The organism is Fusobacterium perfoetens (assembly GCF_021531475.1).
Lineage (GTDB): Bacteria > Fusobacteriota > Fusobacteriia > Fusobacteriales > Fusobacteriaceae > Fusobacterium_B.
Window position 1 is genome coordinate 1 of the sequence record NZ_JADYTX010000011.1, and the last position, 53085, is coordinate 53085.

41 protein-coding genes are annotated in these 53085 nt (G+C 29.0%); 29 read left to right on the top strand and 12 right to left on the bottom strand.

Going from position 1 to position 53085, the window contains the following annotated elements; translation table 11 throughout:
• Positions 1 to 47 precede the first annotated feature (47 nt).
• The gene (locus I6E15_RS03800; protein WP_235244386.1) at positions 48 to 269 is read right to left on the bottom strand and encodes a PTS transporter subunit EIIC; all 222 of its coding nucleotides are present in this window, start codon (positions 267 to 269) and stop codon (positions 48 to 50) included.
• A gap of 204 nt (positions 270 to 473) precedes the next feature.
• Between I6E15_RS03800 and I6E15_RS03805 the strand changes: the two genes are divergently transcribed.
• Entirely contained in the window at positions 474 to 1628 is a 1155-nt protein-coding gene (locus I6E15_RS03805; RefSeq protein ID WP_235244388.1) for an ROK family protein, read from the top strand.
• Between the two features lie 271 nt (positions 1629 to 1899).
• On the opposite strand, the gene ptsP is transcribed toward I6E15_RS03805, so the two are convergent.
• The 8 genes from ptsP to I6E15_RS03845 all read right to left on the bottom strand — a co-directional run bounded on the left by ptsP (position 1900) and on the right by I6E15_RS03845 (position 12430).
• Positions 1900 to 3630 (bottom strand): phosphoenolpyruvate--protein phosphotransferase, encoded by a 1731-nt coding sequence (ptsP, locus tag I6E15_RS03810; protein WP_235244395.1) that lies wholly within the window; start codon positions 3628 to 3630, stop codon positions 1900 to 1902.
• Positions 3631 to 3699: 69 nt separating this feature from the next.
• Entirely contained in the window at positions 3700 to 3963 is a 264-nt protein-coding gene (locus I6E15_RS03815) for an HPr family phosphocarrier protein (RefSeq protein WP_177160336.1), read from the bottom strand.
• Between the two features lie 170 nt (positions 3964 to 4133).
• On the bottom strand, positions 4134 to 5945 hold the full coding sequence (gene typA, locus I6E15_RS03820) for a translational GTPase TypA (protein ID WP_235244397.1): 1812 nt from the start codon (positions 5943 to 5945) through the stop codon (positions 4134 to 4136).
• 24 nt (positions 5946 to 5969) lie between these two features.
• Entirely contained in the window at positions 5970 to 6836 is an 867-nt protein-coding gene (gene truB / locus I6E15_RS03825) for a tRNA pseudouridine(55) synthase TruB (RefSeq protein WP_235244398.1), read from the bottom strand.
• Between the two features lie 119 nt (positions 6837 to 6955).
• Positions 6956 to 9718 carry a M16 family metallopeptidase gene (locus I6E15_RS03830; protein ID WP_235244400.1) on the bottom strand — a complete coding sequence of 921 codons (2763 nt, stop codon included), beginning with the start codon at positions 9716 to 9718 and terminating at the stop codon, positions 6956 to 6958.
• A gap of 181 nt (positions 9719 to 9899) precedes the next feature.
• Entirely contained in the window at positions 9900 to 10508 is a 609-nt protein-coding gene (locus tag I6E15_RS03835) for a type II toxin-antitoxin system PemK/MazF family toxin (protein ID WP_235244401.1), read from the bottom strand.
• A 40-nt stretch (positions 10509 to 10548) separates the two neighbouring features.
• Positions 10549 to 11493 (bottom strand): lysophospholipid acyltransferase family protein, encoded by a 945-nt coding sequence (locus tag I6E15_RS03840; protein ID WP_235244403.1) that lies wholly within the window; start codon positions 11491 to 11493, stop codon positions 10549 to 10551.
• 13 nt (positions 11494 to 11506) lie between these two features.
• Positions 11507 to 12430: a lysophospholipid acyltransferase family protein gene (locus I6E15_RS03845; RefSeq protein ID WP_235244406.1), complete on the bottom strand. Its 924-nt coding sequence runs from the start codon at positions 12428 to 12430 to the stop codon at positions 11507 to 11509.
• Positions 12431 to 12566: 136 nt separating this feature from the next.
• Between I6E15_RS03845 and I6E15_RS03850 the strand changes: the two genes are divergently transcribed.
• The 3 genes from I6E15_RS03850 to I6E15_RS03860 all read left to right on the top strand — a co-directional run bounded on the left by I6E15_RS03850 (position 12567) and on the right by I6E15_RS03860 (position 17082).
• Positions 12567 to 13127 (top strand): glycerol-3-phosphate responsive antiterminator, encoded by a 561-nt coding sequence (locus I6E15_RS03850; protein ID WP_235244407.1) that lies wholly within the window; start codon positions 12567 to 12569, stop codon positions 13125 to 13127.
• 109 nt (positions 13128 to 13236) lie between these two features.
• A complete protein-coding gene (gene recG / locus I6E15_RS03855; protein WP_235244409.1) occupies positions 13237 to 15291 on the top strand; it encodes an ATP-dependent DNA helicase RecG in 2055 nt (684 codons plus the stop codon).
• A gap of 75 nt (positions 15292 to 15366) precedes the next feature.
• Positions 15367 to 17082, top strand: a complete 1716-nt coding sequence (locus I6E15_RS03860) for a proline--tRNA ligase (RefSeq protein ID WP_177160328.1) — start codon at positions 15367 to 15369, stop codon at positions 17080 to 17082.
• Positions 17083 to 17285: 203 nt separating this feature from the next.
• On the opposite strand, the gene I6E15_RS03865 is transcribed toward I6E15_RS03860, so the two are convergent.
• Positions 17286 to 18467, bottom strand: coding sequence for a dicarboxylate/amino acid:cation symporter (locus I6E15_RS03865; RefSeq protein WP_235244416.1), 1182 nt, complete (start codon positions 18465 to 18467; stop codon positions 17286 to 17288).
• Between the two features lie 101 nt (positions 18468 to 18568).
• Here I6E15_RS03865 and hflX point away from each other — a divergent pair, with 101 nt between their 5' ends.
• The 19 genes from hflX (at position 18569) to I6E15_RS03960 (ending at position 45006) form a co-directional block, all read left to right on the top strand.
• The gene (gene hflX / locus I6E15_RS03870) at positions 18569 to 20356 is read left to right on the top strand and encodes a GTPase HflX (protein ID WP_235244430.1); all 1788 of its coding nucleotides are present in this window, start codon (positions 18569 to 18571) and stop codon (positions 20354 to 20356) included.
• Between the two features lie 249 nt (positions 20357 to 20605).
• Positions 20606 to 21676 carry an aspartate carbamoyltransferase gene (pyrB, locus tag I6E15_RS03875; RefSeq protein WP_235244438.1) on the top strand — a complete coding sequence of 357 codons (1071 nt, stop codon included), beginning with the start codon at positions 20606 to 20608 and terminating at the stop codon, positions 21674 to 21676.
• A gap of 10 nt (positions 21677 to 21686) precedes the next feature.
• Positions 21687 to 22493 (top strand): dihydroorotate dehydrogenase electron transfer subunit, encoded by an 807-nt coding sequence (locus I6E15_RS03880; RefSeq protein ID WP_235244440.1) that lies wholly within the window; start codon positions 21687 to 21689, stop codon positions 22491 to 22493.
• A 9-nt stretch (positions 22494 to 22502) separates the two neighbouring features.
• Entirely contained in the window at positions 22503 to 23426 is a 924-nt protein-coding gene (locus I6E15_RS03885; protein WP_177160323.1) for a dihydroorotate dehydrogenase, read from the top strand.
• Between the two features lie 33 nt (positions 23427 to 23459).
• The gene (gene pyrF, locus I6E15_RS03890; RefSeq protein WP_235244670.1) at positions 23460 to 24185 is read left to right on the top strand and encodes an orotidine-5'-phosphate decarboxylase; all 726 of its coding nucleotides are present in this window, start codon (positions 23460 to 23462) and stop codon (positions 24183 to 24185) included.
• On the top strand, positions 24179 to 25384 hold the full coding sequence (locus I6E15_RS03895) for a dihydroorotase (RefSeq protein ID WP_235244472.1): 1206 nt from the start codon (positions 24179 to 24181) through the stop codon (positions 25382 to 25384). Before pyrF ends, I6E15_RS03895 begins: the two co-directional genes overlap by 7 nt.
• A 3-nt stretch (positions 25385 to 25387) precedes the next feature.
• Entirely contained in the window at positions 25388 to 26011 is a 624-nt protein-coding gene (gene pyrE, locus I6E15_RS03900; protein WP_177160320.1) for an orotate phosphoribosyltransferase, read from the top strand.
• 185 nt (positions 26012 to 26196) lie between these two features.
• Positions 26197 to 27120, top strand: a complete 924-nt coding sequence (gene ctlX, locus I6E15_RS03905; protein ID WP_235244480.1) for a citrulline utilization hydrolase CtlX — start codon at positions 26197 to 26199, stop codon at positions 27118 to 27120.
• A 12-nt stretch (positions 27121 to 27132) separates the two neighbouring features.
• Complete coding sequence (locus I6E15_RS03910) at positions 27133 to 27885, top strand: YdcF family protein (protein WP_235244488.1); 753 nt, start codon at positions 27133 to 27135, stop codon at positions 27883 to 27885.
• A 163-nt stretch (positions 27886 to 28048) separates the two neighbouring features.
• Positions 28049 to 28450, top strand: a complete 402-nt coding sequence (locus I6E15_RS03915) for an RrF2 family transcriptional regulator (protein WP_235244501.1) — start codon at positions 28049 to 28051, stop codon at positions 28448 to 28450.
• A gap of 208 nt (positions 28451 to 28658) precedes the next feature.
• Entirely contained in the window at positions 28659 to 29393 is a 735-nt protein-coding gene (locus I6E15_RS03920; protein ID WP_235244510.1) for a hypothetical protein, read from the top strand.
• 70 nt (positions 29394 to 29463) lie between these two features.
• Entirely contained in the window at positions 29464 to 30015 is a 552-nt protein-coding gene (locus I6E15_RS03925) for a hypothetical protein (RefSeq protein ID WP_235244513.1), read from the top strand.
• Between the two features lie 85 nt (positions 30016 to 30100).
• Entirely contained in the window at positions 30101 to 32608 is a 2508-nt protein-coding gene (locus tag I6E15_RS03930) for a hypothetical protein (RefSeq protein ID WP_235244515.1), read from the top strand.
• Positions 32605 to 33096, top strand: coding sequence for a hypothetical protein (locus I6E15_RS03935; protein ID WP_177160313.1), 492 nt, complete (start codon positions 32605 to 32607; stop codon positions 33094 to 33096). The genes I6E15_RS03930 and I6E15_RS03935 overlap by 4 nt, the downstream gene beginning before the upstream one ends.
• A gap of 12 nt (positions 33097 to 33108) precedes the next feature.
• Entirely contained in the window at positions 33109 to 33576 is a 468-nt protein-coding gene (locus I6E15_RS03940; RefSeq protein WP_235244518.1) for a hypothetical protein, read from the top strand.
• A complete protein-coding gene (locus I6E15_RS03945; RefSeq protein WP_235244520.1) occupies positions 33576 to 38726 on the top strand; it encodes a hypothetical protein in 5151 nt (1716 codons plus the stop codon). The genes I6E15_RS03940 and I6E15_RS03945 overlap by 1 nt, the downstream gene beginning before the upstream one ends.
• A gap of 72 nt (positions 38727 to 38798) precedes the next feature.
• The gene (locus I6E15_RS03950; RefSeq protein ID WP_235244535.1) at positions 38799 to 41834 is read left to right on the top strand and encodes an autotransporter outer membrane beta-barrel domain-containing protein; all 3036 of its coding nucleotides are present in this window, start codon (positions 38799 to 38801) and stop codon (positions 41832 to 41834) included.
• Between the two features lie 23 nt (positions 41835 to 41857).
• Positions 41858 to 44209 carry an autotransporter outer membrane beta-barrel domain-containing protein gene (locus I6E15_RS03955; RefSeq protein WP_235244588.1) on the top strand — a complete coding sequence of 784 codons (2352 nt, stop codon included), beginning with the start codon at positions 41858 to 41860 and terminating at the stop codon, positions 44207 to 44209.
• A 296-nt stretch (positions 44210 to 44505) separates the two neighbouring features.
• On the top strand, positions 44506 to 45006 hold the full coding sequence (locus I6E15_RS03960) for a type III toxin-antitoxin system ToxN/AbiQ family toxin (protein WP_235244596.1): 501 nt from the start codon (positions 44506 to 44508) through the stop codon (positions 45004 to 45006).
• A gap of 69 nt (positions 45007 to 45075) precedes the next feature.
• On the opposite strand, the gene I6E15_RS03965 is transcribed toward I6E15_RS03960, so the two are convergent.
• Together I6E15_RS03965 and I6E15_RS03970 are read right to left on the bottom strand one after the other, a co-directional pair.
• Positions 45076 to 46182 (bottom strand): M20/M25/M40 family metallo-hydrolase, encoded by a 1107-nt coding sequence (locus I6E15_RS03965; RefSeq protein ID WP_235244604.1) that lies wholly within the window; start codon positions 46180 to 46182, stop codon positions 45076 to 45078.
• Between the two features lie 111 nt (positions 46183 to 46293).
• On the bottom strand, positions 46294 to 46800 hold the full coding sequence (locus tag I6E15_RS03970; RefSeq protein WP_235244606.1) for a KdsC family phosphatase: 507 nt from the start codon (positions 46798 to 46800) through the stop codon (positions 46294 to 46296).
• A 130-nt stretch (positions 46801 to 46930) separates the two neighbouring features.
• Here I6E15_RS03970 and I6E15_RS03975 point away from each other — a divergent pair, with 130 nt between their 5' ends.
• From I6E15_RS03975 to I6E15_RS04000, 6 genes are read left to right on the top strand one after another with little or no spacing between them, the layout of a single operon-like run.
• Positions 46931 to 48154 carry an FtsW/RodA/SpoVE family cell cycle protein gene (locus tag I6E15_RS03975; protein ID WP_235244608.1) on the top strand — a complete coding sequence of 408 codons (1224 nt, stop codon included), beginning with the start codon at positions 46931 to 46933 and terminating at the stop codon, positions 48152 to 48154.
• 60 nt (positions 48155 to 48214) lie between these two features.
• On the top strand, positions 48215 to 48403 hold the full coding sequence (locus I6E15_RS03980; protein WP_177160304.1) for a DUF896 domain-containing protein: 189 nt from the start codon (positions 48215 to 48217) through the stop codon (positions 48401 to 48403).
• Positions 48404 to 48411: 8 nt separating this feature from the next.
• Entirely contained in the window at positions 48412 to 49800 is a 1389-nt protein-coding gene (gene asnS / locus I6E15_RS03985) for an asparagine--tRNA ligase (protein WP_235244610.1), read from the top strand.
• 35 nt (positions 49801 to 49835) lie between these two features.
• Positions 49836 to 50867, top strand: a complete 1032-nt coding sequence (locus I6E15_RS03990) for an alpha/beta hydrolase (protein ID WP_235244613.1) — start codon at positions 49836 to 49838, stop codon at positions 50865 to 50867.
• Positions 50868 to 50879: 12 nt separating this feature from the next.
• A complete protein-coding gene (locus tag I6E15_RS03995) occupies positions 50880 to 51182 on the top strand; it encodes a hypothetical protein (protein ID WP_235244629.1) in 303 nt (100 codons plus the stop codon).
• Positions 51183 to 51191: 9 nt separating this feature from the next.
• Positions 51192 to 52976 (top strand): polysaccharide deacetylase family protein, encoded by a 1785-nt coding sequence (locus I6E15_RS04000; protein WP_235244662.1) that lies wholly within the window; start codon positions 51192 to 51194, stop codon positions 52974 to 52976.
• Positions 52977 to 53085 lie beyond the last annotated feature (109 nt).

Consider the following 53085-nt stretch of genomic DNA (forward strand, 5'->3'; position numbering starts at 1 on the left):
AGAAGTCCAATAGAATATAGGAAATTTAAAGAAAAAAATGTTGATAATTAAATTGAGTACTTGACAGGGTACAGATCAGCTATACCGATAGCAAATAATAAACTTAAATTTGCGAAAACAGCGTTTCCTGCTGCGTTAATAAAAGCTAAATCTAGCATATCCTTAGAACCGAATCTTAATAATAATGCCGCCACTGGTAAAACTGCTATTGGTAACATTAAAGATTTACCTAATAGTTGTAACTTTGAAAAAATATTTGTCTCCTTCATAAAAACCCCCTACTTTTAATTATTTCATAGTTGAAATATTATATATAGTATATTTATACTACATTTTTCAAAATTTGTCAAACATTTTTTTCAACTTTGAAATAATAGAATTTTAACTTTTGTTTTATAAAAAGTTTAGTAGAAAAAAAATTTTTTTTGGTTTATAATATATGAAAAGATAATTTTTATTTTATAGGAGATATTTTGAACATTAAATTAGATTCGTTAAAAAAATTAAATAGAGGTCTTATTCTTTCTTCTCTGAAAAATAATAGTTTTACAAGAGTTGAGCTTCAAAAATATACAGGTCTTGCAGCTGGAACTTTATCTAATATTATGAAAGAGTTAGTAATGGAAAATATAATTTTAGAGACAGAAGAAAATAGTTCTAGCAGGGGAAGAAAAGGAACAAAACTATCAATAAACTATGATTATAAATATGTTATTGGGATAAAAATAAAAAGAGGGACTATGATAGGAAGTCTTAACTCTTTAGATGGTGTATCTTTAGAAAATATTACTTTAAATATACCAGATAAATCTCCAGAAACTATTGTTGATTTAATAGTAAAAATTTATAATCAGTTAAAAGGGGATAAATCTATTCTTGGATTAGGGATAGCTTTTCCGGGACAGATTGATTCTAATGAGGGAATTGTAACTTTTTCAGCTTTTTATAATTGGGAAAAAATAAAATTAAGAGAGCTTATTCAAAAAAAAATAGATTGTGCTGTCTTTATTGAAAACGACGTTAGAGCAATGGCATTATCAGAAAAAGATTTTATAGATTCTGATATAAAAAATATGATTTATATAAATATTGATAGAGGGGTTTCTTGTGGAATTATTTTTAATAACACTCTTCTTTTGGGAGATAACTTTGTAGCTGGTCAGTTAGGACATTCCTTTGTGGAGGATAATGGAAAAATCTGTAATTGTGGAAAAATTGGTTGTCTTGAAACTATTATGACAAATCCAAGAATGTTAGAAGAATATTTAGAAAAAACTAATCATAAGTTTTCTAATAATGAACATATTGGTTTTTCTTTTTTTGTGGAGAAAATAGAGGATAAAGATGAAGTAGCTTTAAAAATTCTTGATCATGCTATCCACTCTCTTGCTGTGGTTGTAGGAAATCTTTCTAATATTTTAAATATTTCTACAATAATCGTTGGGGGAGATGTTACAAAATGTGAAGAGGTATTTTTTAAAAGTTTCTTTAAACATATGAGTTCAGTCTGTATTCCTTATGTAACAGAAAACTTAAATATAAGAAAATCTAAATTTGAGCATAATGATAATACTATTGGTGCTGTCTATGTTGTACTTAATCAGTTTTTTATAGGAAATATTTTATAAGGAGATTACTGCAAATTTAAGAAATATAAGATTAAAAATTACTACAGATTACGAAAAATTGATTTATTTAAAGCTCATCTCATTAAAATCACAAAACTCGCTTTGCTCAAACAGTTGTGATTTTTAGCATTCGATGTCGCTTTATAAATCTGATTTTTCTCCATAATTTTCGTAATTTTTAATCTATATTTTTTATCTTTAAAATGCAGTAATTTTTATTTTTTGTAAAAAAATGCTAAAGAGATTTTTCTCTTTAGCATTTAATAATTAATTATCTATTGTAAGTAGCTTTGTTGAATTTAGTAATTTCCTCCATTACTTCTTCAGCAGTAGCACAGTCTAAAACTCTTTCTACTAAAGCTTCACATTCTGCTTTATCAAGAGCTAGTACATTTCTTTTAATTCTAGGTACAGAGATAGCTGACATTGAGAAAGCGTCTAGTCCCATTCCAAATAATACAGCAGTAGCGTTTTCGTCTCCAGCAAATTCTCCACACATAGAAATTGTTATATTTTCAGCGTGAGCCCCATCTATTGCACATTTAATAGCTTGAAGTACAGCTGGGTTGTAAGAGTTGTAAAGTTTAGAAATTTTTTCATTTCCTCTATCAACTGCAAGAGTATATTGAGTTAAGTCATTAGTTCCTATTGAGAAGAAGTCACATTCTTTAGCAAATGATCTAGCTCTAAATGCAACAGCTGGAGTTTCAACCATTATACCAAGTTGAACGTTTTCATCAAAAGCTATTCCTTCAGCTCTTAATTCTTCCATACATTCTTTTAATAATTCTCTAGATTTTCTAACTTCAGTAAGAGATATAATCATAGGTAACATGATTTTTACATATCCGAAAGCAGATGCTCTTAATAATGCTCTAAATTGAGTTTTTAAGATTTCAGGTCTGTCAAGGCAAACTCTTAAAGCTCTCCATCCTAAGAATGGGTTTTCTTCTTTTGGAAGTTCCATGTATGGTAAAGATTTATCTCCACCGATATCCATTGTTCTTATTGTAACAGGTTTTCCTTCTAAAGATTCTACAACAGCTTTGTAAGCTTCAAATTGTTCATCTTCACTTGGGAATCTGTCGTTATTCATAAATAAAAATTCTGTTCTGTAAAGTCCGATTCCTTGTGCTCCATTTTTAAGAACTCCGTCGATATCTTTTGGAGAACCGATGTTTGCCCAAGCTCCAACTTTTCTTCCATCACGAGATACAGCATCTTTATCTTTTAATTGTTTTAATAATTCTTTTTCAGCTAAAAACTCGTCTCTTTTTGCTGAATAAGTTTTAACTTCATCTTCAGTTGGGTTAAGTATAACAGTTCCTTCTAATGCATCAACTATTATATCTTCTCCAGATTTAACTTCTGCGTATTTATCCCCAGTTCCAACAACAGCAGGTATTTCTAAAGATCTAGCCATAATAGATGAGTGAGCAGTTTTTCCTCCTATTTCTGTAACAAAAGCTAATACGTTGTCAAGGTCTAGTTGAGCAGTATCAGATGGAGTAAGGTCTTTAGTGATTATAATAGAATCTTTTGGTAAATTTGATAAATCTAGGATAGTAGTTCCAGTAACATTGTATAACCATCTTTTTCCAATATCTTTAAGGTCAGCTGCTCTTTCTCTTAAATATGGATCTTCTAAGCAACCTAACATTTCACAGTAACCTTGGATTCCTTGTTCTAAAGCATTTTCAGCTGTTATATTTTCATCTTCGATTAATTCAACAACTTCATCAAATAAATCTTCATCTTCTAATAAAGTGATATGTCCGTCAAAAATACTTGCTTTATCTTCTCCAAGTTTTTTTGCAGTTTTCTCTCTTATTGCAAGAAGTTGTTCTTTAGAAGCATCTCTTCCAGCAAGAAGTCTTGCTTTTTCAGCTTCAGTATCTTCGATATTATCTTTATTGATAACTATCTCATTTTCTTTGTATAAAAAAATCTTCCCAATAGCAACACCAGGTGATGCAGGAATACCATTAATAACTATACTCATAAATATTTACCATCCTTAATTAATTTTTTGGAAAAAAAGAGAGGAGAATAATTTTCCCCTCTCTACTAATTAGTCTTTTAAATTAGCAAGAAGTTCAGCTAACTTTTCAATTGCTTCAGCTTCATCTTCTCCAGTAGCATAAACAGTAACTTTAGTTCCTTTTTTGATTCCTAGAGAAAGAAGTTTTAAAAGAGAAGTTCCTTTAACTTTTTTTCCTTCTTCATTTTCAACTTCAATAGCTGATTTGAAAGTTTTTGCTAAACTAACAAATTCATTTCCTGGTCTTGTATGTAACCCAGTTTCGTTTGTGATTTCAACAGTTTTAGATAACATTATTTTAACCTCCCAAATATCAAAGTAATACTTTTATTTATAAAATTTAATAAAATTATTCCTGTATTATCAACATGATATATGATAATACAGAAAATGTCAATAAAAAAACATATTTACCCTGTATTTGTCGAGAAAATAACCTGTTTAAGTTCAAAATTGTACCAAATCTAATCTTTTTTGAAATGTTTTCTTCTTTCTGCATCTGTCAAATATCTTTTTCTAAGTCTGATGAAATTAGGTGTAACTTCTACGTATTCATCATCAGAGATATAGTCAAGAGCTTGCTCAAGAGTTAATTTTCTTGGTGGTGCAAGTTTAACTGCCTCATCAGAACCAGATGCTCTTGTATTTGTAAGTTTTTTAGTTTTACAAGCATTAACTATTAAGTCGTTTTCTTTTGCGTGTTCTCCAACAACCATACCTTCATAAATATCTACTCCAGGTCCGATGAATAATTCTCCTCTTTCTTGGATAGCGTTAAGAGCATAAGCGATAGAAACTCCAGTTTCTGTAGCAATAAGAACACCTTTTTTTCTACTTGCAATAGGTCCTTTGTATGGTTCAAAATCATAGAAAGAGTGATTTAATATTCCAGAACCTTTAGTATCTGTTAAAAATTCATTTCTATATCCAATAATTCCTCTTGCAGGGATTTTAAATTCTAAACGAGTATAACCATCTTGTCCTGGAGTCATTGAAATAAGTTCTCCTTTTCTTGAACCAAGTTTTTCGATAACTATTCCAGTGAAAGAATCTTCAACGTCGATTAAAGCCATTTCAATTGGCTCATAAGTTTTTCCATCAATTTCTTTTAAGATAACTTTTGGTTTTGAAACTTGTACTTCAAATCCTTCTCTTCTCATATTTTCAAGAAGTATAGATAATTGAAGTTCTCCTCTACCTTTAACAACGAAAGCGTCTGGAGAATCAGTAGCTTCTACTTTCATACTTACGTTCTTTTGTAATTCTTTTTGAAGTCTGTCCCAAATATTTCTTGATGTAACATATTTTCCATCTTTTCCAGCAAAAGGAGAAGAGTTTACCATAAATGTCATTGAAAGAGTTGGTTCGTCAATGTCGATTAATGGTAGAGCAACTGGATTATTTATATCAGCAACAGTTTCTCCAATATCTATATTAGAAAGTCCAGCGATAGAAACGATTTCTCCACAGTATGCTTCATCAACTTCAACTTTGTTAAGTCCTTCATATCCATAGATTATAGATATTTTACTCTTAACCATACTTCCATCTCTTTTTATAAGCATAACTTCTTGATTTCTTCTCATTTTTCCGTTGTGAAGTTTTCCAACAGCAAGTTGACCAACATAGTTATCATATTCTATATTAGTGATTAAGAATTGAAGAGGTTTTTCAACATCTCCAGATGGATCGTCAACTTCACTTAAAATAGTTTCAAATAATGGAACCATATTTGTGTCAGTATCTTCTAATTCTCTTTTAGCAAATCCACCTTTTCCAGATGCATAAAGAACTGGGAAATCAAGTTGGTGTTCATTTGCATTAAGTTCGATAAATAAATCATAAACCATGTAAAGAACTTCTTCAGGTCTAGCATTTGGTTTGTCAACTTTGTTAACAACAACGATTGGTCTGTGTCCTTGTTCTAATGCTTTTTTCAAAACATATTTAGTTTGAGGCATTGGTCCTTCAAATGCGTCAACTAATAAAATTACAGAGTCAACCATTTTCATAATTCTTTGTACTTCTCCACCGAAGTCAGCATGTCCTGGAGTGTCGATTATGTTGATTTTATAATCTTTGTATTTTACAGAAGCGTTTTTAGAGAAAATTGTGATTCCTCTTTCACGTTCAATATCATTAGAGTCCATAACTCTTTCAGATACTTTTTCAAGTTCGTGAGCTCCAAAAACTCCAGCTTGTTTCAAAAGACAGTCAACAAGAGTAGTTTTACCATGGTCAACGTGGGCAATGATTGCGATATTTTTGATTTTCATAAATCTCCATCCTTATATAATAGTTTAATAATATTTATATCCTTTTAATCTTTCAGAAACTACATTTGCAAGTCCTAAAAACTCGCAAGTTTCTTCATCATAGATTTTATAAAATCCATCACTTAAATTTTTAACAACTAAAGTATTTCCATTTAAAAATAAAGTTTTATTTTTTTCTCCACTGATTTCATAATGTGGGTAGTTAAAATAGTTCTCAACAGTTCTAGCAAAAGAAAAATTATTTTCACTAGCCATACTTTCAATATCTTCAAGAGTAAAACTTTTTTCAATATCCTCTCTTCCAACAGAAGTTCTAACAAGTGATGTCATTGTAGCAAAAGTTTTAAGCTCCATACCAATATCAAAAATCAAAGAACGAATGTAAGTTCCTTTCGATACTTTACAAGAGATTTTGGCATTTACTCCATCAAACTCTAAAAGATCTAGAGAGTAAATTGAAACATCTCTAGCCTCTCTTTCAATAACCTCTCCACGACGTGCCAAATCATAAAGTTTTTGACCGTTGATTTTTATGGCAGAGTACATCGGTGGCACTTGCTTAATATCTCCTTTAAATTTTTCTAAAGTTTCTTTTAACATATCAGTTGTGATACTGAAATTTTCACAAGAATCTATTACTTTTCCTTCAATATCATAAGTATCAGTGGCAACACCAAGTTTAAAAGTTGCAACATATTCTTTTTCTAGTTTTTCAATATCTTGGACAAGTCTTGTGGCTTTTCCAGTGCATACAACCAAAACTCCAGAGGCAAGTGGATCTAAAGTTCCAGTGTGTCCGATTTTTTTTATTTTTAAAATTTTTCTAAGTTTTCTGATAACATCAAATGATGTTATACCAGATGGTTTATTTATATTAATAATTCCGTCCAACTTATCAACCTCATTTTCAATTTTACATAATATTATATCATAAAAATCAAAATATGGAAAACAAAAAATAGAGAGAATTTCTCTCTATCTTTTATTTGTACTATTTAAGTTGAAAAAGTTTATTTTTCATTCTCTGGATAAAGAATAACTTGGATATAATTGTCATTTTTAAGTAGTTCTTTTTGGAAGTTTCTTATATTTTCCTCTGTGACTAAAGAGTTATATTCTTCAGGAGTAAGATATTTATAGTCATCATCATATGATTTTTTAGTCAAATATTTCAACCAAAACTCACTCATTTTAAGATTGTTTTCATAAGAAAGTTTGTAATTTTCTTTTATACTATCCAAAGCTTTTAAATTTATATATCCATGTAATATTTTATTTATCTCAAAATGAAGTTTATCAAGTACCATTTTTTCTTTTTTAGGATCTGTTGAGAAGAAAATATTTAGATATCCCTTTTCATATTTTGAGAAACGTGGACTTACACTTATTCCATAAACTCCAGATATTTTTTCTCTTATCTCCTCTACAAAAGTAATTCTCATTATTTTGGCAACAGCAGATGTCAAAACTTTATTTTCAGGAGTAAATGGTTTATGTATAGGATAATTAATATCAACCAATATTTTTTTATCATTTCCTTTTATAACTTCTCCACATACAATATCACTAGGATATTCTAATCCAATGTCTTGCCAACTACTTTCACGAGGAATATCTGTTGGAAGAGAGGCAAAATATTTTTCAAGTATAGGAATAATATCTTTTTCTTTGATAGAACCTACAACAATACCAGTGTATCCATCAAAGTTTTTAAATTTTTTGGAGAAAACTTCAAGCATATTTTCTTCGCTTAAATATTCAATATCTCCCTCTTTGATAGAAGTTTTCTTTGGGTGATTGTCAAATAAAAGTTCAACCATCTTATCTTCAAATAAGTTTTGTGGCTCGTTATCACGATTTTTTATCAAAAGTTTTAAAGCATTCATATTAGTTTCATATAGATTTGATGAAAGTTTTGGTTTTCTTACTAGATAAGAAAAATATTTCATCGCCTCATTTAGAGATTGTTTATCACTTATTATAGTTATCTCTTCAGAGTAAGAACGAATCTTTGGACTTATAGTAAAGTTTTTACCTTTGTAATAAGCATTTATAGTTTCAAGATTTATATTTTCTACTCCAGAAGATTTTATAAGATTACTAGCAAGTAGAGAGTTTACAGTATCAGTATAAGAAAGATTTGATGTTCCACCCTCTCTAAATAATCTTAAATATATTTGATTTTCTTTTAAATTAGTTTCTTTAAATAAAACTTTCATTCCATTTGAAAGTAAAATTTCTCTATAATTTCCTTTATTTGTTACAGATTTTACACTACCAACTTGTAAAAGAGGTTCTTTTAGATTTATATCCATTTGGACATCTTTATCTTTTTCTAGATTAGAATTTTTTGCTTTATTAACTATATTTTCAAAATCTTTTTCTGTTATATTAATCTCATCTTTTTCTGGTAGAAGTAAGATGAAACGAGTATTATCTTCATAGATTTTTTTAGCTACATTTTTAATATCATTCATTGTAATTTTATCAGAATATTTTTTAAAGATTGAAAGAGTATCATCAACATCTAAGAAAATATCGTTATTAACAATAGAATTTGTAATATTTTTTACGATAAGAGAGTTTACAAAAGCCTCTTTATTACGAACTTCACTTTCTAAAGTTTTTAGTATATTTTCTTTTTCAAGGGATAGTTCAACATCTGTAACTCCAAAATCTTTTATATATTTTAAGATTTCTATTGAAGTTTTAACTCCCAGTTCAATTTTATTTTCGTCCATAACCGAAGATATTGTGATAATATTATCATTCATATACAAGTCATCACTCATACTTCCTGAAAATAAAGGTTTTTCTTCTGTGAAAGATTTTTTATCAAAACGATTTTTTATTAAATTTTTTAAAATATCATAAGCTAAACTTTCTTTGATAGATTCCTCTGTGTATTTTTTTTCTTTTTCCATTCTTGTTGCCATAATAAATTCAGGGACTACAATCTCTTTATCTCTAAATATTAGATAATCAGTAGGTAATTCTTTTAGGTTATAACTTTCTGGAGCTGTATATGGCTTTGTATCTGGAAATTCAAAATATTTTTTTATAGTTTTTTCAGCATATTTTTGGTCGATATCTCCAACTACAACAACAGAGATATTTTTAGCTCTATACCATTTGTCATAATATGATTTCATAAGATTATGATCACTATTTTTTATAATCTGCATATCTCCAATAGGAAATCTTTCTACATATCTTGATTCATCATAGAGAGCTTTTTTCCAAAAGTTTGTAATTCTTTCTCTAAATCCTTGAGAAAGACGCCACTCTTCGACTATTATCTCTTTTTCATTGTTAATATCCTCGTCAGTTAAAGAGGCATCAAATACCATCTCTTTTAAAATCTCAACACCTTTTTCAAATTTTTCTCTGTCATCAGTAGGCAGATGAAGTTTATATACAGTTTCATAAAAAGATGTGTGAGCATTAAGGTCTCCACCAAATGAAAGACCGATTGATTCAAAATATTTTACAATTCCATTTTTTTCATAATTTTTAGTACCATTAAAAGTCATATGTTCAAGGAAGTGAGCTATCCCTTTTTGATTTTCTTCTTCTTGTAAAGAACCGGCTTTTATAATAACATTTATAGAAACTCTATTGGCTGGTTTTTTATTTTTATAGTAATAATATGTAATTCCGTTATCTAGTTTTTTTATTTTTAAGTCCTTTGAATTTTCAACGATTTCTTTTGAAAATAGAGAGGAAAAAATAATAAACATAAATGCAAAAATAAGTTTTTTTGTATAATTCACAGCTATCACCTTTATAATATATTTTTCAATTAAAAACGTATCACTTTTTTTTATTTTAGTCAAGTTTATTATAAAAAAGTTTCAAAAAATGAAAACGGACAACCAACAGGTTGCCCTTCATTTGAAAACTTCGTAATTGCCAATCTAACGAGACCAGCTTTATTTGTACCTACATTATATACTATTTTTCTTCTTTTGGCAAGTTATTTTTTAATTTTTCGATTTGTTTTATTAAATCTTCATTTTCCCTTGTTAGTTTATTTCTTGTTTCAATCAACCTTGTTATAGCTTTCTTATCAGAAGTAATTGTATCATTTAATTTTTTAAATGTTTTATATAAACCAACAGAACCTATTAATTTTTCGTTTATCTCTTCCATTAGAATATCATTATCAGAAAGGTTACAAATAAAATTTCCAAGTCTTGCTTTGCTAACAGTAACGATATTAGAAAGTAAGATATTTCCACTTAAAAAAGTAGTATTACCAGAATTATCTGTATAACTATATGTATTATTAGGGATAGCAACACAAACAGTAGGGATAGCTCCACCATTAGTAATAGGTGCAACGATAGTGTTATTAGAATTTTTATTACCTAAATCATTTTGTAAGATGATACAAGGTCTATTTTTAGATTCTTCTGAGCCTATTCCTTCTCCAAGTTCACAAAAATAAACTTGTCCACGGAATACTACTCTTTTTCCTGCCGTTTTAACTTTGGCATTAAGAAATAACATATTTTTTAACCAATCTATAAATTTATTAGCTTTTTCTAATTCAATTAACATCTATACTCCTTATATTATGAATTATTTAATTTTTATTTTTTTAGAAATTTTTTACAAAATCATTCATTTCTTTGCTAAGTAAACCTTTTTTATACTTGCTATTTAATTTCCATCTATCATAAGACCACATCCATTGCTCTGGATATTCTCTCATAACAATTTCCATCTCATTAAACATATTTTGTACTGTACGTTGTACATTTTCTTTGAAAGATAAATTTTCATCTTCAGATTTTTCAATTTTCTTTATATGAACTTCTGTTATATTTTCTTTATTAAGTACACAATACATCAGATAGAAAGGTCTTTTATATTTTAGAGCAATACTTGCAACCCCAGTTGGAGCAGTAGTTTTTTCTCCAAAGAAAGTAATATCAGTACCATTACTATCTCTATGGTCAGTAAGAAGAATTGGATTCATTCCCTCTTTAGCATATTTTATAAGCTCTCTACTTGTAGTTTTGCTTTTTTGTAAAAGAACAATATTAAATCTAGTTCTATTTTTTATAACCAAATCATTGATATATGGATTTGTTCTATCTTTTGCCACTGTAACAATAGGCATTCTACTTGCAAGTTTTACAGGAGCTTCCATATTTCCAAAGTGCATAGCTCCAAATACAGCTGGTCCATTTTTTATAATCTCATTTAAAAGTTCTTCATCAACTATTTTAAAATTTGAGTCATTTTCTAAATATTTATCAAGCCACATATTTACAAAAAATGCTCTACTCATAGTTTTAACAGATTCAATCCCAAGCTCTTTTATTTCTTCGTTAGTTTTTTCAGGAAAAGCAAGTTTAAGATTAAGTATAGTTATATTTCTAACCTCTTTTACAACTTTAAAAGTTAGGACAGCGAAAAATTCTCCGATTTTAAATCTAGTTTTTTCAGGAAGTCCCATAAATAATATTTCAAAAAATCTAATTAATAGATATTGAATATAGTAGATTAAATTTTTAAAAAAACCTCTATTGTTTGCCATTTTCATTCCTTTCCTATTTTAGAGTTTTAGCAAAATCTGCTAAATCTTTTCTAAGAGTTCCTTTTTTATATTGTCTATAGAAAGTCCATCTATCATGCATCCACATCCATTGATCTGGATGAGCAAGGATAACTTTTTCCATTTCGTGTATCATATTTTGAGTGGTAATTTGTACTTTATCTTTAAATGCTAAAGTTTCATCTTCACATTTTTTAATCTCTTTTATAAAAGCACGTGTTGAAAAATCTTTTTGATATACACAGTAAACTAAAAATAGTGGACGGTCAAATTTACAAGCTATACTTGTGATACCTGTTGGAGATGTTGTTGGCTCTCCAAAAAAAGTAACATCAGTTCCACTACCTTTTTGGTCAGTAAGAATAGCGATATTTCTACCTTGTTTTGCATATTTTACAAGCTCTCTACCAACACTTGGACTTCTTTGAAGTAAAGTTATATTAAAACATTTTCTATTTTTTATAATCTCTTTGTTAACATAAGGATTGTTTTGAGTTTTTCCAACTGTAACCACATTTAATTCCTCAGCTATCTTAAGTAACCCCTCCATATTTCCAAAGTGCATATTTGCAGCAGTCAATGGAGTATTATTTTTCATAACATCAACCATTTTAGGATCGTCAACTATAAAATTTTCTTTTTTATTTACATATTTATCAAGCCATAAAGTTCCAACAAAAGCTTTTCCAATAGCTTTATAGGAATTTTTAGCAATCTCCTCAAGTTCACTTAAAGATTTATCAGGGAAAACGTGCTTAAGATTTATTAACGTTGTAATTCTTCTTGATTTTAAAAGTTTGTAAGATAAAATTGAAAGACTTTCGGCAATTTTAAATCTAGTTTTTTCAGGAAAAATCATAAGAGTTCCCTTTAAAATTTTAAATAGAATATATTGTATAAAAAAATTAAAATTTTTCATTTTTTCCTCCATTAAAAATAATAACAACTGATATTATATCATATTTTTTGAAAACTATAAAATAATATTTATTCCTTGACATAAAGTGTAATATAACATACAATGGAAATAGATGAAAAAAAAGCGAGGTTGAAAAATGAATATAAGAGAAATATTAGAAAGAAACCCGGTAATACCGGCATTAAAAAATGATGATAATTTAAAAGAGGCTATTGAAAGTAGTAGTGAGATTGTTTTTTTAATAATGGCAAACCTTATGAATGTAAAAGATATTGTTACAGAATTAAAGAAAGCAGGAAAGTTGGTTTTTGTCCATGTGGATATGATAGAGGGATTGTCGTCTTCTAATTACGGAGTAGAATATCTTATAAAAGCTATAGAACCAGATGGGATTATTACCACAAAACACAATATGGTAAATTTTGCTCGTAAAAATAATATTGCAGTTATTCAAAGATATTTTATTTTAGATTCTTTTTCATTTAAAAATACTATTTCTTATATTAGAGAAAATAAACCAGACGCAATTGAAATACTTCCAGGTCTTATGCCAAAAATAATTAAAAGAATATGTAAGCTTGTAAATGTTCCTGTTATTACAGGAGGACTTATTGATGATAAGGAAGATATAATGAACGCTCTAAAAGCTGGAGCAGAGGGTGTATCTACTACTAAAATGGAGCTTTGGTCAATATAAATAATAAAAATAAAATTTTGCAGAGGGATAATAACCTTTGCATTTTTTTATTATATTATAGTAGATTTATGATATAATAGGCTATAATATTTTAATTATGGAGAGTTTTATGGAAAATAACTATGAAATCATTTTTAAAAATTTAGAAGATATAGAAACTTTAACACCTAAAGAGTTTAAAAATCTTGATTCTTTAGATATTTTGACGTTAAAAGATTTGTTATATTATTTTCCAAGAGCCTATGATGATAGAACAAATATAAAAAAAATAGAGGAACTTAGAGGGAATGAGTATGTTGTTTTAAAAGTTCAGTTTTTATCAATTACAAATCCATATCTTCCCTCAAGAGTTAAGATGACAAAAGCAAGAGCCACTGATGGAACAGGAGTTATAGATGTAGTTTGGTTTCAAATGCCGTACCTTGCAAAAAGTCTAAAGATTGGAGAGGAATATATTTTAATCGGTCAAGTAAAAGCTGGGTATAATTTCCAGATGACTAACCCTGAATATAAAAAGCTTACCAATCAAAAAGAGATGGAAAAAGGGGAAATCCTACCTATATATAGTACAACAAAAAATTTTACTCAGAACTCTCTAAGAAAGATTTTAAAAAAGAATTTAAAAGAGTTTTCTAATTGTCTTCAAGAAAATATTCCAAGTGAAATAATAGAAAAATATAAAATATTAGATAGAAAAAAAGCTCTTAAAGAAATCCATTTTCCAGAAAATAGGAAGTTTTTAGAAGAGGCAAAAAGAAGATTTGCTATTGAGGAACTTTTGGTTTTAGAGATGGGGATTTTACAAAACAGATATCTTGGTGGAGATATATTTGAGAGAAAATATAATCTTTTGGATAAACGGGAACTTGTAAAAAAATATCTAAAAAGTCTTAATTTTACTTTGACTAATGCACAGAAAAAAGTAATAACAGAGATTTATAAGGAGTTAAATGAGGGAAGATTTATCAATCGTCTTATTCAAGGGGACGTTGGTAGTGGAAAAACTATTGTTGCAATGACTTTACTATTATATATAGTAGAAAATGGATATCAAGGGGTTATAATGGCTCCAACAGAAATTCTTGCTACACAACATTATCTTTCTATAAAAAATGATTTTGAAAATTTAGGAGTGAGAACAGAACTTTTAACAGGAAGTGTAAAGGGAAAGAAAAAAGAGAAACTTCTTGAAGAGATAAAAAACGGAGAAGTAAAACTTATAATAGGTACTCACGCTCTTATTGAAGATAATGTAGAATTTAAAAATCTTGGGCTTATAGTTATAGATGAGCAACATCGTTTCGGTGTTGTCCAAAGAAAAAAATTAAGAGATAAGGGGATACTTTCAAATCTTTTGGTAATGAGTGCCACTCCGATTCCACGTTCTTTGGCTCTTAGTATCTACGGAGATTTAGATGTATCAATAATTGATGAATTACCACCGAGAAGAAAACCTATAAAAACTAAATGGATAAATAATGATGCAGATCTTCAAAAAGTATATAATTTTATTGCTAAGAAATTAAAAGATGGAAGACAAGCATATTTTATAGTGCCACTTATTGAGGACAGTGATAAAATCTCTGCAAAATCTGTGGAAGAATATAAATCTGAGATTGAAAATGTTTTCTCAGATAGAAAGATTGGTATTCTCCACGGAAAAATGAAAAATAGTGAAAAAGACCAAGTTATGCAAGATTTTAAAAATAAAAAAATAGATATACTTCTTTCGACCACTGTTGTAGAGGTAGGAGTAAACGTTCCTAATGCCTCAATAATTACAATTATAAATGCAGAGAGATTTGGTTTGTCGTCACTTCATCAACTTCGTGGAAGAGTAGGAAGAGGGGAACATCAGTCATATTGTTTTTTAATTTCTCACAGTGATAATGACAATACAAAAGCTCGTATGAGAATAATGGAAAAAACAAATGATGGATTTGAGATAGCTGAGGAAGATTTAAGGCTTAGAAAAGCTGGAGAGATATTTGGAACAAAACAGTCTGGACTTAGTGATTTGAAATTTATTGACATCACCCAAGATGTAAAAACTATAAAAATGGTAAAAGAAATCTGTATAGAATATCTAAATAAAAACAGTGGAATTATAGATAATGAGTATTTGCTTAGAGATATTCAAGATAAATTTAAAGAAACTATTTAAAAAACTTTTAAAAATTAAAAAAGTATGATAAAATGAGGAGTACAATTTGAAAAATTTTAAGGAGGAAACGGGAGAATGAGATTTAGTAATTACTACATAAAAACTCTTAAAGAAACCCCAAAAGAAGCTGAAGTAGCAAGTCATAAACTACTTTTAAGAGCTGGAATGATTAAAAAAATGGCAAGTGGAGTTTATTCATACTTACCTATGGGTTATAGAACTTTGAGAAAAGTAGAAAACATAGTAAGAGAAGAGATGAATAGAGCAGGGGCTATCGAGTTATTTATGCCAGTTTTACTACCAGCTGAGATTTGGCAAGAATCTGGAAGATGGGACGTAATGGGAGCAGAAATGATAAGACTTAAGGATAGACATGAAAGAGATTTTGTCCTTGGGCCAACTCACGAAGAAGCTATAACAGATATCGTAAGAAATGATATTTTTTCTTATAAATCTTTACCAGTAAATTTATATCAAATCCAAACTAAATTTAGAGATGAAAGAAGACCTAGATTTGGACTTATGAGAGGAAGAGAATTTCTTATGAAAGACGCTTATTCTTTCTCAGTAGATAGAGCAGGACTTGATAAAGAATTTGATAATATGCAAGAAGCTTATTCAAAAATATTTACAAGATGTGGATTAGATTTTAGAATTGTTGACGCTGATTCAGGTGCAATCGGTGGAAGTGGTTCAAGAGAATTCCACGTTATGGCAAATTCTGGGGAAGATGAATTAATTTTCTGTGACCACTGTCATTATGGAGCTAACGTAGAAAAAGCCACTGATGTTATAACTTCTTTACCAAAAGAAGAATTAAAAGAGGCTGTTCTTGTAGATACACCAAATATTGCAAAAATAGAAGATGTTGTAGAAGCTCTTAATGTAGAAATAGAAAGAACAGTAAAAGCTATAATGTATAAAGACGTTGTTAACGACGCTCCTTATATGGTACTTATCAGAGGAGATATTGAAGTTAACGAAGTAAAAGTTAAAAACTTAATCAATACTATTGATATAGCAATGTTAACTGACGAAGAAATTGCAAAACTTGGACTTTTCAAAGGGTTCATCGGACCATATGGAATGGATTTAAAAGCTAAAGGAATAACAGTTATAGCTGACCCATCAGTTACAGAGATTCCTAACCACACAGCTGGAGGAAATAAACCAGATACTCACTACTTAAATGTAAACTATGGAAGAGATTATGAAGCTGATATAGTTGCTGATGTAAGAAGAGTTAAAGAGGGAGATACTTGCTCAATCTGTGGAAAACCACTAAGAGTTGCAAGAGGAATAGAATGTGGACATATCTTTAAACTTGGTAAAAAATATTCTGAAGCTATGCACGCTGTTGTATTAGATGAAAATGGAAAAGAAGTTGTTATGGAAATGGGTTGCTATGGAATTGGAATTTCAAGAACTATGGCAGCAGCAATAGAACAAAATAATGACGAAAATGGAATTATTTGGCCAACAGCTATCGCTCCATTTATAGTTGATGTTATCGCTACTAATATGAAAGATGAAGCTCAAGTTAAATTAGCTGAAGAATTATTAGAAGCTTTAGAATCAAATGGAATCGAAACAATCTACGACGATAGAAACGAAAGAGCAGGATTTAAATTTAAAGATGCTGACTTAATTGGATTCCCATTCAAAGTAGTTTGTGGTAAAAAATCTTCTGAAGGAATAGTTGAGTTAAAAATAAGAAGAACTGGAGAAACTTTAGAAGTAGCAAAAGAAAATGTTGTAGAAACAGTAAAAGAATTAATGAAAAAATATTAATTTGTATTTGAAAGTTAATAAAAAATAAATTTTATGGGTTGTTGTGAATTTAAGATATAGATTGAAAGTTACTTGGGTGATTTTTGTAGTTTATATTTGGGGAAATGCGACAGCCCTATTTTTTAGGAAAAGATAAAGAAAAAAGCTGTACAAATCAAGATGATTTGTAACAGCCTTTTTGTTGAGTGATAGGGTATTATATTTTATTTATTTGCTTTATCAAGAGAAAATCCTGCAAATTTATTAACGATTAATGCTAATGCTCCGTCACCAGTTACGTTACAAGCAGTACCGAAACTGTCTTGAGCTAGGTATAGAGCTATCATAAGAGATGATAATTCAGCGTTAAATCCAAGCATAGATTGGATAAGTCCAAGAGCAGCCATTACAGCTCCACCAGGAACTCCAGGTGCTGCGACCATTGTAACTCCAAGCATTAGGATAAATCCAAAATAAGAACCGAATGAGAAATTCATTCCTTCTAACATCATTATTGCTAGAGAACAACTTGTTAAAGTAATTGTACTTCCTGATAAATGGATAGTAGCAAATAACGGAACTGTAAATTCAGCGATACCATCATTAGCACCATTTTTCTTAGTTTGAGCTAAAGTTACAGGAATAGTTGCTGCTGATGATTGAGTTCCAACAGCTGTGAAGTATGCTGGTAACATATTTCTTATTAAAGATATAGGATTTTTTCCATTTAGAGAACCAGCCACTGTATATTGGAATAAAAGTATTAATATATGTAGAGTGATGATTACTACGAAAACTTTTGCAAAAACAGCTATTATCATTTCAACTTTTCCAGCATAAGTCATATTTGCAAATATTCCAGAAATATGGAATGGTAAAAGAGGAATAATAACTGATTTTATTGTTCCTTCAACAATAAGTTGAAACTCGTCCATAAATTTTTTGACAGTATCTTCTTTTAAATAAGCAATTCCAAGTCCTAAAACGAATGCTAAAACTAGAGCTGTCATAACGTCCATTAAAGGAGCTATTTTTATATTAATAAGTGATTTTACTAAAGCTTCTTCAGGGTTAGTAGTATCGTGAAGGATGAAAGATCCAACGTTTAAAAGTTTAGGAAAAATATTAGTATCTACAACATAAGCAAAACTACCAGCAATAATTGTAGAAACATAAGCTAAAACAGTAGATCCACCTAATAATTTACCAGCACTTTTTCCAAGATTTCCAATACCTGGTGCTACGAAACCAACAATAATAAGTGGAATAATAAATCCTAAAAAGCTACCGAAGATATTATTAAAAGTAGCTAATAACTCAACCACAAATAAAACTTTCATCTTTCCAATAGCGATACCTGCAAGAATACCTAATATTAATTTAGGCAGTAAACCAAATTTTTTCATAAAATCCCTCCCCTTGAATGTCCGTCATTCAAAAATGTTTGTATGCGTAGATGATACAACATTTGGGAGAAAAAAGCAAGCAAAATTTTTAAGGAGGATATATGATTGGTGGAAATACCTTGGGAATCAAGGATTATCTGTTAAAAGAATTAGAAAATTTTTTAGAAGAAAAGATAGAAAAAGGAAAATTTTTAAGTGAAGAGATATTTTTAAAAATAGTTGAGATAAGTCACAATATAAATAAAGAGATAAGTGTGGCTATAGATAGAAATGGAAAAATAATAGATATAAATATTGGAGATAGTGGAAGTGCCACTCTACCAAAAGTTACATCAAAGGATAGAAAACTTTGTGGAGTGAGAATTATTCACACTCACCCTAGTGGAAATGCAAAACTATCAGATGTGGATATCTCAGCTCTTATTGAGTTAAAGCTTGATGCTATGTCAGCCATAGGAATTAATAAAGATGGAAGTATCAATGGAATTTCTATGGGATTTTGTAAAGTGGTTGATAATAATATTCTTCACGAAGAATATATGTCGAGAAATCTTCATACAGTGGAAAATTATAATTTCTTGGCAAAAATCCAAGAGATTGAAAAAGAGTTAAGAGCGAGAATTATAGATGAAGATTACAAAGAGTATGCAATCTTAGTTGGAAGAGAATCAGAGGAAAGTTTGGCAGAGTTAAAAGAGCTTGCCAGTGCTTGTGATATAGAAACAGTGCATATTATGTTACAAAAAGGAAGTAAGATAGATAAAAGTTTCTATATCGGTAGTGGAAAAGTTATCGAACTTGCTAGAGCAAAACAGATAAGAGCAGCTAACCTTATAATTTTTGATGAGGAACTTTCAGGTATCCAAATAAGAAACCTTGAAGATAATATCGGTTGTAGAGTAATTGATAGAACATCTTTGATTTTGGAAATTTTTGCTAGAAGAGCGAGAACTAAAGAGGCAAAAATCCAAGTAAAACTTGCTGAGTTAAAATACAAGGGAACAAGACTTATAGGTTTTGGAACTGAGCTTTCAAGAATTGGAGGAGGTCTTGGAAATAGAGGACTTGGAGAAACAAAACTAGAGCTTGATAGAAGAAAAATAAAAGATGAGATAGCTAGTCTTAGAGATGAGCTTGAAAAAATAAAAAAAATAAGAGGAACACAAAGAGAGAGAAGAGAAAAATCTAATATGGGAAAAATCTCTTTGGTTGGATATACAAACGTTGGAAAATCTACTCTTAGAAACTTGATTGTAAAAAATTATTGTAAAGATAACTCTAATAAAACTGAAGACGTTTTTGCTGAAAATATGTTATTCGCAACACTTGATACAACAGTTAGAGTTGTAGAATTAAAGGATAAAAAAGAGGTAGCTGTAATAGATACAGTCGGATTTATAAGAAAATTACCTCACGATTTAGTTGAAGCTTTTAAATCAACACTTGAAGAAGTAATTTTCTCAGATGTTTTAATCCACGTTGTAGATTCGTCAAGTGAAAATCTATACAAAGAAATCTCTGTAGTAGAGGGAGTTTTAAAGGAACTTGGTTGTGATGATAAACCAACTATCTTAGCACTTAACAAAACTGATAAGGTAGAGACAGAAAAACTTTTAGAGATAAAAGAAAAACTAGCTAACTACGAGATAGTTGAGATAAGTGCAAAGGAAAATATAAATATAGATACTTTACTTGAAAAAGCTATTGAAAAACTACCAGAAACACTAAAAAAAGTTGAATATTTGATTCCATATCAAGATACAGCAATCTCAGCTTATATTCATAACAACGCATCTGTGGTCAGTGAAGAGTATCAAGGAGAGGGAATTTATCTAGTAGCTATGGTAGATGAAAAGGTTTATAACAAATGCAAAAAATATGAAAAATAATCTATAAAATCTGCTTGAATAAATAAGAAAAATGTGATATAATCTCTAAAATCGTGAAAAAATAAGGGGAGGTATTGCAAAAGCGATGGAAAGATTTTATGAAAAAACTTTTAATATTTTCAATATAAAAAATCTTTTTACTTTTTTATTTTTTCAAAAAACCATTTATAATTATTTTAATATATCAGGAATAAGAGTTACATTTTAAATGTAATTTTTATTCCTTTTTTTATGAGGAAGGGGATAACTGTGAGAAATTTTATTTCAATGAAAGAATTTGACAGGGAAGAGATTTTAGAAATTTTGGAAAGAGCTAGAGAATTGGAAGAAAATCCAAATCAAGATTTGATTAAAAACAAAATAGCTGCGACACTTTTCTTTGAACCATCTACAAGAACTAGATTGTCTTTTACTTCAGCTTGTTTTAGAATAGGAGCGAAAGTTTTAGGATTTGATAGTCCAGATGCCACTTCACTAAAAAAAGGGGAAAGCCTAAGAGATACTATAAAAATGATAAATGGATATTCTGATATAGTTATTATGAGACATTTAAGAGACGGAGCAGCAAAATTTGCTGGAGATGTGTCAGATATTCCTGTTATAAATGCAGGAGACGGAGCTAATGAACACCCAAGTCAAACACTACTTGACCTTTACACAATTAAAAAAGAGTTCGGAACTTTAGACGGACACACAACAGCTTTTGTAGGGGATTTAAAATATGGAAGAACAGTTCACTCACTTGCAAAAGCATTATCAAAATTTGAATGTAAAAAATTCTACTTTGTAGCTCCAGATGAATTACAAATCACTCAAGAGATTTTAGATGAGTTAGATGAAAAAGGGATTGAATATGAATTAGTTAGCGACTACAAAGATATTTTAAAAGAAGTTGACGTACTTTATATGACAAGAATCCAAAGAGAGAGATTTGAAGTTCCAGAACTTTATGAAAAATTAAAAAATGTTTACATAATCTCAAAAGATACAATAGTTGGGAAATGTAAAGAGAATATGATAATACTTCACCCATTACCAAGAGTAAATGAAATAAATATAGATTTAGATGAAACTAAACATGCACTTTATTTCAAACAAGCTAAAAATGGCGTGCCTATAAGAGAGGCAATGATAGGAATAGCACTTGATAAACTTAAATTAAATTATAAAGATAAAGCAAAAAATGAAATAATTAAATCGGAAAAACAAGTTTGCAATAATCATAATTGTATAACAAAATTTGAAGAAACTGACAATAAAATTGAAATAAAAAATGGTAAAAAATTCTGTTACTATTGTGGTAGAGAAATAAAAGATTAGGAGGGTATAGATGTTTTTAGAAGATTGCAAAGTCTTAGAAAATAGACAAGTTTTTGGAAATTACTACTTAATGAAATTAAAAGGTGAAAAATCAATAAATGTAGCTAGAGCAGGACAATTTTATATGCTACAATGTAAAGGACAAGGAACAATATTAAGAAGACCTATAAGTCTACATTACATTAACAAAAAAGATAACACTATTGAATTTTATTATGAAGTAAAAGGATTAGGAACTGTTGAGTTTAGTCAATTAAAAGAGGGAGATACATTAAATCTTCAAGGACCTTTAGGAAATGGATTTACTACTGATGTAACAGGAAAAACAATAGTAGTTGTTGGTGGAGGAATGGGAATCGCTCCTACAAAACTATTAATAGAAAGATTAAAAGAAAATGGAAATAAAGTAATATTTATCTGTGGAGGAAGAAGTCACGGAGCTGTGGCAATCCTTAAAAATATAGATACTGAGGGAGTTGAAACATATATAACTACTGATGATGGTTCTTGTGGAACAAAAGGAAATGTTACAATACCTCTAAGAGAAATTTTATCAAAAGGTGGAGTTGACGCAGTATATACTTGTGGACCTCACAAAATGTTAGAATTTGTTGGAAAAGTAGCTGGAGAGTTTGGAGTTTACTGTGAAGTATCTTTAGAAGAGAGAATGGCTTGTGGAGTAAAAGCTTGTGTAGGTTGCTCAATTCTAACTAACGAGGGAATGAAAAAAGTTTGCCACGACGGACCAGTATTTGATAGTAAAATAATAATTGATATCAATCCAAAAAATCCATTACCTTGTGATTGTAATAAATAGGAGGAAAAAATGAATAGATTAAAAGTTAATTTTTTAGGAGTAGAATTTGACAATCCAATAGTTACATCATCTGGTTGCTTTGGATTTGGACTTGAATATAAAGATTATTTTGACCCAAATGAACTTGGAGGAATTACATTAAAAGGTTTAACACTAGAACCAAGAACAGGAAATATGGGACCAAGAATAGCTGAAACACCTTGTGGAATTTTAAACTGTGTTGGACTAGAAAACCCAGGAATTGAAGTTTTTGAAAAAGAAATCATACCAAAACTAAAAAAAGAGGGAGTTACAACAAGACTTATTGCTAACATAAACGGAAGTACAGTTGACCAATATGTTGAGATTGCAAAAAGAGTAAACGAAATTGAAGAGATAGATTTAGTAGAACTTAATATCTCTTGTCCAAACGTAAAAGATGGAGGAATGGCTTTTGGAGCAAATCCAGAAGTTGCTGGAAGAACTACAAGAGAAGTTAAAAAAGTTTTAACTAAAAAACCTCTAATTGTAAAACTTTCTCCAAATGTAACAAATATAGTTGAGATTGCAAAAATTGTTGAAGCTAATGGAGCTGACGCAATATCAATGATAAATACATTACTAGGAATGAGAATAGATATAAAAACTGGAAAACCAATCTTAGGAAATACTATGGGAGGAATGTCTGGACCAGCAGTAAAACCTATCGCAGTAAGAATGGTTTATCAAGTGGCACAAAATGTAAATATCCCAATAATTGGAATGGGAGGAATTAATTCTTGGGAAGATGCTGTTGAATTTATAATGGCAGGGGCAACAATGGTATCAATCGGAACTGGAATTTTCCCAAATCCTGTACTTCCAGTAGAAGTTAAAGCAGGACTTCAAAAATATGCTGAAGAAAACAATTTAGAAAATATTCAAGATATAAGAGGAATAGCTTTTAGAAAATAACAATAACAAAAAGTTTAAGGAGTGATAGAGATGATAAATGCAAAGGACAGATTAATAATAGCACTAGATTTCCCTACAATGGATAAAGCAGTAGAATTAGTAGAAAAATTAGGAGATACAGCATCTTTTTATAAAGTTGGTTTAGAATTATTCTTAAACTCAAAAGGAAAAATGGTAGAATACTTAGCTGAGAAAGGTAAAAAAATATTTTTAGACCTTAAATTCCACGATATACCAAATACAACAGCGATGGCATCAGTTTTCGCTGCAAAAGAAAATGTATTTATGTTTAACGTACACGCAACTGGTGGGAAAAAAATGATGTCTAAAGTTGTAGAAGAAGCTAAAAAAATAAATGAAAAATCACTTTTAATAGCTGTAACAATTCTTACAAGCTTATCAGAAGAGGAAGTAAAAGAAACTTTCTTAACTGAAGCGAGCATTAAAGAACTTGCTATGAACTTAGCAAGACTTACAAAAGAAGCTGGAATGGACGGAGTAGTTTGCTCTCCTTGGGAAGCTAAATATATAAAAGAAGCTTTAGGAAAAGAATTTAGAACTGTATGTCCAGGTGTAAGACCAGCTTGGTCAGCAACTAACGACCAAACAAGAATAATGACTCCAAAAAATGCTATATTAAATGGTTGTGATTTCTTAGTAGTTGGAAGACCAATAACTAAAAATGAAGACCCAGTTAACGCTACAAAATTAGTTCTAGCAGAAATAGAAGAAGGACTAAAAGAAGGTGGTCTATGCTAATAAAAAACGGATTGGTAGAAGTTGACGGACAAATAAAATTTCAAGATATATTAATAGAAAATGAAAAAATAAAAGAGATAGCTGATGAGATAAATATCATCAGTGAAGAGGTAATAGATGCTCAAGGTGGATATATTTTACCTGGAGTTATCGACCCTCACGTTCATATGAGAGACCCGGGGCTAACTCATAAAGAGGATTTTGAAACTGGAAGTATGGCTTGTGCAAAAGGTGGAGTGACAACTTTTTTAGATATGCCAAATACAATTCCAAATACAATAACTGAAGAAGCTCTTCTTGATAAAAAAAGAGATGCCGTTGGCAGAAGTTATGTTGATTACGGATTTTATTTCGGTGGAAGTAAAAACGACAACTCTTTAGAAGTAGCAAAAGTAAAAGATATGGCAGTGGCTACAAAAGTATTTATGAATGTTTCAACAGGAAATATGCTTGTAGAAGATGAAAAAATATTAGAAAATATTTTTAAATCTTCAAAACTTGTGGCAGTTCACGCTGAGGGAGAAATGGTAGCAAAAGCTATCGAGCTATCAGAAAAAGCAAAAACTCCAGTATATCTTTGTCATTTATCAACAAAAGAAGAGATAGAAATGGTAAGAGAGGCTAAAGCAAAAGGTTTAGAAATTTATGCTGAGGTAACTCCACATCATCTATTCTTAAATCAAGAATATGTAGGAAGTGACAATCTTCTTAGAATGAAACCAGAACTTAAAACTAAAGAGGACAACGAAGCTCTTTGGGAAGGAATAGTTGACGGAACTGTTGATACAATAGGAACAGACCACGCTCCTCACACTTTAGCTGAAAAAACAGAAAAATTAACTTTTGGAATACCAGGAGTTCAATTTTCTTTAGAAATGATGTTAAAAGCTGTAAAAGGAGAAAGAATAACTTTAGAAAAACTTAAAGAAATTATGTGTGAAAATCCAGCTAAAATATTTGGAATAAAAAATAAAGGAAAATTAGAAGTTGGATATGACGCTGATATAGTTATCGTTGATATGAAAAATGAAGAAAAAATAACTAACGAAGAAGTAGTTTCAAAATGCGGTTGGACACCTTATAACGGAAGAACTAGAGGTGGAAAAGTTATGGCTACTTTAGTTAGAGGAAATGTAGTTTACAACGAAAGAAGAATTAAAAAATTTATAAATAATAAAATTGGTAAGGAAGTGATGTAAAAGATGGATAGAGCAAGAGGAGTAGCACATTCATTATTATCAGTAGGAGCTGTAAAATTAAACGTAGGACAACCATTTACATTTGTATCTGGAATAAAAAGTCCAATATACTGTGACAACAGAAAAATGATAGGATATCCAGAAGAAAGAAAAGTAGTAGTTGATGGATTCGTTGAAGTTTTAAAAGATAAAGAATTTGATGTAGTAGCTGGAACTGCAACAGCTGGAATCCCTTGGGCTGGATTTATAGCTGAAAGATTAAACGTACCAATGGCTTACATTCGTTCTGAGAAAAAAGACCACGGAGCTGGAAGACAAATCGAAGGAGCAGACTTTGAAGGGAAAAAAGTTATCGTTATAGAAGACTTAATCTCTACTGGTGGAAGTTCTATAAAAGCTGTTGAGGCAGCTAAAGCAGCTGGAGCTACTGAAGTTGAAGTTGTAGCAATATTCTCATATCAATTTACAAAAGCTGAAGAAAACTTTAAAAATGCAGGAGTTAAATTAACTAACCTTTCTGATTTCACAACATTAATCGGACTTGCAACAGAACAAAACTACTTAAACAAAGAAGAACAAGAAATCGCTTTAAAATGGAATAAATCTCCTAACACTTGGGGAGTTTAATTTTAAAAAGTAAAAAAATAGTATAAAGATAAAAATCTTTTTAAAGAGTGATGAAAAGACAAGGACTATAATATTTAAGCCTTGTCTTTTTTCTTTTTTTTGTGAGAGTTTTTAATTTTATTGTAAAAATTTATTGTCTATGTTAGAATAAAATGATTGATAAAATTAGGAGGGCGAAATTTAAAATGAGAGATTTTTTGACAAATAGAGTATTAATGGTTAGACCCATAGCTTTTACATATAATGAGGAAACAGGAGCAGATAATCTTTATCAAAAAAATGACAATCAAGATAGAAAAATTCTTGAAGAAAAGGCTGAAAAAGAGTTTGATACTTTGGTGGAAAAGCTTAGAAGTGAAAGTATAGAAGTTTTGGTTATCCAAGACAGTTTGACGCCGCATACACCAGATAGTATTTTTCCAAATAACTGGTTTAGCACACACGAAGATAATAAGGTGGTGCTATATCCAATGTATGCTGAAAATAGGAGACTTGAGAGAACTGATAAAATTTTTGACTTTGTAAAAGATAAAAATCAAATAGAAAAAATAGATTTTACAAAATATGAAAATGAGGGAAAATTTTTAGAGGGTACTGGTAGTATGTGCCTTGATAGAAAAAATAAAATAGCTTATGCCAATATCTCTAAAAGAACAGATAAAGAGTTATTTGAGAAATTTTGTGAAAAGTTGGGATATAAAGGGATTAGCTTTTCTGGAAGTCAAACAGTAAATGGTGTAAAAGCTCCAATCTATCATACAAATGTTATGTTAACTATTGGAGAGGAGTATGTAATAATCTATCTGTCAGCTATTGAAGATGAAAAAGAGAGAGAAATAGTTAAAAATTCTTTTATAAACTCTGGAAAAAAGATAATAGAAATCTCTGGAGAACAAACAAAAAATTTTTTGGGAAATGCAATAGAACTTAGAAAAAAAGATGGTTCTAAAATTCTTGTAATGTCAAAAACTGCTTATGATTCGTTAGATGATGAGCAAAAAAATATTATAGAGGAAAGTGCTAAAATAGTTTACTCAGATATTCCAACTATAGAAAACTATGGTGGAGGTTCTGCTAGATGTATGATAGCAGAGTTTTTCTTAGATTAAAAAGGAGAAAAGATGTTTTATATAATCAAAGTAATATCACTTTTGATATTTTCGCCACTTTTATTTATTGGTGGGTTTTTATTTTTTGGAAAAATTTTATGTAAAAATGGAAAGAAAATCATAGGAAGATTAGCCTATATTTTTGGAGTGGTTTTATTTTTACTTTCTTGTGAATTTTCAACAGATTTTTTAACAGTGGCTTTAGAAAATAATTATAAAATTAGTACAGAAAAAGAGATAGATAGTAGTGATGTATATATTTTACTTGGGGGAGGAATAAAAAGTCATACTTTAGTTGGAAATATTCCTAAAAATAGTGTGATGGTAAGATTAATGACAACAGCTAAACTATATCATCAAAATCCAAAACCTATTATTATAACTGGGGGAATGGTATTAGATAAAACAGTCAGTGAAAGTTCAGTTTATAAGAAAGATTTAGTGGCAGTAGGTATTCCAGAAAAGGATATAATTTTGGAAGAGAGAAGTAGAAATACAAAGGAAAATGCAATTTATACCAAAGAAATAATGAGAGAGAAAAATTATACTAGAGGGGTAATTGTAACTTCTGCTATCCATATGACTAGAAGTATGAAAGTATTTGAAGAGGAGGGATTTGAGTTTTATCCTATTCCTTGTGGTTTTGTCGGACAGACTGAGATAGTTGGTATCCAAAATTTTATCCCTAACTATACAACTTTGAAAAATACTTTTGCTGTGTTATGGGAATATTTTGGAATGATTTATTATAAGATTAGATATTAGAAAAAAATGTTATAAAATAAAAAAATAAATAACGCATATAAATTATATAATTTTATTTTTTTATTAAAAAAAGATAAAATAAAAAACAAAGATATTGTAAAAAAGTATAAAAAATAGTATAATGAAAAAAGTATTTTAATTATTCGAGATTTGGAGGGATAAAATGAAATTTTCATTAGAAAGTGATTACGAAGTAAGGATAGTTCTACAATTATATATTTCACCTAACAAAAGAGAAAAATCAAGCCAAGTATTGGAAGAGTGTCGTATTCCTCCAAAGCTAGGTCAGAGGACAATAACAAAACTTGTAAAAGCAAATGTACTTCGCTCCATAAGAGGAAATAACGGTGGAGTGGAAGTTATAAAAAAACCAGAGGATCTTTCATTGTATGAAGTAATAAGTGCAGTGGAAGATTTGACAATAAAAAAATGTATAGATAACCCAGAGAATTGTCGTTGGAAATGTGTGGATTGCTCTTTATATAAAAATGTTGTTAGAATCAAAAAAAGATTTCTACAAGATTTAAAAGACGTAAAGTTTAAAGAATTAATAGAACAGATGTAATTTAATTAAGAATAAAATACTTAAAAAAGAACAGAAAAAAAAATAAAAAAAACCTTGACAAACCAAATGGGGGGGGGGTATAATTGTCCAGTTAAATTCTACCGTGATAGTAGAAAAAGAAATTGGGAGATTATATCCCCCTTTTATGTTGTAAAATTGGATTATTAGAAATGAATAATAGAAAAAATAAGATTTTGAGGTGGGAGTTATGTTTACTAAGAGAAAAATATTTTTAACTTTTTTATTTTTTATGATTTGGGTATGTAGTTTTTCATATATAAATATTTCTCCAACAACATTGGATAAAAATATAAAAGCTGGAGCTTATCAAGAATTTACTTTTTATAATGATACAACTATACCATTTCGTTATAAAATAACTCCTGTAGCAATGACGGATAATAAACTTGTAAAAGATATGAGTAAATGGGTTGAAGTTTATCCTAAGATAGTAACTGTAAATCCTACTGAATCAAAAAAATTTAAAGTATATGTAAAAGCTGATAAAAATGCTGAGACTGGAGATTATGGAACTTTCTTAAATATTAGACAGATGTCAGCACCAAAGTTAAAGGGAGAGGAAGAACAAAACATAGGTGCTGGAATGGTAATAATGGTAAATCTTAATATGGGGATTTATGGATATGTAGGAGAGAAAGAGCCTAAGATAGAAACAACAGAGCCAACTGTATATAAAAAAGGTGAGAAAAGTTTTCTAAAAATGAAACTTGCAAATAAAACAAATAGACTTGTAAGACTAAAAATAGAAGTAGAGGGAAAAAGAAATTATTTTTATACAATAGGAGAAACAAGAGCTTTTAAAGGACAAACTTTAGAGTTTGACCACGAGATAAATAGAATAGGAAAAAGTAAAGCTAGTAAAGTAATAATCACTGATGTAGAAACTGACAAAGTAATAAAAGAGATAAAAATAAAAAAATAGCCTAAAAATAGCTCTTATATAAGAACTATAAACTATAAAAAACGTATATAAAAAAATAGGAGGGATTTTTATGAAAAAATTATTATTTGTAACAGCATTATTAGCAATGGGAACTATGGCAATGGGAGAAAATCCTACTCAAAATGCAGAATCAAAAGCAGAGGTATTAGTAAAAGCTCAAATAGTTGATGATTTATTTAAAATTACTGATATTGATGGCAATCCATTAGTACTAGACTTTAAAGAATTACCAAAAATGAATTATACTAATAATATAGCAAAAGCATCAGTAGAGTACAAAGTTACAGCTAAAGAAGCAATAGTAGATAGCGCAGTAGAATTAGCAATGTCATTAACATCTTTTGAAAACCCTGAAAGCAAAGATGGAGTAAGTAAAGTAATACTAAAAAATGAAGATAGTACAGCAGCTCAACAAGATCCAATAGAAAATGACCCTAATAGAATAGAGGCAAACTTAGGACTAGACAAAGCAACTAAAAAAATGGAAATTAATCAAACAACAGTAGTAGGAAAAATTAACGGAACAATAAACACTGATCTTTCTGATAAAAATACAGGAGATTATTCTGGTAAAGTTTTCTTAGTTGCAACAGTTAAATAATAAAAAATAAAATAAACTATAAAAAGGGCTATTGCTTATAGCCCTTTTCTATTAAAAATATAAAAAATAATTAATGGAGAATTTTATGAAGAAGATAACCACGATTTTATTTTTATTGTTAAGTTCTCTTACATTTGCTAGTAACCTCGGTGGAACGAAACTAGCTTATGACGGGGTAGAATTTTTTATAAGTGATGAGGAAGAAAGAATAGGGGCTTATACCTTAGAATTAAAAGGGATACCTTATAGTTATACATATACAGTAATAAAGGAAGGGGACGAGTATTTTTTCCCTCTTTTTGAATTTATAAGAGCAGTCGGAGTTGAGAACTATAAATATGACAGAGGAGTTCTTACTATTTTTTTTAATGCTAACGAAGATAAAAGAGTAATAGACCTAAGAAAATTAGATGAAAGTTCTTATATATTTGAAGACAATGATTATTTTATCTGTGAAAAATTATTTAAAGAATATTTTTTCCAAGAGTTTAGAATTGACAAAGAGAATTTTACAATAAAAACAAATCCAAATTTTATTTTACCAAAAGAGATGAAATATATTTTGGATAATAAAACTAGAGAGCTAAAAGAGGAGCTTAATAAGGAGATTTTACTTTACAAGGGAGAAAGAGAACTATTTGATATAGGAAACTTAAGAATAAACCTTGAAAAAGAGATGATAAAATCTTCTGATGGTGGTGGAAGAAAATATGACTGGTCAGGTTCTTTAGAGTATAGTGGATCACTTTTATTTGGAAACTTTATAACAGAGTACGATTTAAAAGAGAAAAAATTTAAAGATTTTGAATTAAACTACTATGGAATAAAAGAGGACTATGAATTAAGTATTGGAGTTTATGGAGAGGACAGAGAAAAACAACTGACTTTTAGAAAAGATAGAGGATATTCTCTTAATGATGGTAGAGAATATATAATTGAAGAAAGAGTGCCAGTTGGAAGTAAGGTAGAACTTATCTATGGACTATTCCCAATAGATGTACAAGATGAAGTAGGAGGAAAGGTTACTTTCGTCAATAGTCTTATTAAATCAGGTAGAGAATTTATTTTAAAAATCTATGAACCTAATGGAAAGATTTGGGAAAAACTTGTAAAAATAAACGAAGACTATAACCAACAGAAAAAAGGTGAATTTGGTTATGATATTTCCATAAGAGAGGATAAAGAATCTAAAAGAAATAAAGCTGACTTAAATATTTACTATGGATATACAGATAATCTAACTATGGGATTTTCTTGGAATCAATATCCAGAGGAGTATGAAAGAGGTTGGACATATATAAAAGAGATGGGGACAGAACTTATCTATTCAAACTCAATAGATGGAAATCCTTATACACTTTCTTATGAATATACAAGAGGAATAAACAAAGATGAATTTGAAACTGAAAGTTTAAAAGGAAAGTATAAACATAGATATTTCTTGGATACAGATATAAAAAACTTTGGGATTACTTATGAACAATTTGATAATGGACGTTACTATGAAGAAAAAAGAGAAATCTATATAGATGTTGACTACGACCTTACAGAAAATATAACATTGACTGGAAGTTTGGAAGATACTAAGTATCACGAAAAAGATAGAGATGATGAGACAGATTATTATTACGGTTTGGAGTTTAGTAAGAGCTGGAACTCACTTTTAGCAAGTTATGAGATAGAAAATAATAAAAAAGGTGAAACAAGACATAGTTTAGATTTTTATTATACAGGATTTAAAGATTTTACAGTAAGACTTGAAAATACTTTAGATGAGGATAATAAATATGAGGGAGAATTAAAAATAAATAATACAAGATGGATGGACAATCTTGATTTCTCTATGGGAATGAGATATTCAGAGGATAAACGAGCTGAGTATATGGTTGAATTTACATTGAAGTTTGACAACTGGTTAGAATTTGGAAGTTCTGCTGAGAAAAATGGAGATAAGAGAACTTATGTAGGAATTGATAGAGTAATAAGTCTTAAAAATCCATTACAAAATATGAACTCTCTTGAAAATACAACTATAAAAACAATAGCTTTCTTAGACAGAAATGATAATAATAAGATTGATAAAGATGAAGAAAAATTATCAGATGTAGAAGTAAGTCTTGGAGAAAAAAAAGTAGTAACAGATGAAGATGGAGAGGCATATATCTATGGTATCCCAAGTTATACTGATTACGAAATAACAGCTTTGAGTAGAAGACCGAGCCACGACGGAAAAGCTACAAAAATAAAAGTAAGAGGAATGGGAAGTTCTGAAGTAAAAGCCTATATTCCTATAAAACCTTTGATCACTTTTATGGGAGAAGTTAAATTTGATAAAGATCAATCAATATTATCTGATACAAGAATAAAACTTAATAAAATTTCAACAAAAGAAACTGGAAAAATAATTCCAGTTGAATCAAATGGAGAGTTCTATATAGATAGTTTAACAGCTGGAAAATATATGATAGAGGTTGAGTATCTAGGAGAGGACTACAATATAAAAAGATATAAAAGACAGATAGATTTAACTTATACAGATGAAAATGCTGGAGATAACTATTACTTATTTGAATTAGAGGAGGTAAAGAAATGATGAAAAAATTTATTGGAATATTTTTTCTGATTTTTAATATAGGTCTATATGCAGAGGGAGAAAATATAATAGTACCAATGATACCTTTACTTCCAAGTATGCCTGCAAATCCTGAGGCAGAGGGAAAACCAGTGCCTCTTGAAACAAAAACAATAATAATGAAGATGGAAACAGAGATAGAAGTACCATTAGAAATAATATCTGATACAGAGATACAAGCTTTGATAATAGATGATCAAAGAGCTGTTGTTCCCTTTGAAATAGAGATGAATAAAGAGCCTGATAAAAAAGATTATTATAAGCTAAACTATAGTGAAACAGAGATAGATATTGACGAAGATGGAGAAGTTGATACTAAAATTTATTCAAATGAATTTATAAATTCAAAGATAGAAAAAGAAAATTATGTTGTTATAGAGGGAAAAAATATTTCAAAAGAGGGGTATCACGAAAAAATTATATATTTAACAGTGGAAACTCACGATTAATTAGGAGGAAAAATGAGAAAGTCAATTTTAACTATGATATTTTTACTTATCACAACATTTTCTTATTCAGAGATAAAAGTATCTGTTTTTGAAAATATGAAATTTGAAAATATGAATACTAAAAATATGAGAAATAGTATAGTTGGAAGAGGAGTTTTGGAAATCCAAGCTGATGAGGAAGATTTTGGAAAAATAATAGAGCTTACATTTGTTGAGAAAAGTTTGATGACAAATGGAAAAAATCCTGTGATGATAAGAAAAATAGAGGTAGAAGATAAATATAAAAAATTTGTTTTAAACTCTAAGATAACACATATAGAGTTTACAGCAGTTCTTAATCAAAGAAGAATAAAAGCCGAAAGTAAACCAGCTGATGTTGTAGAGGGAAAATATGTGGGAGGAATTCCTATTATGATATCAGTGTATAAGGGAGAAAATACTAACGAAAAACAAGAGGCAAAAAATAAGGTGATAAAATAATGAAAGGGCTAAAAAAATTTTTATTTTTCTTTTTAATTCTATTCGCTTTTGGATTTTCTAATGAGAATAAAGATTCAAAAGTTGTACTTGATAAAGTAAGAGAAACATCACAATTAAAAATAGGTGTAACTAAAATAAAATCAAAAGAACTACCAATGGAGTTTGATGTAGAGAGTAAAAAAGTCTATGGAGAGATAGAAATAACTGATAATGATCTTGTATTTGTATCTGAAACTTTAGATGAGATACCCTCTATTTCAACTACTAATGGTAGAAGAGTGATAAATAATATAAATAAATATCTTACAAAAAATATAAAAGAATCTCCAAAATTTAATTATCAGATTGTAGATGGAAAAACTGAGTCTGGTGAAAAAAATGGAAAAAAATACCTTTTGATAGATTGTAAAGAACAACTATCTAGTGTGTATGTGTATGTTTTGGAGAAGGGAAGTTATAAGATAAAGAATGTTTATAAAGGGGCTTTTAAACAATTATTTTTAAGGACAGTTAATGAAACTTATGGAAATCTTAATATAGAATCAGATATCATAAATAAAGATTATAGAAAAATAACAATAAAATCAGGAAATTTATATGTATCAAAGCCACTAAATTATAATTTAGAAGATACTGAAGTTAAAGCTGGTATTAATCTTAGTGGGAAATTTCCTGAAAGAGTTTTATACGAAACTTTAAAACAAGAAGGCGGAGGTAAAAATTTATATATAAGAGCAATTGTTACTTCAAAATATGGAAAAGATGAAAAAGAGATAAAACTTTCAGAGTCAAATGGGGGATATTCAGATTATAAAGCTATTCTAACTTTGAAAGATAGTACAGGACAAGACTCTACTTTAATAGGTATTATTTCAAGTGATGAACACAATAGTGAAAAATATCTTTCAATATTTATAAAAAGACCAAGACCATTTGAAGATGATGAATACAAAGTGGAATTAAAATATGGATATTATGGTGGAATATTTAATGGTACTTTTTATGAATTGATTAATCATAGATTTAATATTAATATAAAAGGAGATGGAGAACAATTTTTACCAATAGGAACAGATGGAAAAATTCTTTTTGATAAACCAGAGCCATTTTTAACGAAATCTCCTACAATAATAGGAGGAAATGTAAATGGAGAAAAAGAAACTCCTAATATAGATAATTCATATATATTAAAAGAAGAGTATAGAAATACTGGAAAATTTTTAAAAAAGCCTTTAAACGGAGAGATGACAGTAAATAAAATACAAGATGGTGTGGATTTAAAAATATCTTTGGATACTTCTACAATAGAAGGATTAAATGAATCAGCTACCAAAACAATAAAGCTGAAAACTAATGGAACAGATATTTGGGATGGGAAAATAGCTGAAACTACATTTAATCTTTATGATGTATTAGGTAAAAGTATAGGAAAAATAGGAGTATTTTCAGATAGTGAAACAGATGAATATTATAAGATAAAAATAACTGGATGGGATAATTCATTTACTCATCAAGTAGTAGAGGCTAAAATTACTTTAATTTATGAGAAAGTTATAAATAGAGGAAAACATGAAAAAAGAAAAATAATAAAAAAAGACACTTATACTATTATAATAAGTCCTAGAGAGGAAATAATACCAGCAAATACAAGAGGAACTTTAATTATAACTAATCCAAAGTGGCTTTCAGGGCATGATATATTTATAGATGATTTTAATAAAGTAGGGATAAGAGAAAATACAAAACACGATGCATTTGATGGAACTTTTGTAAAAGAACAACTTATGTGGTCAGGAAAAATACCTGAAAAATTTGTAACAATAAATAAAAAAGAGGCTTGGGTTAACTGGGGTAAAAATCCAAGACTTATAATAAGAGGAGATAATGGTTTTGGAGAGAAAAAAACAGAACCTGAGATTTATGATTATAAAACAGGAAATTTTAAATCAGTTGGTTTATCTGGAGATGAAGGTTGGAATGAAATAAAAAGTGTAAAAGGAAAACATATAGGATGGATTTATTTTTCAATAACAGATAGAGATGAAGATTCTAAAACTTTTGTGATTGGTTTTTGCGGCGGAGTAACGAATCCATTATATGGAAGACAAATGGAAGATATAACAGAAGAAACAGGAAATGTAATATACAGATTTGAATTTGCTTATCAAGTACAAGTTGGAAATGAATGGATAGATAAAAAAGTAGATGTATTGGATTTAGTTATACAACCGGAACTTCCAGTTAGTAGTCCTAAAATAAAATTAAATAATCCTCTTGTTTACTATGATTATAATTCAAGTAGTGCAATAAGTAATATTATTCACAATAGAAGAGTTCATCTTGCAAAAGACGAGGCAACAACTTTAAATAATAATGGCTCAAAATTTATAAAAAATATTAGTTTAGATGGAGAAGAGTGGATAATACCTAGTAGTGAAGTCAGAGATTATCCTTGGGAAACATTAGGAAAGCATAAATTAAGTATTAATAGAGGAACAAATGAGGTAATAAAAATAACTAAAGAAGATGGAGGAACAAACTCTTCTACTTATTTAAGAGGAGATGGAGTTAATGCTATAAATGGAAGTAAAAATGAGGTGATGTTTTCTTATGATGGCGGAAATAGATATCTAAACTTTGGTTTATCTAAATATAATTTTGATGGAGAAAAAATAAATGATATAGTTATTACAAACTATGATGATAAATCATTTGAAAGTAGAATAACTTACTCAGTGGATATTCCACCATTTGAAGGAATACATTATGTAGGAAATTATGATATTAGACCAAGACAAAGCTATACAAAAGATTATGAATATAATCCTAAAATAGCTTATACTGAGGATGTTATAATAAATTATGGAATAGTTGGGTTTAGAAATCTAGATACTAGAATAACAGAGCAATCTGGTGGAGAAGGAATAGATTTAAGGACTACAACAAAGGTAAAACTTGTAAGTGAAAAAAATCCAAACTATGTAATAACAGGAGCAAGACTTTATTTTGAAAAAGATGAGGCGGATGCTATAAAAGAAAAAAATCCAATAGAAACAAGTATCTTTAAAGGAGAAAATGAAAAAGCTACATCTGCTATGTTAAAATTATTTATTCCAAGACAAGAAAGACTAATCCCACAAGGAAAATTTAAAATACTTGTAGATGATGAAATTAATAAAGAAAAAAATAATAAAAATCCTTTAAGAGTAGGTGTGACTGTAAAAGGAAATGACGAAAAATATTATACTTATATTGGTGCTAACAAAAGAGGAGAAATAGGAAAAGATCTTTATTTAAATTTAAAAACTAAACGTTTTGTTGAAACTATAATTGAATTTGAAAATCCAAATTTAAAAACTGATGCTCAAGGAGAAAACTGGATAAAATTAAATAAAAGTAATTTTGAGAGTGGAACTCTTTCAAGAGACATAGAAGGATCAAATATTTGGGGAAGAGTAAGAGGAGATATAATAGATATCCCTATAAAAAAAGCTGATGGGACTTTATATAATTTAAAAATGACTTTATTTGATGAAAATAAGGAAAAAGTTTTAATAGATAATCTTAATACTAAAGATGGAAGTAAAAAAATTGAATTTGGAACAAATAAAAATTTTATAATAGGACGTGAAAATTTAGAGGATAATTATATAAGATTTACTTTAGATAATGGATATGAAATTTCAGATATAGGTAAAGAAATAAAATTCTATATAAGATATCTTGATACTACAACAAATGAAAAAGGAGATTTTTTATTTGACCAAAGATATATAGTTAAATTTAAAAAAGAAGCTAAATATAAAGGAGACACAACAATTATTTTAAAAAATCCTATAACAGCATTGAGTAATTTGAATGATGATGGAATGATAGATGTAACAAATATAAAATCATTAGGAAAAGATAATAGTAATACAAAATTAGATTTTATAAAATGGTATAAAATTATAAATCCAATAAAATATCCAGAGACTAATCTAGTTTCTGTAACAAGAATAGAGGATAATACAGAAATACAAGATTATAATAAATTTTTAAAATTACAAAAGGGAGTTCTATATTTTGGAATACCTAATAATAAAGCAGATTTTGAAACTATATTCGGAAAGTATGATGGAGAAAAAATAGAAAAATCTTTTGAACTTAAATTTGCCTCAGATAATAGTAATTCTTATAGACTAAATATTATTATAGAGAAGTTTGATCCAAAATATTATGGAAAAGTATTTAGAGGAAGTGGCGAAACAGATTATGGTGATTATAAAGAGATAAATGAAGTTGGAATAGGAAATATAGATTTAACTAAATCTAATATTGAAAAAGACGGATATGTTTATGTAGATTTGGGCACTTCATACAGAGATTATTTAAGATATGAAAGTTTACCAAAAGTATTGTTAAAAGAAGAGTTAAATATTAAAGAAAATGGAGAAGTCCAAGCGATACCCAAAAATTCTATTTATGCAAAACCATTAGTTGGAGAAATAGTTTTAAAAAATGGCAGTGAATATATTTCTCTTAATACTAAAGGAAAAGAAGTAAAATATACTGAAGATGGGTCGATAGCTCCGAAAGAATACTCACTTAAATTAAAATTAAGTATAAAAGAGTATAAAAAACTAAAACCTGATACAGAATATGAAATATTTAATAATGGTGAACAAAATGTTTTAACTATAGGAACAGATAAACTAAATGATAATATAATATTTAATAAAACACTTAGTTTTAATACTATAGGACCAAGTTTAAAAATTACAAACGGAATTATTGATTTTGGAAAGATAAAACCTAAAAATGAAGAAGGACCTATAATTAATAAAGAAGGAAAAACTACTACTCCATTAGAAGTTAGAATAACAGGAACTTTGGATAAGGATTTAGGAATAACAAATCAAGAATTGATAGTTGAAAAAGATACTATTTTTATAAATCAAGTAAATGCTCATGGAATTCCTATGGAAAACGGAGGAAAATTAAAAGTAAAAGACTTAAAAACAGTAAAAAAAGATTCTACTATTCAGACAGATCAAAGTATTCTAGAGCGTTATGATGTACAAGGTATATTAGAAGTAGACAAAAATATTTCAGAAGAGTATTATGGAAATTATAAAGGAAGTGTTACAGTAGTATATACATTCTATTAAAATTTAATGTTGTAGATGTTTAATAAAAGTTTTATATCTGCAACATTTTTATAAAAAATTGGGAGATAGATTATGAAAAATAAAATGAAAATATTTTTTATTATGTTGGCGATGACTTCATTGGTTTATTCTAAAGAAAATACAGTCGATAAAATAGAAAAGTTTAACTCTAATCTTGTGGTACAAGGTAAAGATATAACAGAAAGAATAGATTATACTTTATATCCTCAAAATATTACTTTAATTCCAAATGGGGCAACTAATGAAGAGATAGAAAAAATAAAAGAAAAAAATAAGAATGAGTTATTTCCTAAACAAAGTTTTAACTATAAAACTAATACAATTGAAAATGGATTACATAATGGGAAAACAGATGCTAAGTTGGCTATTTATGCAGAAGATGGAGCTACTATTCATAATATAGGGAAAATTTTGTCTTATGATCAAAAAATCAATACAAACTATGGAGGAGTTTTAATTACAGGAATAGATAATCCTTTAAAAAGAAATGATAATTTAATAGGATTAAAGGGAGATATAGATTCTTTTGTAAGTTTTATAAATGATGGTCAAATAGAGATGGGAGCTACTGAACATGTATTAGCAGTTCCTGTTAATATTGCAGGTTTAATACCAACAAGTATTACTTTTGCAGATTATGGCAAATATATAATTAATGCAGCTTTTAGTGATATTAAAAATAATGGAACTATAACTAATGGAATAGATAGCACTAAATATATTAAAGCTGTAGATGTTGGAGTTTTGAATGGTGGAAGAATAGATACTGATAGAAGAGCGGTAAATTTAGAACAAGGTAGTGTAGAAAATACAGGTCTAATTAATTTAGAAAGAATAAAACAATTTGAACTTATTGATGGAGTTGCCGTAGATTTACTCCAAATAGGAGTTCATTTTTATAGAGACGACTATGGGATTAATATTTTAAATGAATCTACTCTAGGAAAATCTAAAAATAGTATAAATAGTGGAAAAATATTTATTGGAGGAGATATTTATTCACAAGGATATTCTGGAATAGGAGTATCAGCTTTAGGAGCAGACTTTATAGGAGAACATAATAAATACGGTATAAATAGCAAAAATTCTACATTTATTAATACAGGTACAATAGAGGTTGAAAGAGATTTTGCGAAAGCTCTAGATGATAATAATAATATTGTTGATCTATATTTATTTTATAAAAATTTTCTTAAATTAGGGCTTTTATCATTTACAAATTTAACAGAGACAAGTATTGGTATTAATATTAATGGTGGAGAATTTTATAATAATGGTGGAACAATATCTGTTGGAGTAAATGAAAGTAAAAATATGGTGACTCAACTTAGAAAAGGAAGAGCCATAGCAGTAGCAGGAGAAAATGGTGCTAATATTTATTTTAATACTAATATTGAAAATAAAAATCCTATTTTAAGTACAGATAAAGAAGAAATAAAATCTACTATTAATCTTGAAGGAATACACGTTTATGCTACATGGTTAGAAGGAGGATCAACTGCTACTTTTAATGGTCTTACAGAAATAAATTTTAATATGCCACCAATAGCTTTACCAGACAATGCTACAGAAGAACAAAAAAAAGACTATGAAGAGGCAGTTGCAGATTATGAAAATAGAAGAAATAAAGAGATATTTCATACTGAAGATACGAGTAAAGTAGTAATCAATGGAACAATTAGAGCTAATGGAGACTTCAGTATAGACAATACTAAAAACAATATAGAGATAGGTGGCGGATATAAAAAAGGTCCTATTATGGAGAATGGAAAAGTTGTAGTATATGAAGTAGTTGTAACTCCTGGTAAGATAATTTCTATTGGGAAGATAGGACTTAATGGAGATTTAAAAGTAGATACTACTAATTTCGTAGGAATGTTAGAAAAGGATATGAAAAAATATATTGACCATAAATATGTTGAGGCTGATGGTGGAATAACAGGAAATGGAAATCTTGTATCAAGCTCTTATTTATTTGATATAAAAACAGATAAAACAAATAATTCTATAAGTTTAACTGATGTTAATAGAAAAAATTTCAATACAATAGTTGAAAATAAAGAGCTTGGAAAAATTTTAGAAGATTCTTATGAAGGAGTTTCTGGAGAAAAATTAGACTTCTATAAATATATCTCACTTGGAGATAACTATGAAAGTTTCTCTGAAAGATTAAATGAAATTACAGGAATAGACAATATAACTACCTTAGAGGCACAAGTAGTAGATATTACAAAAGATTTAAACAGACAATACAAAGGATTTATAAAAAATAATAAGGAAGAGGGAGTTGTATTTAGTTATTTAAACAGTAAATCTGAAATAGGAGAACAAGGAAAATATTCAGGTTTTGAAAGAGAAAGTAATGGATTTATGTCTGGATATAATAAATATGTTTTAGATAATTTAAGAGTTGGAGCAGGTCTATCTTATATGAAATCTAGCATAGATTATACAGATGAAAGTTCAAATAAAATAGAAACTTGGAATGCAAGAGCTTATTCTGAATATAAGATAAAAAATATAAATTTATTAAGTGATATATCTTTTGGATATAACCAAAGTGAAAATAAAAGATTTGGTGGAGATAATTTACATAGTGGAGATGTAAATATCTATACTTTAGGATTTAATAACTCTCTATACAAAAACTATAATATTACTGATAGATTTAGTGTAAATCCTAGTATCAATCTAGACTTTACTTATTATTATCAAGATGATTATAAGGAAGATAATGGAAAATTCTCTGTAAATGGAGATAAGACTAATGGGTATTATGGAACTTTAGGAACAGCAGTAGATTTAAAATATGATATTTTTGCTAGTGGTAATAATAAAATATCATTAGTTGGTGGAATGGAATATTCTTATGATATTTTAAGTAGTACAGAGGATATAGATTTAGAAAATATTATAGGTAAGTTTTCTGAAGAAAAAAGAGAGCTAGATAAAAATTCATTAGTTTATAATTTAGGAGTAGAATACACTTATAATGATGATTACTCTGTTGGATTAAAATATTCAAAAGAGATTGTAAATGATGTTGATAATGAAAAAATAGGTTTAGATTTTACTTATAAATTTTAGGACAGACCTTTCTAGGAGGAAAGATGAATAAAATTATAAAAATAATAATACCTGCATTGATATTCTCTCTCACAGGTTGTGGAGGAGGGGGAGGTGGTGGCGGAGGTAGCAACGTCACAATTCGTCCGAATATTCCTAATCCACCAAGTATAGCAATTCCAAATATAAATGACGGAAGTTACGATAATGAAAATGTGATAAATACTGATAAACCAATCTCTTGGTCAGTGTCTAAAAAAGGAGAAAAGGTTATTGGAGTTTCTGGGAAAAATATTGATATTTCAGGAGAGATAAAAATAACAGATATAGGAGCTAAAAATATAGAGATAAATAGTCTAAATAATTATTCTTTTGGAATTTTCTCAGAAAATGGAAATGTAAATAATAAAGCAGAGGTAATTTTATCAGGAGATAAAACTAATGGAATTTTTGGTAAAGATTCAGACATTACAAATAATTTAGAGATAAAATCAGAAAAAATAGAAGTAACAAAAATGGAAAAAATAGACCCAAATGAAGTAATAGGGATTTTTTCAACAGGAAGTAGTGGAATAGTCCGTAATAATGGAAGTATAAATCTATCATCAAATAATAAATCTATTGGAATGTATTTAGATAGTTCTTTGGGAGTAAATAATAAAACAATCAATGTAACTTCTAATAATCTTGCAATAGGTATGTTTGTTGTTGGAAAAAATGGAAGTGCTATTAATAATAATAAGATAAATGTTGATAGCAAAAAAAATGGTTATGGAATGGTAGCAGGATATGGAGCAACAGCAAAAAATAATGGAACTATCAATATTAAAAATAAAGGTTATGGAATGTATGCTTTTTCAGGAGGATATGCTTTAAATGGAGAGGGAGCAGTGATAAATCTATCTTCAGTAGCTGATGGAGCAATGTTAGCTGATGGAAATGGTTCAATAGTAGAAAATAGAGGAACTATCAATATAGATAAAGATAATACTATTATAAAAAAAGGCGAAGAATTAAAAGCTATAAATGGCGGAAGAATAATTAATAAAGGTGTTATCAATAAAAATGGAGATCTATTTTTATCTATGGATAGAGGATTTTACCAAATAGGAACATCAGAAAATGGAAGTTATGGAAAAATAAAAAGTAAAAATCTAAGTATAGATGGAAATTTAGAAATAGATTCTACTATAACTAAAGGAAGTTATAAAGAGGAATATCTATTAGAAGATGTTTTTGAAGCAGAAAAATTAACCTTAGATAAAAATACAAATGTCTTGTCGAATTCTATTTTATATGATGCTTTATTAGAGAAAAATTCCTTTGGAAATATAGATGGAAAGTTAGTAAAAAATGGCAAAGAGTTAAAAGATTTTGTCAAAGATGATTTAGATCCAACTGCTAATATTTTTAATAAATATTATAATGAAGAAGATTACTTAGCTTTAGATGAGGCATCTAAAAATATTTTAGATAGAATAGATTTATCAAATGACAAGGGATTGGAAAAAAGTTTAGAGGAGTTAACGCCTAGAATTTATGGAAATATCCAAAAGGAGATTTTGGATATAAATAGTTTATTTGAAGAAAATAGAATTAATTCTCTTGAAAATATTGGAAATAAAGAGAATAATTTTGTGTTGCTAGAAAATTATCAAAAAGTTGAGCCAGATAGAAATATTTTAGGTTATAAAAATTTAACTTCAGGATTTTTAGGGACAAAATCTCTGAGAAAAGATAATTATCTATCAGTAGGATATGGATATTCAAACATTGATTATGATAATGATGATGATTCTAAAATCCATTCTATTAATGTAGGAATAGATAAAATTATAGAAGAAAATGATACTATATTTAAAGTTGGGTTTGGGGGATTATATAACTATCATAAAAATACTAGAAAGTATGGAAGTCAAGAGATTAAATCTAAATTTGATTCTTATGGAATAAATTCTTATTTTGAAGTTTCTAAAATTTTTAAAAATAAAAATATAGATTTTGTGCCTTTTGTAGGAGCTAGTTTAGGATATTATTCTTCTGAAAGTTTTGATGAAAATATAAATAATTTTATATTAGATATAGAAAAACAAGATTTTATATCTTGTGAACCTAGATTAGGTGTTGAAATTAGAAAGAGTATAAAGGATTTAGAAATTTTCTCTAAATTATCATACTCTTATGAATTGGGAAATATGGATAAAAATTTAGATTATACCTATAGAAATTTAAATGAGAGAAATAAGATAGAAAACTTAGAAGAAAAAGATAGTTTAGATTTTAAGATAGGTAGTAAATATTCCAATGAAAATATATGGGTATCTACTAATCTAGGGAAAGATTTTGGAGAAAATGATAATAGATATGTAGAGTTTAACTTTGGATATAGATTTTAACTAGAATATTAAATAAATTTGAAAGGGTCAAATTGCCCCCTAAAAAATATAAAAAGCATTGAAATTCCAAGGATAAAATGGTATAATATAGAAAATAAAAAGGCGGTGTACCCTACCAGTAAGTGGGAACTAAAAAAAGCGGTGTACCCTACCAGTAAGTGGGAGCTAAAAAAGCGGTGTACCCTACCAGCAAGTGGGAGCTAAAAAAGCGGTGTACCCTACCAGCAAGTGGGAGCTAAAAAAGTTATGTAAAGGAGTGTTTATAAACACTCCTTTATTATATATGGAGGTATATTTTGGATAAGAAAAAACTAAAATTTTATATAGTTACAGAAGAGTATATGTCCTATTTAAAAAAATATGATGAAAAAGTGATGGATAACAGAGGAATAAAAAATAAAAGACCATATATAGGAGTTTTATTTGAAATTGATAGGAAAAAATATCTTGCCCCCCTTTCATCTCCTAAGCCAAAACATCTGACAATGAAAAATAGTTTAGATTTTGTAAAAATAAACCAAGGAGAATTTGGAGTTATAAACCTTAATAATATGTTCCCTGTCATTGAAGAGGTAATCATAGAAAAAAATATTAATTTGGAAGAAGATAATAAATATAAAGAACTTTTGGTCAATCAACTTGATTGGTGTAATAAAATGGAGAATAGAGATAATATTTATAGAAAAGCTGAAAAATTATATAAAGAAATTTTAAATAAGAAAGAGCAGAGTAGATTTTGGAATAGATGTTGTAATTTTTCTTTACTGGAAGAAAAAGCCATAGAATTTATTCTTTAAAAAAAAGTAAAAAGTTGAGATAAAAAGAGCTGTGGCATTAATATTTGCAACAGCTCTTTTAAAGTTATATTATTTTCTGATTAATTCTACAAGAAGTTTAGTAGTATTTACTAAGTTATCAATAGTGATTTGTTCGTTAACTGTGTGAACTTTATCCATTCCACAACCAAGGTTAACAGCTAAAACTCCTTTTTCAACCATATTGTTAACGTCACTTCCTCCTCCACTTACAGCAAGTTCTGGAGTAAGACCAGCAGCTACGCAAGCAGCTTTTAAGTCTTTTATGAAAGCGTCGTCTTCTGTGTATTTATATCCAGAATAAGAGTGAGTTAATTCTCCCTCGAATGTTCCACCGAATTTTTCACAAGCATCTTGGATACATTTCATCATATGTTCTCCTTGAGCTTTTAATTTAGCATTATCTCTACTACGAGCTTCTCCAAATATAGTAACTTTTTCAGGAACAATATTAGTAGCATAGTTAGCTGTGATAGTTCCGATGTTTGCAGTAGTTTCTTCATCAATACGAAGAAGTTTCATATTAGAAATAGCGTGAGCAGCTATTTGAATAGCACTGATACCTTTTTCAGGAGCAACACCAGCGTGAGCACCTTTTCCGATGAAAGTTCCAGTTAATTTTAATTGTCCTGGAGCAGCAGATATTATTTTTCCAGCATCTCCACCACTGTCAAGAACAACTCCTTTTTTAGCAGTTATTCTAGAGTAGTCAAGATTTTGAGAACCTTTTAATCCTATCTCTTCAGCTATTGTGAATACAGCCTCGATAGGTGGGTGGTTGATACCATTTTCTTTAGCATAACGTAAAGCCTCAAGTATACAAACTATTCCAGATTTATCATCAGAACCAAGAACTGTAGTTCCGTCAGTTTTTATTATATTTCCCTCAATGATAGGTTTAATTCCTTTTCCTGGTTTTACAGTATCCATATGAGCTGACATAAGGATTGGTTCTAAGCTAGAATCTCCAGCAAGTTTACAATATAGGTTTCCAACATTTCCACCGATTATTTCCCCAGCATTATCAAAAGATACACAAGCTCCAAGAGCTTTAAAATCTTCAGCTACTTTTAGGGCGAAATCTTTTTCTTCTAAACTTTCACTGTCTATTTGTACATAAGTTAGAAAAGTATTTACAAGTCTTTCTTGATTTATCATCAGATCACTCCTTTTTATTAGTTTATACCAACTATATTATATTATAAAATGTTAATAAAATAAAGTATTTTTTGAAAAAAATGTATTAATATTAATCAAAAAACTAAAAAATTATTGAACTGTTGCTGTAAAATTAGCTAAAATTTTCTCCCATAACCCTTGGTCTTTAAGGATTTTTTCTAAGATTTCACGAACAGCTCCATTGCCTCCAGCCTTAGAAGATACAAAGTCAGAGATTTCTATAATCTCAGCTACAGAATCACTTGGACAAGCTGAAAATCCACAAAGTTTCATTGGTTTTAAATCTATTAAATCATCACCTATATAGGCAGTCTCTTCATAGGTTATACTGTATTTTTCAAGGATTTTTTCCAAATCTTTTATCTTGTCACGACTTCCTTGGACAATATCAGTGATACCAAGTTCTGTCCCTCTTCTTTCTACTATCTTAGAAGTTTTACCAGTGATTATAGCAAATTTTATCCCAGCTTTTATACTTTGAGAGATAGCAAGACCGTCTTTTACATCAAAGGCTTTCATCTCATTCCCAAAGTTATCAATATATAGTTTTCCGTCAGTTAAAGTTCCGTCTACATCAAGAACTACTAATTTTATCATAATGACCTCCCTAGTTTTAAATCTATTTTATTATACCATATTTTTTAAGGTAAAATTTATTAAAGTTTTATTACTAAAAAGTGAGATTTGTGGTATAATTAATATTATTTAAAAAATAAAAGGTGAATCAGTGAAAGTAGAAAATAATAGTATTTATTATGAAAAAAATCAAGTTGATAAAGAACTTAATTTGGAAAGATTGACTGTTGAGATAAAATCAAAAAGAAGATATATATTTTTCTTGGTTGGAACTTTGATGGTTATATCTTTGATTAATCTGTATAGTGTATCTGATTATGAGGGAAAACTTTTTAGTCTTCCAATGACTCTGCTTTTTATGTTTGTTGGGTCTACTGTTGGTTTTTTTGTAAGTACACTAGATTATCGAAAGTTTAATAAAAATCTGTTTTTTAGATTTATATATTTTGGCTCTCTAGGTCTTTTGGCTTTTATGGTAATAGCTGGAAGATTTTTTAATGGGCTAGGGATAGTTCGTGAGATAAATGGTGCTTACGGTTGGATAAGAATTGGAGGATTAGGGATACAGCCAGCTGAGATATTAAAACTTGCTTTTATAATTCTTCTCGCTATGGTTTTAGCCAAAGGGGAAACTTTAAAAGAAGGTGTTTGGGTAAGAATAAGAAATAGCTCTGTTGTGTTAGTTCCATTTATACTTCTTATTATTTTTCAAAATGACTTAGGGACAGCAATACATTATATGGCTATCTATATGATTTTGCTTTTCTTTACAAATATAAAATTAAAAGTGGTATTCTCTGTCATTGGAGGTTTTGGAGCTTTAGGTTTTGGACTTCTTACTTTTATTTATAAGTATGGAGAAAAGATTGGCGGAGGATATAAAGCAAGAAGAATAATAATGTATGTTGACGGAATAATAAACGACGGATATACAGGAAATATCGATATAGGTTATCAAGTGGCACAATCACTTTTGGCTTTTGGAAACGGTGGACTTTTTGGAGTGGGATATGGTAACGGAGTACAAAAGTTTAGCTACTTACCAGAGATTCATACAGACTTTATAATGGCGTTATTTGGAGAGGAGTTTGGACTTTTTGGAGTTATGCTTATTGTGGCTATGTATCTTATTCTTTATAATATATCAATGAATATAGCTATGACTTCAAAGGATTATTTTGGAAAATATCTAGTAGTAGGTGTAGCAGGAATGATAATAACACAAGTCCTTATAAATCTTTTTGTAGCAGTGGGACTTTTACCAGTTTTTGGAATACCTATGCCACTTTTTAGTTATGGGGGTAGTTCGATAATAACTATACTAACTGGAATCGGAATAGTACTGAGTGTAAATAATTATACAGCCTCTAAATAATTGACAAAAGTGAAAATAAACTGTATAATTATTTCATTGAGATTGGAGGAAAAATAGAAAATGGAAATGAAAGATATAATAACAAAAGTAAATTATTTTTCAAAGCTTTCTAAAGAGAGAGAACTTACAGTGGAAGAGAAAGCAGAGAGAGAAAAATATAGAAAACTTTATTTAGAAAAATTTAGAGCTCAAGTAAGAGGGCATTTAGATAGTATAAAAATTGTAGACAGTAAAGATAAATTAAATTAGGGGGCAAGATGAAAGTAACAGTTAGAGAACTTTACAGAAAAGAAAAAGAACTACTAGGAAAAGAGATTGAAATTTCTGGTTGGGTAAGAAAGTTAAGAGACCAAAAGAATTTCGGATTTATAGAAGTAAATGATGGTTCTTTCTTTAAAGGAATACAAGTAGTATATGGAGCAGAATTAGAAAACTTTGAAGAAATATCTCACTTATCTATCTCTTCATCAATAAGAGTTTGTGGAGTATTTAAAGAATCTGAAGGAAAAGGACAATCATCTGAAATTGTTGCAACAAAAATAGATGTTATCCAAAAAGCAAGCTTAGATTATCCACTACAAAACAAAAGACAAACATTTGAATATTTAAGAGATATTGCACACTTAAGACCAAGAACAAATACTTTCTCAGCAGTATTTAGAGTAAGATCAGTTCTAGCTTATGCAATACATAAATTTTTCCAAGAACAAAACTTCATATATGTACATACTCCAATTATAACTTCTTCTGACTGTGAGGGAGCTGGAGAGATGTTTAGAGTTACAACTCTAGACCTTAACAAACTTCCTAAAAAAGAAGATGGAAAAGTTGATGACTCAAAAGACTTCTTTGGAAAAACAACTAGCTTAACAGTTAGTGGACAATTAAATGCTGAAACTTATTGTTCAGCATTTAGAAATATCTATACATTTGGACCAACATTCAGAGCTGAAAACTCTAATACATCAAGACACGCTGCTGAATTCTGGATGATAGAACCTGAAATCGCTTTTGCTGACTTAACAGCTAATATGGATTTAGCTGAGGCTATGGTAAAATATATCATAAAATATGTAATGGACAACTGTCCTGAAGAAATCGCTTTCTTTAACCAATTTATAGAAAAAGGTTTAATCGACAAATTAAACAACGTATTAAACAACGAATTTGCAAGAGTAACTTATACAGAGGCAATAGATATATTACTAGCATCTGGACAAAAATTTGACTATCCTGTTAAATGGGGAATCGACTTACAAAGTGAACACGAAAGATTCTTAGCAGAAAAACACTTTGGAAAACCAGTATTCTTAGTAGACTATCCAAAAGAAATAAAAGCATTCTATATGAAACTTAACGAAGATGGAAAAACTGTAAGAGCTATGGACTTATTAGCACCAGGAATCGGAGAAATCATCGGAGGTTCTCAAAGAGAAGACGACGTTGAAATCCTAGAAAGAAAAATGGACGAATGTGGACTTAGCAAAGAGGATTACAAATTCTATCTTGACTTAAGAAGATTTGGAAGTTTCCCTCACTCTGGATATGGTTTAGGATTTGAAAGAATGATGATGTACATTACAGGTATGACAAATATCCGTGACGTAATCCCATTCCCAAGAACTCCAGGTAATGCTGAATTCTAATAAAAATTAAAAATATTTTGAAAGGAGATAAAATTATGTTAAAACTTTTGATAGCTGTTTTATATTTTTGTCTCCTTTTTTATTTATATAAAACAAGGGACGAAGTAGCTGAAAAAAGACTAAAGAGAAAATTGGCTCGTGTAAAAGGGTATGAAGAGGTAACCTGTGTAAAGGAATATAAAAAACACGTAAAAAATTATTCTCTTACAAAACAAGATAATAGAATGAAGATAGAAGAGAGGTTTTTAAAATCTCCCCACGTAAAAGAGAAGATGCGTTATCTTCTTATAACTCCAATAGATGAAAGTTTGGAAAATCTCCCTGTCCTTATACTTTTCCACGGTATAAGAGATTATTCTGAGGACTGGATAACAAGGGGACATTTGCTAGAAAATTATCTTGAGCTTATTGATAAAAAAATCATAAAACCTATGATATTTGTGGTGGCTGACTCTGGTTTTGATAGACAGAGCTGGTATAGTAATTTCTATAAGGATAATGACCATAAATATGAAAACTATATTACAGACACACTATATAATGAAGTAAAGAAAATATCTCCTAATGGAAAGATTGGTATAGCTGGATTTTCTATGGGAGGTTACGCAGCTCTAAAGATAGGACTTAAATATATAGAAAAATTTGATGTGATTGGAAGTTTTTCTGGGGCTGTAAGTATTATAAGAATGAGCCTTAATAGACGTGTCTTAAGACTTATGAGATACTTGTATATTCCTAGATTTTTATTTAAGAAAAATCAGGATAAAATAAATTTCTTGAGAATCTTTAGCCCTTGGGGTTGGAGAATATTAAAACAAGACCCCTATACAATTATAAAAAGAATGAACCCTGAGAAGTTTGTGGGAAAATATATCTATATAAGTGTTGGGGAAGAGGATAAAGAACCATATCTTATGTTACAACAATGGACTGATATTGTTGGAAGACTAAAAAGATACAAGGTTGATTTTAAGGGATATATCTATAAAAACGAGTATCATACTTGGGAATATATATCTAAAGATATTGGAACTTTCTTAAGATATTTTAGTGATAAAGTGAACTAAAAAGAGGTCAAAATGAAAAAAATAGTTTTATTTGTTGTATTTGCTCTTGCCTTTTCCTCTTGTACTGTGATGAGGTATTATGAGCAATATGAATTTTTGATAAAATATGATGAGCTTGTAAGAGATTTTAATAAAACTTTGGAAGAACCTATGACAAAAAGAGATTTGAAAAAGTTGGATAAGAGATTTGTTATCTTTGAAAGACAACTTTATGAGAGAAATGAAAATTATAAAAGGCTTGATAAAAATATTGTAGATAGATATTCTAAAGAGATAAGATACTATCGTGGAATTATAAATGATTTGAAAGATTAAGGAGATGTTATGAATATATTAATGGCTCTTTCTCAACTGGAAGTAACAGGGGCTGAGGTTTACGGCGTAACTTTGGCTGATGAGCTTATAAAAAGAGGAAATAAAGTATATATTGTTTCGGATACTTTGACAAAACCAACTGATGCTGAGTATTTTAAAATAGAATTTAATAAGAGAAGTCTTGGGCAAAGAGTAGACCAAGTAAAAAAACTTTTGAAAATTATAAGAGAAAAAGATATTCAAGTGGTACACGCTCACTCTAGAGCATCTTCTTGGAGTTCGGCAATAGCTTGTAAAATAGCTGGTATCCCTCTTGTAACTACTACTCACGGTAGACAACCAATACATTTTAGTAGAAAAGTTATAAAAGGTTTTGGGGATTTTGGGATAACTGTCTGTGAAAATATATATAATCAACTTGTGGAATGTCTAGGAGTTAAAGAGGATAAACTTTGTGTATTGAGAAATCCTGTGGGCTTAGAAGAATATAGTTTTTCTAGTATGCCAAAAAATAATAAAAAAATAATATCAATCATAGGTAGACTATCTGGTCCTAAAGGTGATGTATGCTATGACTTACTTGAAAAAATCTGTGTTGATGATAGTTACACAGTACAAGTAATCGGTGGTAAAGAGATACCTGAAAGTTTTAAAAAATTTGAAAACAGAGTTAATTTCTTGGGATATGTAAATAATGTACCTGAGGAGATAAAAAAATCAGATTTAATAATCGGTGCTGGTAGAGTGGCTATCGAGGGGATTTTATCTGGAAGACCTGTTATAGCTGTGGGAGAACAAGAATATCTAGGGCTTGTAACAAGGGAGAGTATAAAAAAATCTCTTGCTAGTAACTTTGGAGACGTTAATCCTAAAGCAAAAGGTGTAGATGTAAGTGGTGTTTTAAAAGATATAGAAAAATCTTTTGAGATGGAAGAGGGAGAACTTTTAGAACTAAGAGGAGTAATCGAAGAAAACTTTTCTTTTGATAAGATAATAGACGAGATTGAAAAGATATATGCAAGACAATATGTACTAAAGAAAAAATATGATATTCCTGTTATTATGTATCATAGAATCATAAGAGAAAATGATGTAAAAGGTGTCCACGGAATCTATGTATTGGATAAAGTTTTTGATGAGCAGATGAAATATCTAAAAGAGAGTGGTTATCAAACTATAACTTTTGAAGATATTAAAAATGGAAAATGGAGAGATAGATTTAACAAGGGAAATAAATGGATAATGATAACTTTTGATGATGGTTATACAGATAACTATGAGGTGGCTTTCCCAATTCTTAAAAAATATGGATTTAAGGCAACTATCTATCTTTTAGGAGAGGTAAAATATAATAAGTGGGACGTTGATGTAAAAGAAAATCCTGAAGAAAGATTTGAGCTTATGAGTGATAAACAAATCCTAGAGATGCAGGATTATGGAATAGAGTTTGGGGGACATACTCTAACTCACCCTAAATTAGCTGAGCTTGAGATTTCAGATGCTAGACGTGAGATACTAGAATCAAAAGAGATTTTAGATAAAAAGCTTGGAAGAAATATGAATGTCTTTGCTTATCCTTATGGAAGTCTTAATGAAGAGGTAAAATCTGTTGTAAAAGAGGCTGGTTATCAGTTTGCTGTGGCGACAGATAGCGGAAGTTTATCTTTTTCTGAGGATTTATTCCAAATAAGAAGAATAGCTATCTTCCCTAAAAATAATATGTTTAGCTTTAAAAGAAAGGTTAGCGGAAAATATAATTTTGTTAAGGTAAAGAGAGAGAAGAGAAAGAAATAAAAATTTAGGAGCTGTTAAAAATTGATGATTTGTAGTGAACCCATTTTCTTAGACATATATTTTAATTGTTGATTAATAAGGATTGATTCCTGTATGATGCAGGAGTTAA

Bases quoted from the DNA above. Each gene is read 5' to 3' on its own strand.
- I6E15_RS03885 (WP_177160323.1), top strand. From the start codon at position 22,503: ATGAATAGATTAAAAGTTAATTTTTTAGGAGTAGAATTTGACAATCCA.
- I6E15_RS03925 (WP_235244513.1), top strand. From the start codon at position 29,464: ATGAAAAAATTATTATTTGTAACAGCATTATTAGCAATGGGAACTATG.
- I6E15_RS03845 (WP_235244406.1), bottom strand. From the start codon at position 12,430: ATGAAAAATTTTAATTTTTTTATACAATATATTCTATTTAAAATTTTA.
- I6E15_RS03840 (WP_235244403.1), bottom strand. From the start codon at position 11,493: ATGGCAAACAATAGAGGTTTTTTTAAAAATTTAATCTACTATATTCAA.
- I6E15_RS03995 (WP_235244629.1), top strand. From the start codon at position 50,880: ATGAAAAAAATAGTTTTATTTGTTGTATTTGCTCTTGCCTTTTCCTCT.
- I6E15_RS03895 (WP_235244472.1), top strand. From the start codon at position 24,179: ATGCTAATAAAAAACGGATTGGTAGAAGTTGACGGACAAATAAAATTT.
- hflX (WP_235244430.1), top strand. From the start codon at position 18,569: ATGATTGGTGGAAATACCTTGGGAATCAAGGATTATCTGTTAAAAGAA.
- I6E15_RS03945 (WP_235244520.1), top strand. From the start codon at position 33,576: ATGAAAGGGCTAAAAAAATTTTTATTTTTCTTTTTAATTCTATTCGCT.
- typA (WP_235244397.1), bottom strand. From the start codon at position 5,945: ATGAAAATCAAAAATATCGCAATCATTGCCCACGTTGACCATGGTAAA.
- ptsP (WP_235244395.1), bottom strand. From the start codon at position 3,630: ATGAGTATAGTTATTAATGGTATTCCTGCATCACCTGGTGTTGCTATT.
- I6E15_RS03865 (WP_235244416.1), bottom strand. From the start codon at position 18,467: ATGAAAAAATTTGGTTTACTGCCTAAATTAATATTAGGTATTCTTGCA.
- I6E15_RS03930 (WP_235244515.1), top strand. From the start codon at position 30,101: ATGAAGAAGATAACCACGATTTTATTTTTATTGTTAAGTTCTCTTACA.
- asnS (WP_235244610.1), top strand. From the start codon at position 48,412: ATGAAAGTAACAGTTAGAGAACTTTACAGAAAAGAAAAAGAACTACTA.
- I6E15_RS03970 (WP_235244606.1), bottom strand. From the start codon at position 46,800: ATGATAAAATTAGTAGTTCTTGATGTAGACGGAACTTTAACTGACGGA.
- I6E15_RS03915 (WP_235244501.1), top strand. From the start codon at position 28,049: ATGAAATTTTCATTAGAAAGTGATTACGAAGTAAGGATAGTTCTACAA.
- pyrE (WP_177160320.1), top strand. From the start codon at position 25,388: ATGGATAGAGCAAGAGGAGTAGCACATTCATTATTATCAGTAGGAGCT.
- I6E15_RS03965 (WP_235244604.1), bottom strand. From the start codon at position 46,182: ATGATAAATCAAGAAAGACTTGTAAATACTTTTCTAACTTATGTACAA.
- ctlX (WP_235244480.1), top strand. From the start codon at position 26,197: ATGAGAGATTTTTTGACAAATAGAGTATTAATGGTTAGACCCATAGCT.
- I6E15_RS03850 (WP_235244407.1), top strand. From the start codon at position 12,567: ATGAATATAAGAGAAATATTAGAAAGAAACCCGGTAATACCGGCATTA.
- I6E15_RS03940 (WP_235244518.1), top strand. From the start codon at position 33,109: ATGAGAAAGTCAATTTTAACTATGATATTTTTACTTATCACAACATTT.
- I6E15_RS03980 (WP_177160304.1), top strand. From the start codon at position 48,215: ATGGAAATGAAAGATATAATAACAAAAGTAAATTATTTTTCAAAGCTT.
- I6E15_RS03835 (WP_235244401.1), bottom strand. From the start codon at position 10,508: ATGTTAATTGAATTAGAAAAAGCTAATAAATTTATAGATTGGTTAAAA.
- I6E15_RS03910 (WP_235244488.1), top strand. From the start codon at position 27,133: ATGTTTTATATAATCAAAGTAATATCACTTTTGATATTTTCGCCACTT.
- I6E15_RS04000 (WP_235244662.1), top strand. From the start codon at position 51,192: ATGAATATATTAATGGCTCTTTCTCAACTGGAAGTAACAGGGGCTGAG.
- I6E15_RS03800 (WP_235244386.1), bottom strand. From the start codon at position 269: ATGAAGGAGACAAATATTTTTTCAAAGTTACAACTATTAGGTAAATCT.
- I6E15_RS03935 (WP_177160313.1), top strand. From the start codon at position 32,605: ATGATGAAAAAATTTATTGGAATATTTTTTCTGATTTTTAATATAGGT.
- I6E15_RS03950 (WP_235244535.1), top strand. From the start codon at position 38,799: ATGAAAAATAAAATGAAAATATTTTTTATTATGTTGGCGATGACTTCA.
- I6E15_RS03880 (WP_235244440.1), top strand. From the start codon at position 21,687: ATGTTTTTAGAAGATTGCAAAGTCTTAGAAAATAGACAAGTTTTTGGA.
- I6E15_RS03955 (WP_235244588.1), top strand. From the start codon at position 41,858: ATGAATAAAATTATAAAAATAATAATACCTGCATTGATATTCTCTCTC.
- I6E15_RS03815 (WP_177160336.1), bottom strand. From the start codon at position 3,963: ATGTTATCTAAAACTGTTGAAATCACAAACGAAACTGGGTTACATACA.
- I6E15_RS03860 (WP_177160328.1), top strand. From the start codon at position 15,367: ATGAGATTTAGTAATTACTACATAAAAACTCTTAAAGAAACCCCAAAA.
- recG (WP_235244409.1), top strand. From the start codon at position 13,237: ATGGAAAATAACTATGAAATCATTTTTAAAAATTTAGAAGATATAGAA.
- I6E15_RS03990 (WP_235244613.1), top strand. From the start codon at position 49,836: ATGTTAAAACTTTTGATAGCTGTTTTATATTTTTGTCTCCTTTTTTAT.
- I6E15_RS03920 (WP_235244510.1), top strand. From the start codon at position 28,659: ATGTTTACTAAGAGAAAAATATTTTTAACTTTTTTATTTTTTATGATT.